Origin of the sequence: Nocardia flavorosea NBRC 108225 (assembly GCF_001613385.1) — a bacterium.
Taxonomy (GTDB): Bacteria; Actinomycetota; Actinomycetes; order Mycobacteriales; family Mycobacteriaceae; genus Nocardia; species Nocardia flavorosea.
The window spans coordinates 1-57,671 of record NZ_BDCG01000028.1 but is presented as its reverse complement, the minus strand read 5'-3'; the positions used below and the strand labels follow the sequence as shown (position 1 = coordinate 57,671).

47 protein-coding genes, 5 tRNA genes and 1 pseudogene (1 of these 53 running past the window's edge) are annotated in these 57,671 nt (G+C 65.9%); 39 read left to right on the top strand and 14 right to left on the bottom strand.

All coding sequences use genetic code 11. The features are described from left to right. A protein-coding gene (locus tag NFL01S_RS32320; RefSeq protein ID WP_062980119.1) for an acyltransferase family protein crosses the window boundary here: on the top strand, window positions 1-1,816 show its 3' portion. The gene continues 302 nt to the left of window position 1, outside the view; 1,816 of the gene's 2,118 nt are visible here — the last part of the coding sequence; its start codon lies off the left edge, out of view; it ends in the stop codon at window positions 1,814-1,816. A 118-nt stretch (window positions 1,817-1,934) separates the two neighbouring features. Here the strand turns inward: NFL01S_RS32320 and NFL01S_RS32315 are convergent, their stop codons facing one another. Both NFL01S_RS32315 and NFL01S_RS32310 read right to left on the bottom strand, forming a co-directional pair. Beyond that, on the bottom strand, window positions 1,935-2,246 hold the full coding sequence (locus NFL01S_RS32315; protein WP_062980118.1) for a hypothetical protein: 312 nt from the start codon (window positions 2,244-2,246) through the stop codon (window positions 1,935-1,937). 440 nt (window positions 2,247-2,686) lie between these two features. Continuing rightward, on the bottom strand, window positions 2,687-3,328 hold the full coding sequence (locus NFL01S_RS32310; protein WP_062980138.1) for a transglycosylase SLT domain-containing protein: 642 nt from the start codon (window positions 3,326-3,328) through the stop codon (window positions 2,687-2,689). Between the two features lie 733 nt (window positions 3,329-4,061). Here NFL01S_RS32310 and NFL01S_RS32305 point away from each other — a divergent pair. The 4 genes from NFL01S_RS32305 (at window position 4,062) to NFL01S_RS32290 (ending at window position 8,871) form a co-directional block, all read left to right on the top strand. Continuing rightward, window positions 4,062-6,101 carry an NADPH-dependent 2,4-dienoyl-CoA reductase gene (locus NFL01S_RS32305; RefSeq protein WP_062980117.1) on the top strand — a complete coding sequence of 680 codons (2,040 nt, stop codon included), beginning with the start codon at window positions 4,062-4,064 and terminating at the stop codon, window positions 6,099-6,101. 105 nt (window positions 6,102-6,206) lie between these two features. Beyond that, window positions 6,207-7,034, top strand: coding sequence for an ABC transporter permease (locus tag NFL01S_RS32300; RefSeq protein WP_245670983.1), 828 nt, complete (start codon window positions 6,207-6,209; stop codon window positions 7,032-7,034). Further along, on the top strand, window positions 7,027-7,875 hold the full coding sequence (locus tag NFL01S_RS32295; protein WP_245670982.1) for an ABC transporter permease: 849 nt from the start codon (window positions 7,027-7,029) through the stop codon (window positions 7,873-7,875). Before NFL01S_RS32300 ends, NFL01S_RS32295 begins: the two co-directional genes overlap by 8 nt. Window positions 7,876-7,890: 15 nt before the next feature. Then, a complete protein-coding gene (locus NFL01S_RS32290) occupies window positions 7,891-8,871 on the top strand; it encodes an ABC transporter ATP-binding protein (protein WP_062980115.1) in 981 nt (326 codons plus the stop codon). Between the two features lie 104 nt (window positions 8,872-8,975). On the opposite strand, the gene NFL01S_RS32285 is transcribed toward NFL01S_RS32290, so the two are convergent. After that, complete coding sequence (locus NFL01S_RS32285; RefSeq protein WP_062980114.1) at window positions 8,976-10,181, bottom strand: L,D-transpeptidase; 1,206 nt, start codon at window positions 10,179-10,181, stop codon at window positions 8,976-8,978. A gap of 307 nt (window positions 10,182-10,488) precedes the next feature. On the opposite strand from NFL01S_RS32285, the gene NFL01S_RS32280 reads away from it, so the two are divergent. Together NFL01S_RS32280 and NFL01S_RS32275 are read left to right on the top strand one after the other, a co-directional pair. Further along, window positions 10,489-10,564 (top strand) — tRNA-Lys (locus NFL01S_RS32280). Between the two features lie 424 nt (window positions 10,565-10,988). Beyond that, the gene (locus NFL01S_RS32275; RefSeq protein WP_062980113.1) at window positions 10,989-12,320 is read left to right on the top strand and encodes an MFS transporter; all 1,332 of its coding nucleotides are present in this window, start codon (window positions 10,989-10,991) and stop codon (window positions 12,318-12,320) included. An 11-nt stretch (window positions 12,321-12,331) separates the two neighbouring features. Here NFL01S_RS32275 and NFL01S_RS32270 read toward each other — a convergent pair whose 3' ends face one another. After that, on the bottom strand, window positions 12,332-12,940 hold the full coding sequence (locus NFL01S_RS32270) for a TetR family transcriptional regulator (RefSeq protein ID WP_245670981.1): 609 nt from the start codon (window positions 12,938-12,940) through the stop codon (window positions 12,332-12,334). Window positions 12,941-13,117: 177 nt separating this feature from the next. On the opposite strand from NFL01S_RS32270, the gene NFL01S_RS32265 reads away from it, so the two are divergent. The 6 genes from NFL01S_RS32265 (at window position 13,118) to NFL01S_RS32240 (ending at window position 18,278) form a co-directional block, all read left to right on the top strand. Next, the gene (locus tag NFL01S_RS32265) at window positions 13,118-14,173 is read left to right on the top strand and encodes a ferredoxin reductase (RefSeq protein WP_062980111.1); all 1,056 of its coding nucleotides are present in this window, start codon (window positions 13,118-13,120) and stop codon (window positions 14,171-14,173) included. A gap of 57 nt (window positions 14,174-14,230) precedes the next feature. Further along, a complete protein-coding gene (locus tag NFL01S_RS32260; RefSeq protein ID WP_062980110.1) occupies window positions 14,231-15,415 on the top strand; it encodes a fatty acid desaturase family protein in 1,185 nt (394 codons plus the stop codon). Next, window positions 15,415-15,765 carry a hypothetical protein gene (locus NFL01S_RS32255; RefSeq protein ID WP_062980109.1) on the top strand — a complete coding sequence of 117 codons (351 nt, stop codon included), beginning with the start codon at window positions 15,415-15,417 and terminating at the stop codon, window positions 15,763-15,765. Before NFL01S_RS32260 ends, NFL01S_RS32255 begins: the two co-directional genes overlap by 1 nt. Window positions 15,766-15,834: 69 nt before the next feature. Beyond that, window positions 15,835-16,155: a hypothetical protein gene (locus tag NFL01S_RS32250; protein WP_062980108.1), complete on the top strand. Its 321-nt coding sequence runs from the start codon at window positions 15,835-15,837 to the stop codon at window positions 16,153-16,155. Between the two features lie 191 nt (window positions 16,156-16,346). Continuing rightward, the gene (locus tag NFL01S_RS32245) at window positions 16,347-17,414 is read left to right on the top strand and encodes a mechanosensitive ion channel family protein (protein WP_210745238.1); all 1,068 of its coding nucleotides are present in this window, start codon (window positions 16,347-16,349) and stop codon (window positions 17,412-17,414) included. A gap of 165 nt (window positions 17,415-17,579) precedes the next feature. Continuing rightward, window positions 17,580-18,278 (top strand): DUF4389 domain-containing protein, encoded by a 699-nt coding sequence (locus tag NFL01S_RS32240; RefSeq protein WP_062980107.1) that lies wholly within the window; start codon window positions 17,580-17,582, stop codon window positions 18,276-18,278. Between the two features lie 55 nt (window positions 18,279-18,333). On the opposite strand, the gene NFL01S_RS32235 is transcribed toward NFL01S_RS32240, so the two are convergent. The 3 genes from NFL01S_RS32235 to cmrA all read right to left on the bottom strand — a co-directional run bounded on the left by NFL01S_RS32235 (window position 18,334) and on the right by cmrA (window position 20,025). Beyond that, window positions 18,334-18,406, bottom strand: a tRNA-His gene (locus tag NFL01S_RS32235). Window positions 18,407-18,494: 88 nt separating this feature from the next. Continuing rightward, window positions 18,495-19,136 carry an oligoribonuclease gene (gene orn, locus NFL01S_RS32230; RefSeq protein WP_062980106.1) on the bottom strand — a complete coding sequence of 214 codons (642 nt, stop codon included), beginning with the start codon at window positions 19,134-19,136 and terminating at the stop codon, window positions 18,495-18,497. Window positions 19,137-19,221: 85 nt separating this feature from the next. Beyond that, window positions 19,222-20,025, bottom strand: a complete 804-nt coding sequence (gene cmrA / locus NFL01S_RS32225; RefSeq protein ID WP_062980105.1) for a mycolate reductase — start codon at window positions 20,023-20,025, stop codon at window positions 19,222-19,224. Window positions 20,026-20,289: 264 nt separating this feature from the next. Here cmrA and NFL01S_RS32220 point away from each other — a divergent pair, with 264 nt between their 5' ends. Then, window positions 20,290-21,387, top strand: coding sequence for a hypothetical protein (locus NFL01S_RS32220; protein ID WP_062980104.1), 1,098 nt, complete (start codon window positions 20,290-20,292; stop codon window positions 21,385-21,387). Window positions 21,388-21,603: 216 nt separating this feature from the next. On the opposite strand, the gene NFL01S_RS32215 is transcribed toward NFL01S_RS32220, so the two are convergent. Then, window positions 21,604-21,677 (bottom strand) — tRNA-Arg (locus tag NFL01S_RS32215). Window positions 21,678-21,812: 135 nt separating this feature from the next. Between NFL01S_RS32215 and NFL01S_RS32210 the strand changes: the two genes are divergently transcribed. The 7 genes from NFL01S_RS32210 (at window position 21,813) to NFL01S_RS32180 (ending at window position 33,508) form a co-directional block, all read left to right on the top strand. After that, window positions 21,813-23,852 carry a bifunctional copper resistance protein CopD/cytochrome c oxidase assembly protein gene (locus tag NFL01S_RS32210; RefSeq protein WP_062980103.1) on the top strand — a complete coding sequence of 680 codons (2,040 nt, stop codon included), beginning with the start codon at window positions 21,813-21,815 and terminating at the stop codon, window positions 23,850-23,852. Next, window positions 23,853-24,821, top strand: a complete 969-nt coding sequence (locus tag NFL01S_RS32205) for a threonine/serine dehydratase (RefSeq protein WP_062980102.1) — start codon at window positions 23,853-23,855, stop codon at window positions 24,819-24,821. A 284-nt stretch (window positions 24,822-25,105) separates the two neighbouring features. Next, a complete protein-coding gene (locus NFL01S_RS32200) occupies window positions 25,106-25,606 on the top strand; it encodes a single-stranded DNA-binding protein (protein WP_084493438.1) in 501 nt (166 codons plus the stop codon). A gap of 35 nt (window positions 25,607-25,641) precedes the next feature. Beyond that, window positions 25,642-27,318: an energy-dependent translational throttle protein EttA gene (gene ettA, locus NFL01S_RS32195; protein WP_062980135.1), complete on the top strand. Its 1,677-nt coding sequence runs from the start codon at window positions 25,642-25,644 to the stop codon at window positions 27,316-27,318. Between the two features lie 94 nt (window positions 27,319-27,412). Next, window positions 27,413-32,341, top strand: a complete 4,929-nt coding sequence (locus tag NFL01S_RS32190; protein WP_062980101.1) for an NAD-glutamate dehydrogenase — start codon at window positions 27,413-27,415, stop codon at window positions 32,339-32,341. A 32-nt stretch (window positions 32,342-32,373) separates the two neighbouring features. Continuing rightward, the gene (locus tag NFL01S_RS32185) at window positions 32,374-32,808 is read left to right on the top strand and encodes an acyl-CoA thioesterase (protein ID WP_062980134.1); all 435 of its coding nucleotides are present in this window, start codon (window positions 32,374-32,376) and stop codon (window positions 32,806-32,808) included. A gap of 31 nt (window positions 32,809-32,839) precedes the next feature. Beyond that, window positions 32,840-33,508, top strand: coding sequence for a DUF8185 domain-containing protein (locus NFL01S_RS32180; RefSeq protein WP_084493437.1), 669 nt, complete (start codon window positions 32,840-32,842; stop codon window positions 33,506-33,508). Between the two features lie 185 nt (window positions 33,509-33,693). Here the strand turns inward: NFL01S_RS32180 and NFL01S_RS32175 are convergent, their stop codons facing one another. Further along, window positions 33,694-34,425 carry an HNH endonuclease gene (locus NFL01S_RS32175; RefSeq protein ID WP_174555741.1) on the bottom strand — a complete coding sequence of 244 codons (732 nt, stop codon included), beginning with the start codon at window positions 34,423-34,425 and terminating at the stop codon, window positions 33,694-33,696. Window positions 34,426-34,705: 280 nt separating this feature from the next. On the opposite strand from NFL01S_RS32175, the gene NFL01S_RS32170 reads away from it, so the two are divergent. From NFL01S_RS32170 to NFL01S_RS32160, 3 genes are all read left to right on the top strand, one after another. Then, window positions 34,706-35,137, top strand: coding sequence for a globin (locus NFL01S_RS32170; protein WP_062980131.1), 432 nt, complete (start codon window positions 34,706-34,708; stop codon window positions 35,135-35,137). 543 nt (window positions 35,138-35,680) lie between these two features. After that, window positions 35,681-35,974: an aa3-type cytochrome oxidase subunit CtaJ gene (ctaJ, locus tag NFL01S_RS32165; RefSeq protein WP_062980100.1), complete on the top strand. Its 294-nt coding sequence runs from the start codon at window positions 35,681-35,683 to the stop codon at window positions 35,972-35,974. Between the two features lie 10 nt (window positions 35,975-35,984). Beyond that, window positions 35,985-36,425, top strand: a complete 441-nt coding sequence (locus tag NFL01S_RS32160) for a DUF5130 domain-containing protein (protein ID WP_174555740.1) — start codon at window positions 35,985-35,987, stop codon at window positions 36,423-36,425. Between the two features lie 75 nt (window positions 36,426-36,500). Here NFL01S_RS32160 and pepN read toward each other — a convergent pair whose 3' ends face one another. Next, complete coding sequence (pepN, locus tag NFL01S_RS32155) at window positions 36,501-39,146, bottom strand: aminopeptidase N (protein ID WP_062980098.1); 2,646 nt, start codon at window positions 39,144-39,146, stop codon at window positions 36,501-36,503. Here pepN and NFL01S_RS32150 point away from each other — a divergent pair. Continuing rightward, on the top strand, window positions 39,137-40,117 hold the full coding sequence (locus tag NFL01S_RS32150) for a phosphoribosylaminoimidazolesuccinocarboxamide synthase (RefSeq protein ID WP_371851878.1): 981 nt from the start codon (window positions 39,137-39,139) through the stop codon (window positions 40,115-40,117). The two genes, pepN and NFL01S_RS32150, sit on opposite strands and share 10 nt — an antisense overlap. Before the next feature lie 489 nt (window positions 40,118-40,606). Here the strand turns inward: NFL01S_RS32150 and NFL01S_RS32145 are convergent. After that, a pseudogene (locus NFL01S_RS32145) lies at window positions 40,607-41,826 on the bottom strand (NAD(P)/FAD-dependent oxidoreductase). 180 nt (window positions 41,827-42,006) lie between these two features. Between NFL01S_RS32145 and NFL01S_RS32140 the strand changes: the two are divergent. After that, window positions 42,007-42,654 carry a mycothiol-dependent nitroreductase Rv2466c family protein gene (locus NFL01S_RS32140; protein ID WP_062980096.1) on the top strand — a complete coding sequence of 216 codons (648 nt, stop codon included), beginning with the start codon at window positions 42,007-42,009 and terminating at the stop codon, window positions 42,652-42,654. A 54-nt stretch (window positions 42,655-42,708) separates the two neighbouring features. Here NFL01S_RS32140 and NFL01S_RS32135 read toward each other — a convergent pair whose 3' ends face one another. Beyond that, entirely contained in the window at window positions 42,709-43,755 is a 1,047-nt protein-coding gene (locus NFL01S_RS32135; RefSeq protein ID WP_062980095.1) for a M48 family metallopeptidase, read from the bottom strand. Window positions 43,756-43,874: 119 nt separating this feature from the next. Between NFL01S_RS32135 and NFL01S_RS32130 the strand changes: the two genes are divergently transcribed. Beyond that, window positions 43,875-44,348: a ribose-5-phosphate isomerase gene (locus NFL01S_RS32130; RefSeq protein ID WP_062980094.1), complete on the top strand. Its 474-nt coding sequence runs from the start codon at window positions 43,875-43,877 to the stop codon at window positions 44,346-44,348. 5 nt (window positions 44,349-44,353) lie between these two features. After that, a complete protein-coding gene (locus NFL01S_RS32125) occupies window positions 44,354-45,166 on the top strand; it encodes an Fpg/Nei family DNA glycosylase (protein WP_062980093.1) in 813 nt (270 codons plus the stop codon). Window positions 45,167-45,200: 34 nt separating this feature from the next. Here NFL01S_RS32125 and NFL01S_RS32120 read toward each other — a convergent pair whose 3' ends face one another. After that, window positions 45,201-46,157 carry a GGDEF domain-containing protein gene (locus NFL01S_RS32120; protein ID WP_062980130.1) on the bottom strand — a complete coding sequence of 319 codons (957 nt, stop codon included), beginning with the start codon at window positions 46,155-46,157 and terminating at the stop codon, window positions 45,201-45,203. A 480-nt stretch (window positions 46,158-46,637) separates the two neighbouring features. On the opposite strand from NFL01S_RS32120, the gene NFL01S_RS32115 reads away from it, so the two are divergent. Then, a tRNA-Gly gene (locus NFL01S_RS32115) sits at window positions 46,638-46,708 on the top strand. Window positions 46,709-46,745: 37 nt separating this feature from the next. Beyond that, a tRNA-Pro gene (locus NFL01S_RS32110) sits at window positions 46,746-46,819 on the top strand. A gap of 28 nt (window positions 46,820-46,847) precedes the next feature. On the opposite strand, the gene NFL01S_RS32105 is transcribed toward NFL01S_RS32110, so the two are convergent. After that, a complete protein-coding gene (locus NFL01S_RS32105) occupies window positions 46,848-47,624 on the bottom strand; it encodes a MerR family transcriptional regulator (protein ID WP_062980092.1) in 777 nt (258 codons plus the stop codon). Window positions 47,625-48,158: 534 nt separating this feature from the next. On the opposite strand from NFL01S_RS32105, the gene NFL01S_RS32100 reads away from it, so the two are divergent. The 9 genes from NFL01S_RS32100 (at window position 48,159) to NFL01S_RS32060 (ending at window position 57,656) form a co-directional block, all read left to right on the top strand. Further along, a complete protein-coding gene (locus NFL01S_RS32100) occupies window positions 48,159-48,368 on the top strand; it encodes a hypothetical protein (protein WP_062980091.1) in 210 nt (69 codons plus the stop codon). Window positions 48,369-48,411: 43 nt separating this feature from the next. Next, window positions 48,412-49,314, top strand: coding sequence for an ROK family protein (locus NFL01S_RS32095; RefSeq protein ID WP_062980090.1), 903 nt, complete (start codon window positions 48,412-48,414; stop codon window positions 49,312-49,314). A gap of 362 nt (window positions 49,315-49,676) precedes the next feature. Next, on the top strand, window positions 49,677-50,813 hold the full coding sequence (locus NFL01S_RS32090) for a GAF domain-containing protein (protein ID WP_062980089.1): 1,137 nt from the start codon (window positions 49,677-49,679) through the stop codon (window positions 50,811-50,813). A gap of 72 nt (window positions 50,814-50,885) precedes the next feature. Beyond that, window positions 50,886-51,878 carry a conjugal transfer protein gene (locus NFL01S_RS32085; RefSeq protein WP_245670979.1) on the top strand — a complete coding sequence of 331 codons (993 nt, stop codon included), beginning with the start codon at window positions 50,886-50,888 and terminating at the stop codon, window positions 51,876-51,878. A gap of 18 nt (window positions 51,879-51,896) precedes the next feature. Then, window positions 51,897-52,157 (top strand): hypothetical protein, encoded by a 261-nt coding sequence (locus NFL01S_RS32080; protein ID WP_062980087.1) that lies wholly within the window; start codon window positions 51,897-51,899, stop codon window positions 52,155-52,157. Then, window positions 52,154-52,798, top strand: coding sequence for a hypothetical protein (locus NFL01S_RS36340; protein ID WP_063916119.1), 645 nt, complete (start codon window positions 52,154-52,156; stop codon window positions 52,796-52,798). The genes NFL01S_RS32080 and NFL01S_RS36340 overlap by 4 nt, the downstream gene beginning before the upstream one ends. Next, window positions 52,799-55,321, top strand: a complete 2,523-nt coding sequence (locus NFL01S_RS32070) for an ATP-binding protein (protein WP_062980086.1) — start codon at window positions 52,799-52,801, stop codon at window positions 55,319-55,321. 92 nt (window positions 55,322-55,413) lie between these two features. Next, window positions 55,414-56,208 carry an NlpC/P60 family protein gene (locus tag NFL01S_RS32065; protein ID WP_157117239.1) on the top strand — a complete coding sequence of 265 codons (795 nt, stop codon included), beginning with the start codon at window positions 55,414-55,416 and terminating at the stop codon, window positions 56,206-56,208. 329 nt (window positions 56,209-56,537) lie between these two features. Next, the gene (locus NFL01S_RS32060; protein ID WP_062980084.1) at window positions 56,538-57,656 is read left to right on the top strand and encodes a C40 family peptidase; all 1,119 of its coding nucleotides are present in this window, start codon (window positions 56,538-56,540) and stop codon (window positions 57,654-57,656) included. Window positions 57,657-57,671: the final 15 nt, after the last annotated feature.

Below are 57,671 nucleotides of genomic sequence, written 5' to 3'. Positions count from 1 at the left end.
CGCCGTGGTGGCCGTGGCCACCGTTGCCACCAAGCCGTACTCGACCTGGGGCGATATGTCGGGGCAGACGATGGCCTCGGCCCTCTACTACCAGAATTGGTATCTGGCGCAGGCTGCGGAGAGTTATCTGGCCGCGGACCCCTCGGTGAGCCCGCTGCAGCATCTGTGGTCGATGGCCGTCCAGGGACAGTTCTATCTGGCCATCGTCGTGCTGCTGGGGCTGGTCGCTTGGGTGTGCCGGCGCCTGGGCTCGGCGGGCGCAGTGCGGCCCGCGATCGTGGCACTGTCGATTCTGCTGGGTGCCGCCTCGTTCGTCTACGCCACCGTCTGGATGACGGTTTCGCAGGAGTGGACCTATTACGACAGCGCCGCCCGCGCCTGGGAGTTGCTGGTCGGTGCCCTGCTGGCCGCCGCGCTACCGTGGCTGCGGCTCGGGGCCGGCCGGATCGGGCGGTCCCTGGCGACCCTGCTCGCGGTCGGCGGTCTCGTCGCCGTGCTGGTCTGTGGTCTGCTGTTCGACGGCGCCCGCCAGTTCCCGGGGCCGGCCGCACTGTTCCCGGTCGGTGCCGCAGTCGCGTTGATCATTGCCGGGATCCGCACGGAGAGTGGACAGCAACCGTTCGTCAACCGGTTGCTCGCGACCCGGCCGATGGTCGAACTCGGTGCCATCGCGTATTCCCTGTATCTGTGGCACTGGCCACTGCTCATCTACTACCTGGTGCAGACCGGGAAACCACATGCGGGACTCGACGGCGGACTACTGGTCATCGGAGCCTCGCTGATTCTCGCCGTGGTCACCAACAAGTTCATCGAAGAACCGCTACGGGTGCGTTCGGGCGCAACTGTGACGACCCCTGTATGGCGGCGTCGTGTCCCCGGTGTCGCGGTGAGCCTGGTCGGGGTGCTGCTCCTGGGCGCCTGCGTTTCCTGGCAGGTGGTGGTCGCGCGGACACCCTCCCAGCCGGTCGAGGCGCTGCCGGTGAACGAATATCCGGGCGCCGAGGCACTGTTCGCCGGTGCCGAGGTGCCGGTGGCAAAGCTGCGGCCCTCGATTCTGGAGGCCTCCAACGACCTGCCGGCACCCACCCGCGACGGCTGTATCTCCGACTGGTTCAACAAAGAAGTGACGACCTGCACCTACGGGGATCCCCACGGTTCGCGCACCATCGCCATGGTCGGTAATTCCCATGCCGAGCACTGGATGCCCGCCATGGACGCGCTGGCCAAGGTCCACGACATCAGGGTGGTCGTGTACCTGAAGATGGGCTGTTCGCTCAATATCCGCGACGACGCCCAATATCGGGGTCTCGATATTTCCGATTGCCGCGATTGGTCCCGCGCGGTGATCGACATACTGGCTGCCGAGCCGCCGGACTGGGTCTTCACCACTGCGACGGCCCCGATCTGGCCCAGCGGAGGCGACGCGGTGCCCGCGGAGTACCTCGATGTGTGGGCGGCGCTGGCCGAACGGAACCTGAACGTGCTCGCCATCCGTGACACACCCTGGCTGCGCAGCCCGACCGGTGTGCGCTACAGCGCCGTGGACTGCCTGGCCGCGGGTGGGGACTCCGCGACCTGCGGTATGCCGCGTACGGCGGCGCTGGCGCCGGTGAATCCGGCGCTGATCCACGCGGCGGCGTTCCCGAATATGCGCTTGCTGGATCTCACCGATTCGGTCTGCGGGCCGGAGATCTGCCGGGTGGTCGAAGGCAATGTGCTGGTGTACCACGACGAACACCACCTCAGCGCCAGCTATGCGCGCACCCTCGCCCCGGAACTGGAACGGCAGATAGGTATCGCCACCGGCTGGTGGTGACGTGCGTTCAACGGCCGGCGTGGCGCGTCGGCCGGGCACACGAGATACGCCGCCCGGCCGGGTGCGAGGTCCATACACCGACCGGTGGTGAGCGACAGGCAAGCGCCCGATAGACACCTCACCACGGGGTGATCGGGGGCTTTATCCACAGGAGCTTCTCGTCACGGTGGGGTCGTCGCGCGGCCGGGTGATCGGGATTACGCTCGGCCCAGACGGCTTTCTCGTCCAGGAGTCCTGCCACCGACCGCCACGTCTCCGCGGTGCTGGGCGGATTGACCCCCGCCGCGCGCGCCAGCTTGCGCCGCACCTGGTCCGGCAGTTCGAGTAGCTCGGAACCGGTGATCGCCCGGTCCCACAGATATCCGGCCAGCTGCCGCGCTTTGGCGGCCCGGCCGGCCTCCGCGGCCGGAGAATGCGCGTAATCGGCCATACACAAGTGTAAGTGGGCCCCGGGCAGCACCGCGCGGGCCCGCGTTGGACAGCACTGCGGGGCCGCGTTGGACAGCACTGCGCGGTGCCGCGCTTTCACACGACACCGCGCACCCACGCCATTGTGGGATTCCCCCTGGCCACGCTCGCGGACAGTGGTACGCGCCGTTGCGCCCACGATGTGCCCACACCGATGACCAAGCTGTAGTTGTGTCCCTCGCGACCGCCCGTCGTCACCAGGGCGGTGCCGAGTTCGGTAAGGCCCTCGCCGAACCCTCGACGCAACCGAACGGTGGTGCCGGGTTCAGCGAGGCCCTGCAAGGTTTTGGCCCGTCCCTGCTGTCGGTGCTCGATGCCATGCGGCGCAGCCGCGAGTGTCGAGTGCGGACAGCAGAGACCTCGGGGGCCGAGACCCGCGGCGCCGGAGGCGGCGCCATGGACTCAGTACGCGCTGTTGACGTTGTCCATCGAGCCGTACTTGTGGGCGGCGTAGTTGCAGGCCGCCACGATGTTCGACACCGGGTTCCAGACGTCGAACGGGGTGCCGGGTACGTGATACGCGGCGAAGGTGGGGTCGATCACCTGGAGTAGGCCCTTGGAGGGGATGCCCGCGATGGCGTTCGAGTCCCAGAGGTTGATGGCGCCCGGGTTGCCCGAGGATTCGCGCAGGATGTTGCGCTGGATGCCCTCGTAGCTGCCCGGGATGCCGTTCGCGTGCATGATGTCGAGGGCCTGGCGGATCCAGCCGTCGAGGTTGTTGGGGTAGACCGGCGCAGGAGCCGGTGCCGGTGCCGGAGCGGGGGCGGGTGCCGGTTCCGGCGCGGGAGCCGGGGCCGGGGCGAGTGCTGCCGGGGCCGGGGCGGCGGCAGCAGGTTCCACCTGCGGTGCGGGGGCCGCCGCTGCGGCCTCGGTGACGGCCGGCTTCTGCTCGGCGACCATTGCGACCTTGGTGGGTGCGCTGTTGTCTGCCATGGAAACCGCCGAGGACGCGGTGACGGCGACGACACCGGCGGTGGCGAGCACGAAGCCCATCGCTTCGCGTTTGGTGCGACGGCGCAGGCTGGAGAAACGGTGGTTGTACATGAGCGGATTCGGTTCCTTGATCGGTCTCGGGATCCGGCCCGGTTCGGGCAGCACGGATCTTCGGCGGCGACCGGTGGGTCGCGACCGGAAAACATGACTGTGCTGTTGTCGGGTTTTGTTGTGTGACACCGAACACAGGCCGGTTCGGGTCCGGAAGGCGCATCCGCGGTGCCGGGTGGTTTCCCGGGCCGCCGCGCCGGCGGAGCTCCACCTGCCGGTGGAGTAGAGTGGTTCGGGTTCGGCCGTCGCCATACCGTGTCGGTATTCATCTACGGCGCTGTGCCGGGCTGGTCCGGCCGGTTGTTTCCAACCCGGCGTTCACAATCTCGCGGAGCAGTCGAACCTCAGGTCGTTTCCGACCGGATCTCAGAATGGTCACGGCAGGTGAACAGCAGGTGAACAGAACCTGAGAAAAAAACGAGACCGATCTTGAACGGTGAAATGAACGTGTTCCAGTATCGCCGCGACCTGGGGAAATGTCTTTAAACGTCATGTGGCGCACGACACAAAACTTTTGCCGGTACACCCAGGATTCAGTTCCTCGTGACGGTTCCGTAATGGGAAAACCGGCGGATCCGCCGGCGCCGGACCGGCATCACAGCAGGTGACGGCAATTCCTCGCCCGGACCGCCGCCGGGGGTGGTAATCGCCGCGTACGCAATGGTGTGATGGGGTCCGGCAGGCCCCGCGCCCGCGCCGGGGTCCGGAATGGATATCGGAAAGAGAGCCCGCGATGGACTCGACGACGAGTTACCCGCAGTTGTTCAGCCCACTCCAGCTGGGCGGCACCACGCTGCGGAACAGGGTGGTCATGGGATCGATGCATACCGGCCTGGAGGACCGGGCCTGGGATGTGCACCGCCTCGCCGCCTACTTCGCCGAACGGGCACGCGGCGGGGTCGGGCTGATCATCACCGGCGGCTACGCTCCGAACCGCACCGGATGGCTGCTGCCGTTCGGTGCGAAGCTGACCAGCCGCACCGAGGCCTATCGGCACCGCACCGTCACCCGCGCCGTGCACGACGCCGGCGCGAAGATCGCTCTGCAGATCCTGCACGCGGGCCGCTACGCCTATGTACCGGGCAGCGTCTCCGCCTCCTCGATCAAGGCGCCGATCAACCCGTTTCGCCCCCGCGCGTTGTCGGACCGCGGGGTCCGGCGCACCATCGACGACTATGTGCGCTGCGCCGAACTGGCTCGATTCGCCGGCTACGACGGGGTCGAAATCATGGGCGGTGAAGGCTATTTCATCAACCAGTTCCTCGCGCCGCGGACCAATCACCGCACCGATCGCTGGGGTGGGTCTGCGGTGAACCGGCGCCGGCTGGCCGTGGAGATCGTGCGGCGGACCCGTGCCGCTGTCGGCCCGGATTTCCTGATCATCTTCCGGTTGTCGATGGCCGACCTCGTCGAGAACGGCCAGAGTTTCACCGAAATCGTCGAGCTGGCACAGGAACTCGAGGCGGCGGGTGTCAGTGTGCTCAACACCGATATCGGCTGGCACGAGGCGCGTGTGCCGACCATCGTCACCTCGGTGCCGCGCGCGGCCTTCGTCGAATTCACCGCCAAGATCACCGCGGCGGTGGGTATCCCGGTGTGCGCATCGAACCGGATCAACATGCCCGAAGTCGCCGAGGAGATCCTGACCCGCGGGGATGCCCAGCTGATCTCCATGGCCCGGCCGCTGCTGGCCGATCCGGAATGGGCTAACAAGGCGGCCGCGGGCCGGGGCGACGAGATCAATACCTGTATCGCCTGTAATCAGGCGTGCCTCGATCACGCTTTCCAGCGCAAGACGGTGTCCTGTCTGCTCAACCCGCGGGCCGGTCACGAAACCGAACTGGTGCTGGCGCCCACCCGGCGCGCTAAACATATCGCGGTGGTGGGGGCCGGGCCGGCGGGCCTGTCGGCCGCGGTGAACCTGGCCGAGCGCGGGCACCGGGTCGAACTGTTCGAAGCGCTGGACCGCATCGGGGGGCAGTTCGATATTGCCCGGCGTATCCCCGGCAAGGAAGAGTTCGACGAATCCATTCGCTATTTCACCCGCAGGCTGGAGGTGACCGGGGTGCGCGTGCACCTGAACACGAAGGTCACCGCCGCCACATTGCGTGCCGGCGGATACGACGAGGTGGTGCTGGCCACAGGGGTACGGCCGCGGCTACCCGATATCCCTGGGATCGACCATCCGATGGTCCTGTCCTACGCGGAACTGGTTCGCGAGCAGAAACCGGTCGGTGCGCGGGTCGCCGTGATCGGCGCGGGCGGAATCGGATTCGATGTGAGCGAATACCTCACCGTGGAAGGCCATCCCACGCTGAAACCGGACGAATGGAAACAGGAATGGGGGGTGGACGCCGACGACGAGCAGGCGCGCGGTCAATTACGCGCCGCACGGCCGGGTCCGGCGGCCCGTGAGGTCGTCCTGCTGCAGCGCAAGGACACACCGTTCGGCAAGGGACTGGGTAGGACGACGGGCTGGGTGCATCGGGCGGCGCTGAAAGCCAAAGGGGTGCAGCAGATCGGCGGCGTCAACTACGAGCGGATCGACGACGACGGGGTGCATATAAGCTTCGGTCCGCAGCGAGCACGGGCCCGGGTGATCCGGGTCGACAACGTGATCGTCTGCGCAGGCCAGGAATCGGTGCGTGACCTCGAATCCGAACTGACCGCCGCCGGGATCACCCTGCATGTGATCGGCGGCGCGCAGCTGGCCGCAGAACTGGACGCCAAACGCGCCATCGACCAGGGGACGAGATTGGCCGCCGTGCTCTAGGCGTATCCCGTAGGTCGCCGCCGAACCGGATCGCGAAATCACCTTTTCCCGAAAGGGGCTGCACGGTAAGGTCTCGTCCTTGTGTCCGGACGAGGTGGGGGGAGAGTGCTTGCTGCCGTGGCAGATCTCCCGGGATATGTGCTCGTCTACTGGCGTCTGCTCGTGGCCGGGTTCCGGCGGCAGTGGCACTACAAGCTGGCGATGTTCGCCGGCCTGTTCACCAACTCCGTCTTCGGATTCGTTCGCGCTTCGGTGATGGTCGCGGCCGTCGGCGCTACGGGCGGGTTCGCCGGATACGACGCCGGGAGCATCGGCGCCTACGTCTGGATCTCTCAAGGGCTGCTCGGCGCCTTACAGTTCTTGTCCGCGGAACACGAACTCGGCGAGCGTATCCGTTCCGGGGATATCGTCGTCGATTTCCTGCGGCCCGTCGATGTCCAGCTGAGCAATCTCGCCGCCGACCTCGGACGAGGGATCTGCGCCCTGATCCCGCGCCTGCTGCCGAGCCTGCTCATCGGCTCGCTCACCTTCGGCCTGGTGCTGCCCGGTACGCCGGTGTCCTATCTACTCGGCGCGCTCAGCCTCCTGCTGGGGATCGCGATTTCCTGTCTGGCCCTGTTCGCCCTCACCACAGCGGGGTTCTGGGTGGTGGAAACCCGCGGTATCCGAACCCTCTATCAGACCTGCGGACCTTTTCTCGCGGGCCTCTTCGTTCCGGTGCACGTCTTCCCGGACTGGTTGAAGACATTCGCCCACGCGACGCCGTTCCCGTCGATGCTGCAGGTACCGGTGGATGTGCTGTCCGGACGTGTAGCCGGCGGGGCCGCGGTGCAAGTGGTCGGAACACAGGTCTTCTGGCTGCTGGTAGTGGGCGCCCTGGGACGCGTACTACTGGCGGCAGGCAGGCAGAAGATGGAGGTGCAGGGTGGTTGAGACCGCACTGCCCGCCGAGCCGCGGCGGCCCGATCCCGTCGGATCCCGCTGGGCGCCGTACGCCGCGGTGCTGAATTCCCGGATCCGGGCGCAGCGTTCGTACCGGCTGTCGTTCGCCGGCGAGATCCTGGCCGCGACGCTGCTGGGTCTCGTGGAATTCGCCGAGGTATGGCTGATCTTCCGGCAGGCAAAAGTACTGGGTGGCCTGGATATGGATGCCGCGCTCCTACTGTTCGGCCTGAGCAATCTCGCGTTCGCCTCGGCCCAGCTCGTCTGCGGTCACCTGGACAAGCTGCCCGCGCTGATCCGGCTCGGGATGCTCGATATCTACCATCTGCGCCCGCAACCGGTGCTGCTACAGCTGATCACCAGCGATTTCTCGCTGCGCCGGCTCGCGCGGGGCGGTGTCGCCCTGGTAGTCCTGGCAGCCGGGTTGGTGCGCAACGATATCGAATGGTCCGTGGGCACGGTGGTGCTGCTTCTGCTGACCGTCATCAGCGGCGCACTCCTCTTCGCGGGCCTGTTCGTGGTGGCCGCGGGCTGCCAGTTCTTCCTGATCGACGGCGCGGAGCTGACCAACAGCTTCACCTACGGCGGATCCTTCGCGGCGACCCAGCCCGCCTCGGTGTTTCCCACTCCACTGCGGATCCTGTTCTGCGTCGCGATACCGGTCGCGTTCACCGCCTACTTCCCGACGCTGGCCGTACTGGGGCTACCGGGTCCGGCCGGGCTACCGTCCTGGCTCGCCTGGTGTGTACCGCTGGCGGCGGGCTGGGCATGGCTGCTGGCGGCGGTGATGTGGCGACTGGGTACCCGGCACTATCAGAGCGGCGGTGGATGAGATGGGAGATCGGTGATGGCCGGGCCGGATTCGATCATCGAAGTCGACGAGTTGACGCGGGAGTTCGTCCGGTACCGGCGCGACGGCACCTGGCGGCGGCCCAGGCGTGAGGTCGTCACAGCGGTGGACGCTATGACCTTCCGGATCGAACGGGGCGCGGCGGTCGGCTATATCGGCGCCAACGGGGCCGGCAAATCAACCACCATCAAGATGCTCGCAGGCATTCTCGTGCCTACTTCCGGCACGGTGCGTACCTGCGGGCTGGAACCGATCCGGCGACGCCGGGAACTGGCCGGCCGGATCGGTGTGGTGTTCGGGCAGCGCTCGCAACTGTGGTGGGACCTGCCGCTGCGCGAATCGTTCACGATCCTGGCCGCCATCCACCGCCTGGATCCCATGGCCGGCCGGGCTCGTACCGCGGAACTGGTCGAGCAACTGGAAATGGGGGACACCCTCGATACTCCCGTCCGGCAGTTGTCGCTGGGGCAGCGGATGCGCGCCGAGGTCGCGGCGGCGCTGCTGCATTCCCCGGAACTGATCGTTCTCGACGAGCCCACCATCGGCTTGGATGTCCTGTCCAAACAGCGGCTGCGCGAATTCCTGCGGGCCGAACGGTTGGAGCGTGGCACCACACTGTTGCTCACCACACACGATATGGGGGATATCGAGCGGCTCTGCGATCGCGTACTGGTGGTGGACCACGGCCGGCTCGCCTACGACGGGTCGCTGCCCGGTCTGGGCGCGATGGTAGGTGCACAGCGGGTCCTGACCGTCGACCTCACGATGCCGGCGCCGCCGCTGCGCGATCTGCCCGAGGTGCAGTTACTCGGCTGCGAAGCCGACGGAATGCGGCAGCGACTCGCCTTCGACGCCGACACCACCACCGCCGCCGAGCTACTGGCGGAGGTCTCGGCCCGGGCCGAGGTCCGTGATCTGTCCATCGAAGAACCCGATATCGAGGACATCGTGCGACGGCTGTACGAAAACGCTCGCTGAAAACAGCCGAGGTGCCGGTCCCGGGGGACCGGCACCTCGACGCTGCGGTGTATGAATGGACGGCTCCGCGGGGCAGGCTTCGCTGCCGATCCGCGCCCGGGCTCTCACATCTCCGCGTTACCGGCCTTCCATTCCGGCCACGGGATGTTCCAGTCACCCAGACCGTCGACCCCGGACAGGGTGCCGCCCACCGTGTTCTTCACGATCGCGAGATCGCCGCGTTTGGCGTTGTTGAACACCCATTGGGCATCGGCCGGGCTCAGATTCAGACAACCGTGACTGGTGTTCGTATTGCCCTGGGCGCCGAGCGACCACGGCGCCGAATGGAAGAAGATTCCGCTGTAGGACATCCGGGTTGCCCACTCCACATCGGTGCGGTAGCCGTCGGGCGAGTTCACCGCGACCCCGTACGTGGAGGAATCCATCACCATTTCCGCGTGCTTATCGGCGATGATGTAGATGCCGTTGTCGGTAGGCGTATCGGCCTTGCCCATGGATGTCGGCATCGTGCGGATGACCTGGCCGTTTCGCTCCACCGTCACCATCTTGGTGTTGTCGTCGGCGGTGAAGATCACCGCGTCACCCACCACGAAGTGCGAGTGGATATCGTTCTGGCCGTACAGGCCGTTGCCGAGATCCTTGCCGTAGACGTTCACATCGATGTTCACCCGCGTGCCTGGAGCCCAGAAATGTTCGGGCCGCCATCGGACCTCGCGGTTGTTCACCCAGTAGAATGCGCCCTCCACCGGCGGCTCGGTCGTGATGGTGATGGCGTCCTGCGCGGCCTTGCGGTCGGGGATGTTCTCGTCGAACTGGATCGCCACCGGCTGGCCGACCCCGACGACCTCGCCCTCACCGGGGGTGAGGTACGGCTTGGTGACATTGCCGGGTGCCGTGGTGGTGAAACTCATACCGGCGGTGGCTTCGCCGCCGAGGCCGATGGACCTGGCCTGCAGACGGTAGGTCTTGCTGTAGCCGAGGGCTTCGGTGGTCGCCCAGCTGCGGCCGTCTTCCGAAAGCTTTCCGGCCACCGGCTGGTTCTCCGGATTCAGCAGAGTCACATCTGTGAACAGGCCGTCGCTGATCTCGAACTTCATCGGAGTCGCCGGAGAAACGCCGATATCACCGTCCTTGACGGGGGCGACCAGCTTGGGCTTGATGAGTTCGGTGATGGGGTTGCGGTCGATGGCTACCGTGCCCTCCGACGCCTCCGACGAGGAACACCCGGTCAAGACCATCGCCAGTAAGGCGACCAGGACCATCGGCCCGAAAACCCAACCGATCGGCCTGCGCCGACCACCTATACGCATATCAACCCCGTTTCAAGTCCCGGCGCACCCGCTACGCGCCGATGGCTTCGGATCCGACCGATTACTGCTCACCTCGACCCACCGCATCGGCGGGATCGGTCGAGACCACGTCCAACATTCTGCCAGTCGTGCCGAAGTGATCCCAACCGTCGAGCATCGCTTCCGGCTCCGGTGGCCCACCTACACATAGGGTTCGGCCTGCCGTTTGTTACGGCGTCGTCCGGCTCACACCCGGCCGGCTCGGTATCGATTTCACTTCTGCGGCCCGGGCCTGTTAATGTCTGTCCCGCACCGCACGACGGGGCACGCGCCATTAGCTCAATTGGCAGAGCAGCTGACTCTTAATCAGCGGGTTCGGGGTTCGAGTCCCTGATGGCGCACCACCACCATAATTCCCGAACCCCGAGTTCGACACTTCCCAAAATTCTGGCAAAGTCCCAGCTCCCGCTGTATGCGCCGAATGCCGGCCGGCTCCCGTCGATCTTCCCTGCAACCGGCCTTGCGCCCTCGTTCCGGTGCCCCGGGCGTACCCCACGCGATCAGCCAAATCCACCACCGCCTCACCGCTGTTCGCCGACGACAAACGTGTGTACCGATACAACGCCGGTGTGCAATCCGCCACAAGGACACCGCGCCGGGCGTAACTGAACTGCATCACCTTCGATCCCGGAAGGTGGCCCGGCGCCCGCTACTCGGCGCCCGGCCCGGTTCACCGGTATCCATTACTGTGCTCAGCATGAGTGAGCCGGGTCCGGTAGCGGAGCGTGACCATGCCGGTCCCCGGCCCGGATGTCCGGCAGGGGCAGCATGAGCACCGTGGAGGCCACGGCCGGGCGTACACGGGTGGCCGCCTGGGGGCTTTGGGACTGGGGATCGGCCGCTTTCAACGCCGTGATCGCCACCTTCGTGTTCGCCGTCTACCTCACCGACAGCGTGGGCGATGATCTGCCCGGCGATATCTCCGCCAGCGCATGGCTGGGCTGGGCCCTGGGGATCGCCGGTTTTCTGGTCGCGCTGACCGCGCCCGTCATCGGGCAGCGATTCGACGCGACCGCGAATCGCAAACGTTCACTGGCGATCATGACCGCGGTCGTGGTCGGCCTCATGGCGTCCATGTTCGTCGTTCGTGACGATTATCACTACCTGTGGCTGGGCTTGGTGCTGCTGGCGCTCGGCCATGTTTTCTTCGAGCTTTCGACCGTGCCCTACAACGCCATGCTGCGTCAGGTGTCCACGCCGGACACCGTCGGCCGGGTTTCCGGTTTCGGCTGGGCGATGGGTTACTTCGGTGGAATCGTCCTGCTGCTGATCTGCTACTTCGGATTCATCGCCGGCGACGGCGACGAACGTGGCCTCCTGGGTATCGGTACCGGCGACGGGCTGAACGTCCGGCTGGTGGTGGTCTTGGCGGCGGTCTGGTTCGCGGTGTTCGCGCTGCCGGTGTTCTTCGCGGTCCCGGAGGTGCCCCGCACCGGCGCCGACCCGGGTGCCGCTACGGCGGGGTTCTTCGGCTCGTACCGGGTGCTGTGGCGCGATCTGCGCGAACTCTGGGTTCTGGATCGCCGGGTGATCTGGTTCCTGCTCGCCAGCGCGGTCTTCCGGGACGGGCTGGCCGGCGTCTTCGCCTTCGGGGCGGTGCTGGCGGTGCAGGTGTACGAGATCAGCGATTCCGATGTCCTGCTGTTCGGTATCGGAGCCAACGTCGTCGCCGCCCTGGGGGCGATCGTGGCCGGCCGGTTCGACGACTCGGTGGGACCGAAACGGGTGATCGTGGTATCGCTGGCCGGCACGGTGGTCTGCGGTACCGCGCTGTTGCTCGTATCCGGGCCCGTGATGTTCTGGATCTTCGGCTTGGCCCTGACCCTGTTCGTCGGTCCTGCGCAGGCCTCCGCGCGTTCATTCCTGACCCGGCTGACACCGCCGGGGCGGGAAGGTCAGCTGTTCGGGCTCTACACCACCACGGGGAGGGCTGCCTCGTTCCTGTCGCCCACGCTGTTCGGTCTGTTCGTCTGGGCGTTCGACGCGGAACGGGCGGGTATCGCCGGGTTGCTGGTGGTTCTCGGCGCCGGGCTGATCGCGGTGTTGCTGGTTGCTGCGCCCGAGCGTGAGCAGAAAGCCGCGTCCGCCGTGACCGGGTAGGGCCCTCCCGGTCAGGGTTTCCAGACGCCCATACCGAGAGCGATGAGCCGGACCTGCGCGATCGTGCGTTCGATGATCGGCTGCTGCTCGCGCGGCGGGGCGGATACGTAGTCGGCGATACCGTCGGTGACGGTCGCGACCAACAGGTCGGCCGCCACCTCCAGATCGTCCGGAGACCAGGAGTCCAGCGCCGGTACCCGGGACAGATCGGCCACGAGTTCCCGCACGATCAGTTGCAGTTCGAGTGCGATCGCCGTTCGCAGGGGCGCGCTGCCGCCGCGCTGCTCGCGGATCAGGAAACCGAACAGTTCCCGTTTCGCGGCGACTTCGCCGAAGACGAAGCGCACGGTTTCCGACAGCCGCGCATCCGGTGTCCGGCGCAGCTGTCGCAGAGCCAGCCGCAAGGCCTGCACGCCTTCGTCGACGAGGGTGGCGCCGAGGTCTTCGAGTGAGGCGAAGTGCCGGTAGAAGGCGGTCGGCACGATACCGGCGGAACGGGCGATCTCGCGCAGGCTCAACGCACCGAAACCGCGCTCGGCGGCGAGCGCGAGGGTGCCGTCGAGTAGGGCCTGCCGGGTGCGCTCCTTGCGCTCGACACGGCTCGCTCCCTGATCGGTCATTTCAGTGAGCATACAGCCGTTCACCATTCGATCATCTCCATCTTGTCGCCCGCGTCACACCTTTTCCCGGTTGACAGTTCCGTCGGGGTATCCGGCACACTATTTGAGTGTACATTCGTGCACCGAAACTGATCGAAGTTTCGTGACGCGACCGACAGACAGGGACGGAGAACTCCGATGGCCCTCCTCGACCTGGTACAGACCCTGACCACCCCGCACCCGGTGGACCGGTACCTGGAACTGGTGCGCCCGATGCTCACCGTCCGAGATATGCGGGCCCGGATCGTCGGCGTCGACCGGTCGGTGCCGGGCACGCTGTCGCTGAGCCTGCGCCCGACGCGGCAATGGGACGGTCTGCTGTCCGGCCAGTTCGTGCAGCTGGGGGTGGTGATCGACGGCGTGCGGCATACCCGCTGCTATTCCCCGGTGAACTCCCAGCACGATCGGCGCCGCAGGCTCGACCTCACTCTCCGGGTGCATCCGCACGGCCTCGTATCGCGCCACCTGCACGAGCATGCCGAGCCGGGGATGGTCCTGGACCTCGCACCGGCCTCCGGGGTGTTCCATCTGCCGCCGCAGCGGCCGGACCGGGTGCTGTTGATCAGCGGTGGCAGTGGAATCACCCCCGTGCTGTCGATGATGCGCACGCTCGCCGACGAGGACTACTCGGGCGAGGTGATGTTCCTGCATTACGCGCGATCGCCGGAGCTGGTCCCGCACCGGTCCGAGCTCGCCGCGATCGCTGCCGCCCATCCGAACATCTCCGTGGAACTGCGGTACCCGGAGCGGGACGGCCGCGGGTTCGATCACGAAGAACTCGTCCGGGTGGCACCGTGGTTCGCCGAGGCGCAGACATTTCTGTGCGGCCCGCCGCCGCTGATGGAATCGGTGCGCGAAGTCTTCACCACCGAAGGGCTCAGTGAACGACTGCACACCGAGGAGTTCGTCGCGACGACGACCCCGGTGGATACCGCCGAAGTGCACGGGTCCACCACCTTCTCCGCCAGCGGGGTCACCGCCGAGAACGCGGGGACATCGCTGCTCGAGCAGGCCGAAGCGGCCGGGCTCAGCCCGGAGTACGGCTGCCGGATGGGGATCTGCTTCTCCTGCACCTCGGTGCGACGTAGCGGCTGCACCCGCAATCTGCGCACCGGTGACCTGGAAACCGACCCCGACCAGCCGATCCAACTCTGCGTCCAGGCCGCCGTCGGCGACGTGGACATCGAAATCTGATATCGCGTGCGCTCCGCACACACCGGAATCCGGTATCCGAACCGAAGGGGAGAACAGATGACCATCCTCACCGAGACCAAGGACGGACCACTGGTCCTCTCGCCCGATCAGGTCGAGAAAATCGGCCGGACGCTCGACGAACTGCGCGATCGTCTCGTCGCCGATCTGGGCGAGCGCGACCGCGAATACATCTACAACGTCATCAAGGCGCAGCGCGGTTTCGAGATCGCCGGGCGCGGGCTGATGTATCTGGGTTTCCTGCCGCCGTTCTGGCTGGCGGGCGTCGCCGCGCTGAGCGTGTCGAAGATCCTGGACAATATGGAGATCGGCCACAACGTGATGCACGGCCAGTTCGACTGGATGCGTGAGCCGAACCTGAATTCGCGGGTGTTCGAATGGGATACGGTCTGCCCGGCCGACCAGTGGAAGCATTCGCACAACTACATGCACCACACCTACACCAATATCCACGGGCGGGACCGGGATATCGGCTACGGGGTGCTGCGTATCGACGAGGATCAGGATTGGCACCCGTACTACCTGGGCAATCCGCTGTACGCGTTCCTGCTGATGGTGTTCTTCGAATGGGGCGTGATGTTGCACGACCTCGAAGCCGACAACATCGTCAAGGGCAAGCGCACCTGGGCGGAGCTCAAGCCGCTGCTCAAGGGGCAGTTGCGTAAGTCGGGGCGGCAGGTACTCAAGGACTATGTGGCGTTTCCGCTGCTGTCCGGGCCGCTGTTCCTATCCACCCTGGCCGGCAACGTGACCGCCAACCTGGTGCGCAACCTCTGGGCGTACTCGATCATCTTCTGCGGGCATTTCCCGTCGGGTGTGCAGAGCTTCACCGAAGCGGAGACTGCCGACGAGACCCGCGGCGAATGGTACGTCCGCCAGATGCTCGGCTCGGCCAATATCAGCGGCAGTCCGCTGTTCCACATCATGTCCGGCAACCTGTCGCACCAGATCGAACACCACTTGTTCCCCGATCTGCCGGCCAACCGGTATCCGGAGATCGCGCCGGAGGTGCGGGCCCTGTGTGAGAAGTTCGGCCTGCCCTACAACACCGGGCCGCTCGGGAAGCAGATCGGTTCGGTCTGGGCCAAGATCTTCCAGCTGGCCCTGCCGCCTCAGGTCCAGCAGTCCCGGTTCGCTCGCTTCCTGCCCGCTGTACTGCGGAAACGCGAAGAGCCCGGTGTTATCGTGATGCGTCAGCAGAGTCCAACCGGAGCGGGCGTGTGATGATCGGCAAATTCGAGGCCAACAAGGATCTGATCCAGGAACTCACCTCCTCGGGCGCGCGCCGGATCGGCAATATCGCGGGGATCATCACCGGTACCGTCGCCGAGGTGACCCGGGAGATCGGTGAATGGGTCACCGATGCGATCGAGATGAACGAGGCCGCCGCCGCGGCCCGCCGCGATTCGGCCCCCGAATCCGGCCGGGACTCCACCGGGCACGCGCAGGAATCCGGTGATCCGGCTACGTCCGGGACGAAACCCGAGGTGACGTCGCCGGCGGCCGATATCGTGGATGCCGACGTGGTGGACGCCGAGATCGCGGACCCCGACCGTCCCGGTAAGCATTTCTGAACAGGTCCGGTAGCCGCCCGGTGGGATAGTTCACACCGGGCGGCTACCCATGGGCTAACCTCTGGTCTCGTGCCCGCCTATGTGTCCTCCCCGGAGCTGACCTTCGGATTCCTCTTCGCCCTGGAGGATCCCGAACGGATTGCCGAGGTGGTGCGGGGCCTCATGGAACGGAAAACCGTATCGGTCTTCCGGCTTGCGTGGTTGTCCGACGACGCGGGCCCCCCGGAGCGCTACGTGGTGAACTGGGCCGCGATCCCGCAGATATCCATCACCACCGACGCACCTGATGCCGATGTTCTGCGCGCCGAGCGGGTGATGCTGGTCAACGCGTTCCTGGGGGAGGGCGGCGAGGTCCGGCTGTACTCGGTCGAAGGACGAACCCCGGAGTAATGCGGGCGCCCCCGGCAGCACCGGCGCACGAGAGACGGTGTCGCCGGTAGGTGCCGACGATGCGGGGTAACGAATGTCCTGCTGCGAGTGGTGCCTGTCGCACTCCGGACGAAACCCGCTGGGCTTCCCGAGACTGTTGGTGAATGGCCGTTACCGAACTGTAGCCTTGTCCCGGGGTTCGAACGTAGGCAATGGGCAAGGAGTTGGACGCTGTGGAGAACGTATTACGGCTGCTGATCGTGCTAGGGGGCACGCTGGCCGTGACGATCGCAATCGGCTGGGCCATCGACCGCGGGTTACGGTACTGGTCGGCCCGCCATCCGAAGACCCCCATTCCCGGCCTGCTGCGCCGGGTGCAACTGCCGCTGCAGCTGTTCCTCGGATTCGCCGCGCTGCGGATGACCTACCCCTTGGCCGACCTGAACCTGCGGCAGGACACCGTGATCCTCAGTGTGCTCGCCACGATGGTCACCATGTCGGCGGTATGGCTGGTGGTGCGCATCGCCGACGCCGTCGCCGACGGCCTGCTCAACACCTATTCGCGCCGCGCGCGTGATCCCCGCCGGGTGCGCCAGCTGAACACCCAGTTCACCCTGATCCGGCGGATTTCCAGCACGGTGCTGGCCATCGCGACCGCCGCGATCGCCATGCTGGTGTTGTTTCCCGGGCTGCGCGTTCTGGGCACCTCGTTGCTGGCTTCGGCCGGCATCATCGGCATCATCGCCGGTGTGGCGGCCCAGTCCACACTGAGCAATCTGATGGCGGGGCTGCAGATCGCCTTCGGAGATTCGGTGAAGATCGGCGATACGGTCGTGGTCGAGGGCGAGATGGGCACCGTCGAGGAGATCACGCTGTCCTTCCTGACCGTGCGGATCTGGGACGACCGCCGGCTCACCATGCCGGTCTCGTATTTCAACAGCAAACCGTACGAGAACTGGTCGAAGGGCGGTAACGAGATGACGGGTACGGTTTTCCTGCATCTGGACCACAGCACGCCGGTGGCCGAACTGAGAGCGCATCTCTACGAATATCTGAGCGATCACCCGGATTGGGACGGTCGCAGCTGGAACCTGCTGGTCACCGACAGTACGCCGACCGGTATCGAGGTCCGTGCGTCGATGACGGCGCGCGATCCCGACGCCGTATGGTCGCTGCGCTGCGCGGTGCGCGAGGAATTGATCGGCTGGCTCAACGAGAACTACCCCGGTGCCCTGCCCCGCCTGGCGGCACTGGACGGGCTCGACGCGCCTGCCCGGTAGCGAGCGCATCCGGCGGGCACTTCGCCGATTCCTTCACGGGTTGATCTCGATGACGTGTCTTTGTTTCGCGTTCATCCCGAAATGGTGTGTTGTACCTCACAATTGAGGTACGGCCGCGCTGAATCCGGTCGGCCGGGCCAGCACTCTCGAAGGAGCCCGATCGCTATGACTGCTCCCGCCGGTTATCCGGTCCGAATTCGCGGTGACCTGGATCCCGCGCTCTCGCGCTGGATGTGGATCGTCAAATGGATCCTCGCCATACCGCACTACATTGTCCTGTTCTTCCTGCATATCGGATATGCCGTGGTCACGGTCATCGCGTTCTTCGCGATCCTGATCACCGGCCGGTATCCGCGGGCGTTGTTCGATTACAGCGTCGGTGTGATCCGCTGGTCTTGGCGAGTGAGCTTCTACGCCTGGACCCCGGCCGGAACGGACAAGTACCCGCCGTTCGCGCTGTCGGCCGACGAGAACTATCCCGCGGATCTGGACGTCGACTATCCGCCGACCCTGCATCGCGGTCTGGTGCTGGTGAAGTGGTGGCTGCTGGCCATCCCGCACTACCTGATCATCGGCGCGATGACGGGAGCGGCCTGGATGGTGACCGACGACCCGGACGTGATGGGCAGTGCGGCCGGACTTCCGCTGATCGGTGTGCTGACCTTGGTGGCGCTCGTCGGTCTGCTCTTCGTCGCCCGATACTCCCAGGGGCTGTTCGATTTCGTGATGGGTGTCAATCGGTGGATGTTGCGGGTGCAGATCTACACGTCACTCCTGCGTGACGAGTATCCGCCGTTCCGGTTGGATCAGGGTGCTCGTGAGCAGGCGCCGCCGGCGGTCGATACGACCAAACCCGCGGCCTGACCCGAGGTCACCGGAAAAGAAAAAGCCCGAGGGCCAGGGGCCCTCGGGCTTTCAGGGTGAGTGACGGGACTCGAACCCGCGACAGCCAGGATCACAACCTGGTGCTCTACCAACTGAACTACACTCACCATCGCCGGTTTTGCACCGGCGGCCTAGATACTAGCGCGTTCACCCCGCTGTTAGCCAATCGGTTTCCGGTGTGGCGCTGACCTGGGCCTATATCGACTCTTCGGCCGCGGCCGCGATCTCCTCCGCCGACCGGGCGCTGACCTCGGCGGCAATGGCGGTGATCTCCGCCGTCGACGGTCCGGGTGCGGGGACGAATACCGTGCGCCGGTAGTACTCGAGCTCACGGAGCGATTCCCGGATATCGGCCAGGGCGCGATGAGTCAGGCCTTTCTCCGGCTGGCCGAAGTAGATCCGCGGATACCAGCGCCGGCACAGTTCTTTGATGGAACTCACATCGATCATCCGATAGTGCAGGTGCTGGTCGAGCAGCGGCATATCCCGGGCCAGGAAGCCGCGGTCGGTGGCGATGGAATTACCGGCGAGCGGGACCACGCCCGCGGTGGGCGCGTACTGCTTGATGTAGTCGAGTACCTGTTGTTCGGCCTCGGCGAGGGTCACGCCGGATTTGCGGACCTCCTCGGTGAGACCGGAGCGGGCGTGCATATCGGCAACCACCTGCGGCATGGCGGCCAGCGCCGCATCATCGGCGTGGATCACGATATCCACACCGTCACCGAGGACGTTCAGTTCGCTGTCGGTTACGAGGGCGGCTACCTCGATGAGCTTGTCGTTGACCAGATCGAGACCGGTCATCTCACAATCCATCCACACCACTAATTTGTCGGACACTCGTCCCACCCTAATCAGCCCGGCTGACCAAGCGGTGCAATCGCGGTGGTCACGATCTGTGAACGACTTCCGGCGGGTGGGTTCGTCACCCGCCGAGCTTCTTGTAGAAAGCGCCCGCGACGGGAGCCGTGAGCGCTCGTGGACCGTAGTTCCCGGCGGTGCTCATACCTTTGCCGATCAACCCCGGGACCACCCGGGTTTTGTTGCGGGCGAGCCCGTCGATCGAAATCCGTGCGGTGTACTCGGAGGAAACCCAGAGGAAATCCGGGACCATCCGGTCGACGAGCGACGCGTCGGCAGGGTCGGGGGTTTCGGTACGGACCGGGCCGGGGGCCAGGAGTGTGACGTGCACCCCGGTACCTTTCAGCTCGCCGCGCAGGGATTCGGTGAAAGTGTTCGCGAAGGCCTTGCTCGCCGCGTACGTGGCGTTGTTCGGTATGGGCATATTACCGGCGGCCGAACCGCTGACCAGGATGCCGCCCGCGCGCCGGGCCAGCATGGCGGGCAGTACCGCCAGCGTCAGGTCCTGTACCGCGACCGCGTTCAGTTCGAGCTGGGCGCGCTCGTAATCCGGATCCAGCCCGGTGATCGGCCCGAAGGTCGCGATACCGGCGTTGTTGCACAGAATCGAGATATCGCGCCCGGACAATTCCTCGCTCAGCGGCGCGCGCTGCGCCCGGTCGGCCAGATCGACGGCGCGGACCTCCGCGGTGATGCCGTGCGTGCGGGTCAGTCGATCGGCGAGTTCGTCGAGCAGTTCGCCCCGGCGTGCCACGAGGATGAGCGAATAGCCACGGCCGGCGAGTTCGGCCGCCAGCGCGGTCCCGATCCCGGACGAGGCTCCGGTCACGACGGCGCGGCTGTCGGCGGTAGGCGAAGGCAAACCCATTCGCACACCCTAGGCCAGAATATGCGGGGTGGGCTTTTGCGGGTTGTCGCTACCGAGTCCAGGAGACAGCGTGATTCTGCATTCTCGGGCTCCTTCATTGCCGGACCGCCGACACGGCGTCACCAAGAATTCATCGGCTGAACTGTCAAGTGCTGTTGAGTTCTGGTCGATCGGCTGGCTCATCGTCGGCGTAAGTGATCGAATGTTCTGCATGGCAGTTACGAGGCGCAGTAGGACGGGCCGGCCATCCGGAGGGCAGGTGCCGTGACCACCGGTCCCACAGTGCGCCGGTCCCCGCGGTATCGGGCGCCGGAGCCCGGAACCCGGCAGATGGGGTACCGCGCCGCGGGCCACAGCCCTCGGCTCCGGGTGTCTTTGACCACCGGCGACGATCTACTTGCACGGATACCCGACAGCGATGTCGCCACCTTCCGCGCCGATGCCCACCGGCGTCTGACGGCGGCGGAATTCGCGCGGGTCGACGCTGTGTACACCCAAGGTCTCGAAGCAACCTGCCGATGGTTCACTGCGCGCAGCGGCCGGCCCTGCCACCACGACCTGGACCGCCGGACCGACCCGATCTGGTTCGGCCGAAACGAGGTGGCCTGGGCCGAAAGGATGCGGACCGTACTGCGGCCGCGCCCCGCGGCGCGGCGGTTCCCGCCCGCCCGTGTGGTGGGGCGCACCGACGAATGGCTGGACATTCTCGGGCTCTATCGATTTCTGGGCGGTTTCGTCGCAGGCAGCCCCGGGCGGGGGTACACCGTGGTGCGGTTGCGCGGCGCCCAGGCGGCCTTCCTGCTGCACGGTATGCGCCTGGAGTTGCCACCCGACCTCAACTACTCGGTGGGGACCGGGATGAGCACCGGGCGTCTCGACACCACGACCGTCGAATGGATCCGGGAGCGGACCGCCGATCCGGTCGATGCCGCGGCCCTCGCAACGATGCTCTTCACCGGCGCGACCACGGTGGAACTGGGGTGTGTACCACGTGTGGCCTCGACAGGCGACGCACTCGTCTTCACCGGTCCGATCGGTTACTCCCGGGCCGCCGATGTGTATGTATGGGTGATCCCGCCCGCGGCTCGTGCCCTGTTGCAGCAGGCATACGACCTTCGCGAAACCCACGCCGGCGGTGGTTCGAAATTGTTCGCCGGCGCCGTCGGCGCGGCCGGCGGGCGGCTCCGCGAGACCGCCGCGCGATGTGGGATCGCCCTACCGGAATCGCACCATTGGCACCGGAGCTGGATTCGCCAGACGGGACTGCTCCGTGGACAGGACCAGCCGGAGTATGTGCGCAATACCGATCTGCTGTTCGGGCTCCGTCTCGTTTCTCGGCCCGGTCCCCTGCGTGGCGAGTAGCTCCGGCCGGTATCGCGTATCCGCCGCGGCCTCGCGGAAAGGCTCATCGCCGAGAGATTGCCGTAGCGGGAACAGCACCATGACCGCAGGCACCGCGTCTGCGGGCCGGATATACGCGGAAGACCTGGCGCTGCGGTCGATCTGACGTGTTTGTACGGCGCCCAGATGGGTACACCCACTCCGACTGGCCCGAACAGCTCAGTCGGGTGGGTGGAGCGCCCCCGGCAGGAATCGAACCTGCGACCTAGGGATTAGAAGGCCCTTGCTCTATCCAACTGAGCTACGGAGGCAGTGTTTCCACCATGGCGGACAACGGCCGCGCTGTCCAGCCGAAAAGTGTAGCGATCGATTCGATCGTCTGTTTTGGCGTGCCCGAAAAAGGCCCCGCCGGGCCCGTCGAGGCCTGCCGAACTACTCTCGAAGCTATGTCGTCAGTCCAGGCCCCCGCCGTCGAACCCGCCGCCGAGGCCGGGCGGCCGGGTGGATGGGCGGCCGTGACGGGCGCGCTGACGGTGGTCGCCGGGACACTGGCGGCATTGGTCGCGATCCTGGTGGCGAGCGCCTCGGCGGCGCAGGCGCTCAGTCTGCTGGGGATCCCCGATCCCGGCCCGCTCACCACCTATGGCCTGCCCGCGGTACGGGCCCTCGCCGATCTGTTCGCGGCGCTCACCGTCGGCGCCCTGCTCTTCGCTGCCTTCCTCGTTCCGCCGCAGCGCAGTGGGCTGCTCGATACCGGCGGCTACCGCGCGGTACGACGAGCCTCCGGCCTGGCGTTCGCCTGGGCGGTCTGCGCGGCGCTGCTGGTGCCGCTGACGGTCTCCGACAGCACCGGCCGGCCGGTCACCGAGGTGCTGGCACCACAGGAGCTGTGGGGCGTGATCGACCAGATCGAACTGGCCGGCACATGGCGGGTCACCGCCGTCGGTGCGGTGCTACTGGCCATTGCGTGCCGGCTGGCGCTGCGCTGGGGGTGGACGCCGGTTCTGTTCGCCGGATCGGTCGCCGTGATGATGCCGCTGGCGCTCACCGGTCATTCCTCGTCGGGCGGGGCGCACGATGTGGCCACCAACAGTCTGATCCTGCATTTGATCGCCGCGGCGGTCTGGGTCGGCGGTCTGGTCGCGCTGCTCGTGCACGCCCTGCGCGACGGCACCCACACCGGCGTCGCCGCCCGCCGGTTCTCGCCGCTGGCGGCGGTTTCCTTTGTGGTGCTCGCGGTGAGCGGGGTTGTGAACTCCTGGGTCCGGATCCCGATGGACGAACTGTTCACCAGCACCTATGGACGCTTGGTCCTCGCGAAGGCCGCCGCCCTCGTCGTGCTCGGCGTGATCGGGTACTTCCAGCGGCGCTCGGCGCTGCCGGCACTGGCCGCCGAGCCGGGCAACCGGCTCGCGCTGGTCCGGTTCGCGGGTGTCGAAACGCTGATCTTCGCGGCGACCATGGGCCTCGCGGCCGGATTGGGACGGACGCCGCCACCGCCGCCGACCAGCGTTCCCACCCCGATAGAAGTGGAACTCGGGTATGAGCTGGCCGGCCCGCCGACCGTCTCCCGGTTGCTGTTCGATTGGCGGTTCGACCTGATCTTCGGCACGCTCGCCATCGTCCTGGCTGTGCTGTACCTGCTGGGTGTCCGGCGGTTGCGGGCGCGCGGCGACAGCTGGCCGGTGGGCCGGACCCTGGCCTGGGTGCTGGGATGCGCCGTGCTGCTGTTCACGACCTCGTCCGGGGTCGGCCGCTATGCGCCCGCAATGTTCAGCGTGCATATGGGCGCGCATATGGCGCTGTCCATGCTGGTTCCCATCCTGCTCGCACTCGGCGGAGCGGTGACCCTCGCATTACGCGCGCTGCCACCGGCCGGGCGGGACGGAGCGCCGGGCCCCCGGGAGTGGATTCTGGCGGCCGTACACAACCCGGTCTCGCGATTCCTCACCCATCCCATCGTGGCCTCGGTGGTGTTCGTGGCCGGTTTCTACGCCCTGTACCTGGGCGGGATATTCGATTCCTTCGTCGATTCGCATGCCGCCCACGTGCTGATGAACCTGCATTTCCTGGTCAGCGGCTACCTCTTCTACTGGGTGGTGATCGGTATCGACCCGAAACCGCGCCGGGTGGAACCGCTCACCAAACTCGCCATGGTGTTCGGATCGCTGCCCTTCCACGCGTTCTTCGGCGTGGTGCTGATGGGAATGAGCACCGTGCTGGGCGGCTGGTTCTACCGCAGCCTCGGTCTGGACTGGCATTCGGACTTGCTGGGTGATCAACGCACCGGCGGAAGTCTGGCCTGGGCCAGCGGCGAAGTACCGTTGGTGGTGGTGATGCTGGCGCTGCTGATCCAGTGGTCGCGCAGCGATGCCCGGCTGGCGCGGCGCACCGACCGTGCCGCGGAACGTGACGACGATGCCGAACTGGCTGCGCACAACGCCATGTTCGCCGAATTGGCCAAGCGAGATCGGGCAATGAAGTAGATGACCGAGCAGAAAACCCAGCTGACACCCTTGCAACCGTTTCGCCGCATCTATCGGTCCGATGTTCGCGCGGCCCGGCGGCGGCTGGGCAGGCATATCCGTAAGACCCCGGTATTCCACACCGTCGTTCCGGGGCCGGGCGGGCCCGTCCCGGTGACCTTGAAACTGGAGTATCTGCAGCACGGCGGCACGTTCAAGGTGCGCGGGAGCTACAACGCGCTGCTGTCGGAGCGGGTGTGCCCGGACGATGTCGTGATCGCCTCCGGGGGGAACGCGGGGATCGCGGCGGCCCTGGCCGCGGCCGGTATGGGTAAATCCTGCACGGTGGTGGTGCCCGAATCGGCGCCGCATACCAAGGTCGCGGCGATGTGGTCGCACGGTGCTGAGGTGCGCTGGCACGGAACCACCTATGCCGAGGCCTACCAGCATGCGCGCGAGCTCACCGCCGAACGCGGTGCGCTCCAGTTGCACGCCTACGACCTGCCCGCGGTAGTGGCCGGCGCCGGGGTGATCGGGCTGGAAATCGAGGAACAGGTACGCGGCCGCCCACCGGTTCTGGTCGCCGTCGGCGGCGGTGGCCTGGTCGGCGGGATCGCGGCGGCGGCCGGTCGGCGCCGGGAGATCGTCGGGGTGGAACCGGAAGGTATCCCGACGATGCATTCGGCCCTGGCCGCGGGCACACCGGTCGACGTCGAGATCTCCAGCGTCACCGCCGACGCGCTGGGGGCCACGCGGCTCGGGGAGATCTCGTTCGATATCGTCCGCCGTTACGGGGTCCGCTCGGTGCTGGTCACCGACGACGCGATCTCCGAGGCCCGCGACTACCTGTGGCGCGAGTTCCGGATCGTGGTGGAACTGTCCGGTGCGGTGGCTTTGGCGGCGATTCTCAGCGGTGCCTACGTTCCGCCGGAAGGGCAACGCCCGGTGATCGTGCTGTGCGGTGCGAATACCGAACTTCCGGTGCTCTGAGCTGCCCGGATGGGTAGCGGCTGCGTCGGCCCTTCCGCCCGCAGGCGGTCGAGATCCACGCCGGCCGATGCCCGCTGCCGACGCCCGGTGGGCCGGCCGAACGCCCGGTGCCGCCGGGAGAGTGTGAAAGATTCGAATTCCACAAGGTCGTCGATGTCGGGAGGTTGTCCACAGATCCGCATCCCGTCCGCCGCTGTGGTCCGGGCGCGGGCACGATGAGTTGGTCCCCGGGATCGCGGGGGCGGGGTTGCCCGGGGTGCCGGGCTCGACGAAGGGGTGGACGCATGTACGAAACTCTCGCGACAGTGGTGGGTACGGTGGTGACCGAGCCGATCAAACGCGATCTCGCGGGCGGCGAGCAGATGCTGAGCTTCCGATTGGCCAGTACCGCACGCCGGTTCGACCGAGAATCGGGTGAATGGGTGGACAACGGGATGTTGTTCCTGACGGTGAGCTGCTGGCGGCGCCTGGTGGCAGGCGTCGACGCTTCCATCCGGCGCGGCGACCCGGTAATCGTGCAGGGGCAATTGCGCTCGAACGAATACCGCACTCGCGACGGCGCCGAGCGCCGGGACCTGGAGATGCGGGCCCATACGGTAGGGCCCGACCTCACTCGCTGCACCGCCCAGGTGGTGCGCCGGCGCACCGGGTATGCGATGGTGACCGGGAATAATCCGGCCGATCCGGACGCTGGGACGGCCGGAGACGGGGTGGCGGGGGAGCAGGACCATCCACTCGGGGGAAAGTCGGCATCCGGCGACCGGCCGGTGAACGCCGACGTGTGAAACCGCATCGATGTGTGACGGATAGGGTGATCGCCATGGCTGAGTTCATCTACCAAATGAAGAAGGTTCGTAAGGCGCACGGCGACAAGGTCGTGCTCGACGATGTCACCTTGAACTTCCTTCCCGGCGCCAAGATCGGCGTCGTCGGTCCCAACGGCGCCGGTAAATCCAGCGTGCTGAAGATCATGGCCGGATTGGATCAGCCGAACAACGGCGAAGCCTTTCTCGCGCCGGGTGCAAGTGTGGGGATCCTGCAGCAGGAGCCGCCGCTGAACGAGGAGAAGACGGTCCGCGGCAATGTCGAGGAGGGCCTCGGCGAGATCAAGGTCAAACTCGACCGGTTCAACGAGATCGCCGAACTCATGGCCACCGATTACTCCGACGAGCTCATGGACGAGATGGGCAAACTCCAGGAGGACCTCGACCACGCCGACGCCTGGGATCTGGACTCGCAGCTCGAGCAGGCGATGGATGCCCTGCGCTGCCCGCCGCCGGAAGAGCCGGTCACCAACCTCTCCGGCGGTGAGCGCCGCCGCGTGGCGCTGTGCAAACTGCTGCTCAGCAAGCCTGATCTACTGCTGCTGGACGAGCCGACCAACCATCTCGACGCCGAGAGCGTGCTGTGGCTGGAACAGTTCCTGGCGCAATACCCGGGTGCCGTGCTGGCCGTCACCCACGACCGGTACTTCCTGGACAATGTCGCCGGCTGGATCCTGGAGCTCGATCGGGGCCGGGCCATCGGGTACGAGGGCAACTACTCCACCTACCTGGAGAAGAAGGCCGAACGCCTCGCCGTGCAGGGGAAGAAGGACCAGAAGCTGCAGAAGCGGCTGAAGGACGAACTCGCCTGGGTGCGCTCCGGTGCCAAGGCCCGCCAGGCCAAGAACAAGGCGCGGCTGGGTCGCTACGAGGAGATGGCCGCCGAGGCCGAGAAGATGAAGAAGCTGGATTTCGAGGAGATCCAGATTCCGGCCGGCCCGCGACTGGGCAGCGTCGTGGTCGAGGTCGAGCATCTGGACAAGGGGTTCGGCGATCGCCAGCTGATCAAGGATCTCTCGTTCACGCTGCCGCGCAACGGTATCGTCGGCGTGATCGGGCCGAACGGCGTGGGTAAGACCACCCTGTTCAAGACCATCGTCGGCCTCGAAGAACCGGATAGCGGCACCGTGAAGGTCGGTGAGACCGTCCAGCTGAGCTATGTCGATCAGACCCGGGCCGGAATCGATCCGAAGAAGACGGTCTGGCAAGTGGTTTCGGAAGGGCTCGACTATATCGAGGTCGGTCAGCAGGAGATGCCGTCGCGTGCCTATGTGAGCGCCTTCGGGTTCAAGGGCCCCGATCAGCAGAAGCCTGCCGGTGTGCTCTCCGGTGGTGAACGCAACCGCCTGAACCTGGCGCTCACCCTGAAACAGGGCGGCAACCTGATTCTGCTCGACGAGCCCACCAACGACCTTGACGTGGAAACCCTCGGATCGCTGGAGAACGCGCTGGAACAGTTCCCCGGCTGCGCGGTGGTCATCTCTCACGACCGGTGGTTCCTGGACCGTACCTGCACGCATATCCTCGCCTGGGAGGGTGACGCCGACAACGAGGCCAAATGGTTCTGGTTCGAAGGCAACTTCGAAGCCTACGAGGCCAACAAGATCGAACGCCTCGGCCCGGAAGCCGCACGGCCGCATCGAGTGACACATCGCAAACTGACCCGCGGGTAACGCCGTAGATCTTTTCCCGTGACCCGGTTGCGGGACTACCCTCGGGGCGGCATCGGTATGTCTTCCGAAAAATCCGCGTCCAAGGGAGTGGGAAATGACGGTCTCGTCCGAATTGTCCAGCGAGGCTTGGGTTGCCGAACTGCCGGACAACCTCCGTGCCGGCCTCCACGCTCTGCAGGAGGGATATTTCCGGCATGTGGGCACCGACGAGGCGGACTGTGAGATCTCCAGTGCCGAGCTCACCTTCCGGGCGCACCTCGCACTGGCCCTGACCCGGCAGCCGGGTCAGGGTTCGGTGCGGGTCCACCACCCCGATGACGGGTCAGGGCTGGGCGCCGCGGTGCAGATCGTGACCGACGATATGCCGATGCTCGTCGATTCGGTGACGGCCCTGCTTGCCCGGCTGGGCGGTACGGTGCGCGAAGTCATCCATCCCATCGTCACGGCGGAACGGGATGCCGCCGGCCGGCTCCGGGCGGCGTGGCCGCATGACGCCGATGCCGAGCGCACCGGTTCGCCGACCGGTCGCGAATCCTGGATCCACCTGCAATTGCATCCCGCGACCAGCGCCGAGCTACTCGACGAGATCGCCGCCGCCGTACCCGGGGTGATCGGCGATGTCCGGCAGGTGAGCAACGATACCGACGCGATCCACGCCGTGCTCCACCGTCTCGCGGCCGGACTGGACCGGGCCGGTGACACCGTCGTCACGGCAGATACCGATATCGCCCCCTCCGACTGTGCCGGGTTGCTGCGGTGGATGGCCGCCGGTAATTTCACCGTGCTCGGCTATGCGCGTTACCGCACCGAAGCCGGCGAGCCGGTGCCGGTGCTCGTTCCGGATTCCGCACTCGGGGTACTGCATCCGGGTACCGGGATCGGTTTCCAGGTGCCGGTCGTCACCGGTGCACCGCGACTTTTGCGGATGACCCAGGGCCTCGTCCCGGTCACGATGCAGCGGGCGGTCTACCCGTTCTTCATCGGGGTGGCCGACGTGAACGACGCGGGTGAGATCCGCGGCGAGCATCTGTTCATCGGCGTTTTCACCGTGACGGCGCTGCACGAGAACGTCCTCGATATCCCCGTGGTGGGCACCCGGGTGCGCTCGGCTATCTCCGGCAGCGGTTTCGATCTCGATTCGTTCTCCGGTCAGGCGATGCTCGAGGTCATGCAGGGCTTCCCGCGTACGGAGCTGTTCGCCTGCGATGCGGCCACGCTGCGCCGGATCGCGGCCGCGGTACTCAATGTAGGGCTGCGCCGGCAGGTGCGGTTGTTCCTGCGGGTCGATCCGTACGGCCGCTTCGTCGCGGCGATGGTGTACCTGCCCCGGGACCGCTACACCACCGCGGTCCGGCTGGAGATGCAGGACATCCTGGTTCGAGAACTCGGCGGTGCCTCCATCGACTACTCGGCCCGGGTGAGCGAAAGCGAGCTCGCGAGTGTGTATTTCACGATCCGGCTGCCCGCTGCCGATGCCACCGAACCGGTGCGGGTGTCCTCGGCGGAGGAGATCTCCGAGTCCGAGCGGCTGCGCATCCAGAACCTGCTCGGTGAGGCGAGCCGCACCTGGGACGATCATCTCAACGACGAGGTGAGTGCCTCGACGGTTTTGGACCCGCAGGCCGTGCGCCGCTACTGCGAAGCGTTCCCGGACGCCTACAAACAAGATTTCAGCGCCCGGCGGGCCCTGGCCGATATCGACCGCCTCGAGCGTTTACGCACGGGCAATATCGACCAGCACCTGTACCGTGTCGCAGACGCACCCGCCGGCTCCTGGCGGTTCACGCTCTATATCGGCGGTGCCGGGATCTCGCTGAGCCAGGTGCTGCCGGTGCTCCAGAGCCTCGGGGTGGAAGTGCTCGACGAACGGCCGTACCGGATCCGGCGGGAAGCCGACGGTATCGGTACCGCGGGTGAGCGGTGGATCTACGATTTCGGTTTGGTGGCGAGCCCTGAGCTGTTGCGCGCCGCCCTCGATCAAGACCTCGACGCCGAACTGCTCGAGGTCGCACCGGGGACGCGGGCCAGTGCGGCCGGAGTAGGCGACCGGTTCACCGAGGCGTTCGACGCCATCTGGTACGGCCGGGCCGAGGCCGACGGACTCAACGAACTCGTCCTGCGCGCCGGACTGACCTGGCGTGAGGTCGCCGTTCTGCGGACTTACGCGAAGTACCTGCAGCAGGCCGGATTCCCCTACAGTCAGGTCAATATCGCCCGGGTCCTGCACACCTATCCGGACACCGCGCGGCTGTTCGCGCGATTGTTCGCTGCCCGGTTCGACCCGGACCGGTATTCGAGTGAGGAGGCCGACCAGCTCGAACAGCAGGTGCGCGAGCGGATCGACCAGGTCGTCAGCCTGGACGCGGACCGTATCCTGCGGGCCATGCTGGGGCTGATCCGGGCGACCCTGCGCACCAACTACTACGTCACCGACGCCGACGGTGCGGCCCGGGATTTCATCTCGGTGAAGGTCGAACCCCAGGAGATCGCCGAACTTCCGCAGCCGCGGCCGAAGTACGAGATTTTCGTGTATTCGCCGCGGGTGGAGGGTGTGCATCTGCGGTTCGGTGCGGTGGCGCGTGGTGGTTTGCGGTGGTCGGATCGTTTGGAGGATTTCCGGACCGAGATTTTGGGTTTGGTGAAGGCGCAGGCGGTGAAGAATGCGGTGATCGTGCCGGTGGGTGCGAAGGGTGGTTTCGTGGTGAAGCGGCCGCCGGCTGCCACCGGAGACGCCGCGGCCGACCGGCAGGCCCGGATGGCGGAAGGTGTCGAATGCTATCGGACCTTCATCTCCGGTCTCCTGGATATCACCGATAACGTCGATCTGGCCGGGGGGCAGGTATTGCCGCCGGATCGGGTGGTGCGCCGGGACGGTGACGATACGTATCTGGTGGTTGCGGCGGATAAGGGTACGGCGGCGTTTTCCGATATTGCGAACGAGGTGGCGGGGCGTTATGGGTTCTGGTTGGGGGATGCGTTCGCGTCGGGTGGTTCCGCGGGGTATGACCACAAGGCGATGGGGATTACGGCGCGGGGTGCGTGGGAGAGTGTGAAGCGGCATTTCGCGGAGTTGGGGGTGGATACGCAGTCGCAGGATTTCACGGTGGTGGGTGTGGGGGATATGAGCGGGGATGTGTTCGGTAACGGGATGTTGTTGTCGGAACATATTCGGCTGGTCGCGGCGTTCGATCATCGGCATATTTTCCTGGATCCGGATCCGGATGCTGCGTCGTCGTTTGTGGAGCGGCGGCGGTTGTTCGGGTTGGCTCGGTCGAGTTGGGCTGATTATGATCGGTCGTTGATCAGTGCGGGTGGCGGAATCTACGACCGCACGGTGAAATCGGTTCCGATATCTCCGCAGGCCCGGACCGCGCTCGGACTGCCGGAGAACACCGCTTCGCTCGCGCCACCGGAATTGATCCGCGCGATTCTGCAAGCGCCGGTGGATCTGCTGTGGAACGGCGGTATCGGCACCTATATCAAAGCGAGCACCGAAACCAACGCCGATGCGGGCGATAAATCCAACGATGCGGTTCGCGTCGACGGGAATCAGTTGCGGGTGAAGGTCGTCGGCGAGGGTGGCAACCTGGGTGTCACGGCGCTGGGGCGGATCGAATTCTGCCGCAACGGTGGGAAGATGAACACCGATGCGCTGGACAATTCCGCCGGAGTCGATTGCTCCGACCACGAGGTGAACATCAAGGTCCTGCTCGACGGCGTGGTCTCGGCGGGGGAACTGGATATCGCCGACCGCAATCCGCTGCTGGCGGAGATGACCGACGAAGTCGCGAAGATGGTATTGCAGGACAACGTTTCCCAGAACTATTTGATGGGAATTTCACGCGCCGAATCGGTGCAAATGCTGAATGTGCATCGGCGGTTGATCGAGGAATTGGAGAACAGCCGGGGACTGGACCGGCAACTCGAGGCTTTGCCCACCGATGCCGTGCTGAAACGCCGGCTCGAGGAAGGGACCGGCCTCGCCTCGCCCGAACTCGCCAACCTGCTGGCCCACGTGAAACTGGCGTTGAAGGCCGACCTGCTCGCCGGTGACCTGCCCGATAGTGCATTCTTCGGCGCCCGGCTCCCCGATTATTTCCCGACCCCGCTGCGCGATCGGTTCGGGGCGGCGATCAAGAAACATCGCCTGCGCCGGGAAATCGTCACCACCATGATCGCCAACGAGGTGGTGGACCATGGTGGGCTCACCTACACCTTCCGGCTCGGTGAGGAGATCGGTGCCACCGCCACCGATACGGTGCGCGCCTTCGCGGCCGTCACCGAAATCTTCGGCCTGCACGAGATCTGGGCCCGGATCCGCGTCGCCGACACCTCGGTCGGGGTACGCGACCAGCTCGAATTGGAAACCAAACGAACCCTGGACCGGGCCTCGCGGTGGCTGCTCACCAACCGTCCCCAGCCGATCGCCGTGGGCGCGGAGATCAACCGGTACCGGGTGGGCATCCGCGAACTGGCGCCCAAAGTGCCCGGCTGGTTGCGCGGGCACCATGTCACGACACTGACCGATCACGCCGCCGACCTGGTCGCGCACGGTGCGCCGCTGGATCTGGCCACCGAGGTCTTCGGGCTGCTGCACCTGTTCCCGCTGCTCGATATCGTCGATATCGCCGATATCACCGACCGCTCCGGCGACGAGGTGGGCTCGCTGTACTACGCGCTGAACGAGCATCTCAAGATCGACTGGCTGCTCGAGGCGGTGAGCCATCTGGAACGCGGCGATCGCTGGCATGCACTGGCCCGGCTCAGCCTGCGCGACGATATGTACGGTTCGCTGCGCTCGCTCACCCTCGACGTGCTCTCCGGCGGCGACCCGGAGGAGAGCGCGGACGAGAAGATTGCATACTGGGAGTCCAAGAATCAGTCCCGGCTCGGTCGCGCCCGCGCGGCGTTGGCGGAATTGTTCGAGTCCGGAACCCACGATCTCGCCACACTGTCGGTTGCGGCGCGGCAGGTGCGCAGCATGGTGAGTGGGGTGGGTGCCCAATCGGAGGTACCACGGTGACGAATGCTTCTGGCAACTGTGCAGGTGCCGAGGTGGCCACGGCCGCCCCGGCGCCGCGCTTCCACACCGCCGTCCATGTGCGCTGGTCGGATATGGATGTGTTCCAGCACGTCAACCACGCCCGGATGGTGACACTGCTCGAGGAAGCGCGGATCCCGTGGCTGTTCGAGGCCGATCGACCCACAGTGGCGCTGCGCAACGGCTGTGTCCTGGCGGATCTGCACGTCAAGTACCGCGGCCAGTTGCGGCATGAGGACACTCCGCTCGATATCGCCATGTGGATCGAGGAGTTGCGCGCCGTCGACTTCACCGTCGCCTACGAGGTGCGTGCCGCGGGTGCCGCCCCCGGTTCCCCGGCCGCCGTCACCGCCACCACCCAGCTGGCGGCGTTCGATATCGAAACCCAGCGGCTACGCCGGCTCACCGAAGCCGAACGGACCTACCTGGCGCAATGGATGGAAGTATGAGCACTGCCACGTCCACAGCGCCGATCCGCTCGTGATATCCGACCAGCGAGTCCTTTCTGTACCGGACCCGGCAGAGCGCGAGAACCTGGCCACGTTCCTCACCCGGGCCCAGCGACTGGATCCGGCGGCGGTGGTGCGGTTGCGCCGGCGTGGAGAAGGCCTGGTGACCGCCTGGGTCGCCACCGGCTTCGAAGCGCTGGCCACCCGTACGATCGGCGCCGAGCTCCTGGTCGATGATGCGACGGTCGGCGCCGAAACGGTGCTGGCCGCCTTGAACTCGCCCGGCCCGATCGATCTCGGTTACTCCCTGGATTCGGCCTGGCGTGGCGCCCTGCCGCCCACCACGGGATTCGGTCATATCGACGATCTGCCGGCCCGGACCCTGGTGGAGCTGGCCGAACGCGGCGTCGAGCTGGCGAAGGAACACGGATCGAACCACGGCCCGCCGGCCTCGCTGCTCGATCAGGCGGTGATCACCGTCTCGGCCGACGAGGACGAGGTACAGATACCGATGCGGGTGGTGTTCGCGCTCACCTCGATGGACTTCATCCCGCACTCCGGAGACCGTGCCGAGGCGAACCGGATCCCGCCCGGGGAGTCGGTCCGCGTCCGAGCGACCAGAACATGGCTCCGCCTCGACGCCCGCTACGGCTCGATCGCCCGGCGCAGGACCGGGGGCTTTTCGCTGACGCCCCGATAAGGGGCTTCACCCGCGCAGCGCTCGGCAACTGTGCCGGCGCGCTTCCACCTCCGCGCTCGTCGGTTTTCCTCGGCGCCGACTTCCATGAGGCGCGTTCGAATCGGGTCGGCCGCGTGCCGATCACGAGGAGGAGCCCGGAGAGCGCTGGAGTGGGGGCGCCGAACCTGCGCGGCGGTGTGCCGGAACTATGCGGCGCCCTCGCCGAGATACTGCAACCAGACGGGATCGAGTTCGTTGACGGTGGACAGCAGCCGCCAGTGCGGGCCCTTCGGGGAGACCAGCGGGGATCGCAGGGTCCAGCCCAGTTCGCTGAGTAGTTTGTCGGCTTTGCGGTGGTTGCAGGGGGCGCAGCTGGCGACGCAGTTCTCCCAGCTGTGTTCGCCGCCGCGGCTGCGGGGGATGACGTGGTCGATGGTTTCGGCCTTACCGCCGCAGTAGCCGCATCGGTAGTGATCGCGCTGCATGAGGGCGGCGCGGGTCATGGGGACCCGGGCGCGGTAGGGGACCCGCACGTAGGTGCGCAGGCGGATGACCGAGGGGATGGTGACAGTGGCCCCGGCGGAGTGGAGGACCGGGCCGGTGGGGTCGTGATGGACCGCGTCGGCCTTATCGCAGACCAGCAGCACGATCGCGCGGCGAGCAGGTAGCGCGGTCAGCGGTTCGTAGGTGGCGTTGAGCAGCAGGACGCGGCGTTTGAGCCAGCTGATGTGCTGGGTGGGATGGAGTACGGCGGCGGATTCGCCGCGAGAACGAGCGGAATCGGTATCGGCGGCGGTCTCGGCAGTGTGCCGGTTGACCGCGTGATCGGACAGCAGTTGCAGCGGAGGAGCCCCCGACCCACGAGCGTGGACGTCGGCGGGCTTCAGTTGTCGGTGGCGTATCGCCTCCGGTGATCGGGCGCCGGTCCGTTGCTTCATGTCGACCCCAAATTCTGCGTTTCAAGATCATGTGGTATCTCGCCGGGAGACAAGATTCAGTTGACCATGGAAAGCCCCGGAGTGCACGGTTATTTTGCACAATGGCCGGTTAACTGTCGCTGAAGCGACGTCCGAGGTCAACCGAGTCGAAGACGCCGACGGAGACCGGCCGCATCGGGTGGCCGGATACTCCCTCGACGGTACGGGTATATCGCCGAATCTGCGAACCTGTGGTGACGCGGGCACAATGGACGGCGCATCCAGCGAAACGAGAGGGTTCATGACTTCGGGTATTCCGGCTGCCGGCGATCCGGCCGGCGAACAGGCCACGATCTCCTTCTACGACGCCGTCGGCGGGGAGGAGACCTTCCACCGGTTGGTGGCAACGTTCTACCGCGAGGTCGCCGCCGACGAGATCCTGCGGCCGATGTACCCGGAACAGGACCTCGGCCCGGCCGAGCGCAGGCTGCGGATGTTCCTCGAACAGTACTGGGGCGGCCCTCGCACCTACTCCGACGAACGCGGCCACCCGCGGCTGCGTATGCGGCATATGCCGTTCGAGATCGGGCCTGTCCAGCGCGATGCCTGGCTGCGCTGTATGCGGATCGCGGTCGCCGAGATCGAGCCGGAGATCCTCGACGACGCCCACCGCCGCCAGCTGCTGGACTATCTGGAAATGGCCGCGAATTCTCTGATGAACTCCGCTTGGTAGTCATGGGGCCGGGGACCTCGCAGAGCGGGGTGTAGCGCAGCCACAGTGCAATGGACGGCCTGCCGGGTGTTACCTCGGCCGGCCGAATGAGACGCCCCCGCACGGGGCCACCGGCACCCGGCAGACGATCTGCTCACCGACGGATCACTGCGCCGCGCGATCGACCGGAGCCACGTCCGGCGCCGCTCGCCGATCGGAATCTCGACTTCTCGGTCGGCCCGGCCGGTAGGGCGATCACAGTGATGTCGATCGACCCGCAGTTATCCGGGCGATCACAGTGCCGTCCACGTCGGAGGTCACAAGCTCGCGTGTTCGGCACCTCAGTAAGGGCGACCTGCCTGGGGCACCGCCGTCCGGACAGGGGGACAGGCCGGACGTGCCGGCGATCCCGGCCGCGGCAGCGTCGCCAACGCTCTCTGCGCAACCTTCGTGGACCGGCAACAGTCCGGGACTTGCGTTCCCGGCGCCGCACTTCCCCGAGGTGGTGGGGCCGACATACCACCGGTGCACCGTCTACTACAGAGGATCGTCTACCTTTATTGTGTGAGCATTCTCGAGACAGTGGCGATTTTCGCCGGTATCCCACTGGGGATCTACCTCATAATCGCTGGTTTGTCGTATCTCGGTAAGCCGCTGCCCGGCGAGAAGCCGGTCCACTTCGATATGAGCAAGAAGTGGACCTCCGCGCCGGTGCTGTGGAGTGCTACCGATGAGGTCACCGGGCACGGTCATTCCTACGATGCCGGTGAATCGTCGCATGGTTCGCATGTGGCGTTCGACGCCCTCGAATCCCCCAAGGAAGCGCTGATCGGAGGCCGGGCAAGTGGCAAGTACTAAGTGGCCTGCGGTGGTCGAGTCCGAACTGCCGCGCGGGTACGTGATCACCAGCAGCGGGCGGGTCTCCGGTGTGCACGAGGCCGGTGACGTGTTCAAGGAAGCACCGTTCGACAACGACGAGCGGCTGGCCATGGACAATGTGCTCACCGAGGCGACCCGTGCCACCAAGGTCCGGTTCAACGTCTATATCGGTGACCTCGGCCCCGATGCGGGTGCCGCGGTGGACGCACTGTTCCCCACCACTCCCGAGGCGGCACGGTCGGTGCTCATCGCTGTCTCCCCGAACGACCATGCCGTGGAGGTTCGCTCCGGCCGGGACGTGGCCGAGCGCGCCAACGACCGGGTATGCCAGCTCGGCGTCACCGCCGCCCTGAGCTCGCTTCGGCAGGGCGAACTGATCGACGGCCTCGTTTCGGCGGTCCGCGTCATGGCGGCTGCCATCGGTCGCTGACCTTCCGGGAGCGCTCGCCAGGCGACTACGACGGCGCGTCCACCAGCCGGTGGACGCGCCGTCCGCTGTTTCCGGTCAGGAAATATCGAAGGCGCGGGCGCGCAGCGAGCGTTCGATTCCTGCCTTACCTTCGAGCACCAGCCGTCGCAGGGCGGGCGGATGATCGGCCGCCAGGAATTCGTCGGCGCGGGCCACCGCTTCCTCGCTGATCGCCCAGGCCGGGTACAGCCCGATCACCACGGTCTGAGCGACCTCACTGGACCGGCGCTCCCACACCGCGGGGATCTCCGCGAAGTACCGTTCCACGAACGGCTGCAGCAAGGTGTCCTGCCCTGCGGGGGCGAAACCGTTGACGATGGAGCGCGCGGTGATATTGGGCACCGAATCGTCTTCCATCACTGTTGCCCAGGCCGAGGCTTTCACCTCGGCGATCGGGCGGGCCGTGGCGGCGGTGGCTGCCTGCCGGCGACCGGCGGCGGTCTCATCGTTGCGCAGCTCGGCGTCGATGGCCGGGGTGGTGTCCGCGCTGTCGGTGTCGATTTCGCCGGCCGCCGCGAGCGCGGTGAGCAGGCGCCAGCGCAGGTCGGTATCGACGGTGAGTCCGGGCAGACCCACTCCGGCCGGGTCGCTGTCGAGCAGTTCGCGCAGCACCTCGGTATGCCAGGCAGCCAGTTTCGCGCCGGTGAGGGCGTTGACGAACGCCAGCTGGTGGTCGGAGCCGCCCTCGGCCTCCCGGGCCAGTTCCAGCAGCCGATTCGCGTAGTCCTGCCAGCCGGTGGTGTCGGCCCATTCCGGGTCGGCGTAGCTGCGCAGGGCGGTATTGGCCTGCATGAGCAGCCGCTGCACCACGCCGATCTCGGATTCCGCGCCGATACCGCGCTGCACCAGCGCCACGAAATCACGGGCACGGAACTCGGCCTGCCGGGTCATCTCCCAGGCCGCCGACCAGGCCAGGGTGCGGGGCAGCGGTTCGGCGATATCGGCGATGTGGTTGACCAGGACATCGAGGGAATCGGGATCCAGGCGTACCGAGCAATAGGTGAGGTCGTCGTCGTTGATCAGCACGAATTTGCCGCGTGGTACGCCGACGAGTTCGGGGACTTCGGTGCGTTCGGCGTCGGCGAGGTCGAGTTCGACCCGTTTCGTGCGGACCAGTTTGCCCTCTTGATCGTCGTAGACGCCGATGGCCAGCCGGTGGACGCGTTGCTCGCCGGCTCCGGGGGCGGCCCCCTCCTGGATCACGGTGAACGAGGTGAACTTGCCGTCGGCGCCGACCTCGAAATCGGGCCGCAGAATATTGAGGCCGGTGGTCTTGAGCCACTGGGCGCCCCAGTCGGACAGATCGCGTCCCGATGATTTCTCCAGGGCCGCCAGCAGATCGTCGAAGGTCGCGTTGCCGTAGGCGTGGTCGGCGAAATAGGCACGCAGCCCGGCCAGGAACGGCTCCAGCCCGACGTAGGCCACCAGCTGTTTCAGCACGCTCGCGCCCTTGGCGTAGGTGATGCCGTCGAAATTGACTTCGACGGCCGCCAGATCGGGAATATCGGCGGCGATCGGGTGCGTGGAGGGCAGCTGATCCTGCCGGTAGGCCCACGATTTCTCGACATTCGCGAAGGTGGTCCAGGCGCTCGTGTACTCGGTGGCCTCGGCCTGGCACAGCACGGACGCGAAAGTCGCGAACGATTCGTTCAACCACAGGTCGTCCCACCACTTCATGGTGACCAGATCGCCGAACCACATATGCGCCATCTCGTGCAGTACGGTTTCGGCGCGGCGCTCATAGGAGGCCCGGGTGACCTTGGACCGGAAGACGTAGTCCTCGAGGAAGGTCACCGCCCCGGCGTTCTCCATCGCCCCGGCATTGAACTCCGGGACGAACAGCTGATCGTATTTGCCGAACGCGTAGGGGATACCGAAGTTCTTGTGGTAGAAGCCGAAGCCCTGTTTGGTCTCGCTGAACAGCCGGTCGGCGTCCATGAATTCGGCGAGTGAGGCGCGGCAGTAGATACCGAGCGGGATACTGCCGTGGTCGTCGGTGTAGGTATCGGTCCATTCCGCGTAAGGTCCGGCGATCAGCGCGACCAGATAGGTGCTCATGAGCGGTGTCGTCGCGAACCGGTGCCGACCGCCCTCGACGCTGCCGGCGCCGTTGGAGATGACTTTCCAGTCGGCGGGCGCGGTGACCTCGATATCGAAGGTGGCTTTGAGGTCGGGCTGGTCGAAGCAGGCGAACATCCGCTTGGCATCCGCGGTTTCGAACTGGGAGTACAGGTAGACGGCGTCGTCGGCGGGATCGACGAACCGGTGCAGGCCCTCGCCGGTATGCGAGTACTCGCAGTCGGCCTCCACCACGAGTTCGTTGCGTTCGGCCAGGTCGGGCAGGGTGATACCGGTGGATTCGTCGTAGTCGGCGATATCGAGGGGGTTGCCGTTGAGTACCGCCGACCGGATACCGCGGGCGACGATATCGATGAAGGTGCGCGAACCCGGTTTCGCGGTGAAGGTGACCGTACTGCGCGAGAAGAACGTCTGTTCGCCCGGCTCACCCGCGCTGGTTCCATTCGGGACGGGCGAGGGCCCTGCGTGGTCACGCTTCGCTACCGCCTCCGGGCCTGACTCGCCCGTCCCGCCGGTCAGGTCGAGGTTGATGCGGTAGTTCTCGACCGAGACGACGCCGGCGCGTTCGATCGCCTGTTCGCGGGTGAGGTTCGGTGCGGACATCGGGCTCCTTCGGGACACGGTGGTACAGGCACGAGCGTTGTCCACAATGCCACGTGAGTAAGGTTTGTCTGCGCCGTAGTGAAGTGTTTGCACCGCAGGCAAGTGATCGCGGGTGGAGTAGGTCGACCGAGGAACGGAGCCGCAACGTGAAGCATGTGCACGCCGGAAAGGTGCGCGACCTGTACACCGACGGTGAGACGCTGCTGCTGGTTGCCTCGGACCGGGTCTCGGTCTACGACGTTTCGCTGCCCACGCCGATCCCGGACAAGGGCGCGCTGCTGACGCAACTGTCGAACTGGTGGTTCGAATTCTTCGCCGATATCCCCAACCATGTGCTGTCCACCACCGATGTGCCCGCGGAATTCGCCGGCCGGGCGGTGCGGGTGAAGCCGTTGAAGATGGTGCTGGTGGAATGCGTGGCGCGTGGATACCTGGTGGGGTCGGGGTGGAAGGAGTACCAGCGCAGTGGTTCGGTGTGCGGGGTGGCGCTACCGGCCGGACTGCGCGAAGGTGACCGGCTGCCCGAGCCGATCTTCACACCGACCACGAAGGTGTCCGATACCGGTCACGACGAACCGATGACTTTCGACCAGGTGGTCGGCCAGGAGGGGCGCGATATCGCCGAGCAGCTGCGCGACCGCACCCTCGACCTGTACGCACGGGGCGCGGCGCACGCCGCCGAACGGGGCGTGATCATCGCCGATACCAAGGTCGAGTTCGGCTGGGACGGTGATGTTCTCACGCTGGGTGACGAACTGCTGACTTCCGACTCTTCCCGGTTCTGGCCGGCCGCCGAATGGGAGCCCGGCCGCCCGCAACCTTCGTTCGATAAACAATTCGTCCGGGATTGGGCCACCTCCACCGGCTGGGACAAGGAACCGCCCGGACCGGAGATTCCAGCCGATATCGTCGCCGCCACCCGGGAAAAATACGTCCAGGCCTTCGAGCTGATCACCGGCCGCACCTGGTGATGTGCTGCCGCGAATGTTGCTGCTGAAGCGGGGGCTGCCGCGGCGGTACAGTGGTGCGGTCACGTGAGTGATGTTGAGTAGTGGAGGCCGCCCTGTGAAGACGGCCCCCACCAGGTGGGTTACCTAGCCTGCCAGACTCGGCGGACCAAGATGAGCGCCCCGGCGATCACGGCAGATCCGGTCACGATGATGCCGTAATCGACCGGGGCCTTGCGCTTTTTCGGCTGAGCTCATGGGCGTGAGCGAGGGTCCTGCGTGGTTACGCTCCGCTACCGCCTTCGGGCCTGACTCGCTCACACCGTGCTTCGCCATTCCCCACCACCTCCTCTCCGGGCGCGGTGTCCGGACCGAAGAAGCCCACCGCCCCTCGAGTGGAGGTGCAATCAACCTACCGCACTACGTAATTCGGCCGGAAATCCGGAACCAGCAGGCCAGTGCGTGGGGAATCGACCCGCCAACGCCGGGCCTGTACAAGCCCTGCCGACGTGGTCAGAGCGGGGCCGAGGTATCCGCCAGCCGGTCGGGGTCGACCGGGTCGCCGGAGAGGATGAGCTCCTTGATGCGGTCGCCCACATCCCAGACGTTCACGTTCATTCCGGCCAGTACCCGCTGCCGGTCGTCGAGCCAGAACGCCACGAATTCGCGGCCGCCGAGATCGCCGCGGACAACCACCCGCTCGTAGTCGCCGGGGGCGGCGAAACCGGTGTACTCCATACCGAGGTCGTACTGGTCGGTGAAGAAATAGGGCAGCCGGTCGTAGGGGGCGGCTTTCCGAGCATCGTCCGGGCAGCCGCCGCGGGCTGATTCAAGGCGTTCGCCCAGTGCTCCACCCGGACCCGGCGGCCGAGTACCGGATGCTCCTGTTCCGCGATATCGCCGATCGCGACGATATTCGGATCGCTGCTGGTGAGTCCCGCGTCGACGAGAACGCCGGTGCCGGTGAGCAGGCCGGCGGCTTCCGCGAGTTCGATACGAGGCCGCGCGCCCACTGCGACGAGGACAGCGTCCGCCTCGAAGGTCGTACCGTCCGCCAACTGCACGCCTCGCGCCCGCCCGTCGGAAACAATGATCTGCTCGACGCGCGCATCGAACCGGAACTCGACGCCGTGTTCCCGGTGCAGATCGGCGAATACCTCGCCCATCTCCGGGCCGAGCGAGCCCAGCAGCGGTGTGGAGGTCCCTTCGATCACGGTCACCGCCACCCCGGCCGCCCGCGCCGCCGCGGTGACTTCCAGCCCGATCCAGCCCGCCCCGACGACCACCAGCCGGCGCGCAGTGCCGAACAGTTCGATCAGTGCGTCGGATTCTTCGACGGTGCGCAGGGTGTATACGCCCGGTGCATCGGCGCCCGGGACGGGCAGCGACCGGGATGCGGCACCGGTGGCCAGCGCCAATTTGTCGTAAAGCAGGGGCGAACCGTCCGGTAGCGCGACCGTGCGTGCTGCCCGGTCGACTGCCGTGACCTCGGTGCCCAGCAGGAGTTCGACATTGTGGTCCCGGTACCAGGCGGCGTCGGCCACGGTGAACTCGTCGAGAGTTTTCTTCCCGGCCAGGTACTCCTTCGACAGCGGCGGACGTTCGTAGGGTAGCCGCTCCTCCGCGCCGATGAGGGTGATGTGGCCGTCGAAATCGTTGCCGCGCAACTCCTGTGCCAGTTTCGCCCCGGCCAGGCCGGCGCCGACGATCACGAAACGCTGTGCAGATGTCATGGACGGACTCCCTTGTCGTGAGTTGTTCCAGCGACGATCCGAACCTCTGGGGCCAGCCTACTGAGGCCGCCCGGAATCTTCGGCCGGATCGGGAACGAAAACGGCCCGGCGGCGGTTGCTCGGTGAGAGGCCGGGCCTGCGGCGCAGTGCCCGTCGACGACCGAAGGAGAGGAACCGTCCGTGACCGATACGGCCGATAACAAGGACCTTGCCGAATTCTGGTTCGACCCACTGTGCCCGTGGTGCTGGATCACCTCCCGCTGGATCCTCGAGGTCGCGAAGGTGCGCGATATCGAGACCCGTTTCCATGTGATGAGCCTGGCGGTGCTCAACGAGGGACGTGATCTGCCGCCGGAATACGAGGAACTGATGGCGAGTGGATGGGGCCCGGTGCGGGTCGCGATCGCCGCCGCCCAGCAGCACGGTGACGAGGTTCTGCCGGCGCTGTACACAGCTATGGGCACCCGGTTCCACGATCGCCGGTCGGAGTTCGAGAAGGAGGGCGATCTCCGGGGCACCTTCGCGGCGATTCTCGCCGAGGCGCTCGCCGAGGCCGGGTTGCCTGCGGAACTGTCGGCCGCCGCGGACAGCGGTGACTACGACGAGGCGTTGCGGGCCAGCCATCACGCCGGGATGGACAAGGTCGGACCCGATGTCGGTACGCCGACCATCCACGTCAACGGGGTCGCGTTCTTCGGTCCGGTACTGTCGCGGATCCCGCGGGGCGAAGAGGCGGGCAAACTCTGGGACGCAGTGGTCACGCTGGCGTCCTACCCGCACTTTTTCGAGCTCAAGCGCACCCGCGACGAGGAACCGCAGTTCGACTGAGGATCATGGTGACCGATTCCCGCCGCCCAGCCGGAATCGGTCACCGGCCCCGGATCAGCGGGGGATTTTCGACATCGTCACCGGCTGCCCACCGGGAGTGCCCGGCGGCTGCGGTGGTGGCTGGTCGAGCGGCCGCGACCCCGGCCCGGGCCGCCAGAACAACCGGCCGTGGCTGCTGCGGTCGCGTAACGCCCACATCCGCCAGGTGAGCACGGGATGGGAGGCCATCGCGTTCACCATCCAGACGAAGAAGCCGCGCTCCTGGGCCGCGCGGTCGGCCATTTCGTCGAAACCCACCGAGGTGTTGAGGTATTTGCCGGCAGCCAAGGTGCCCATCGCCGGGGCCGCGCCCTGCGGCCGGTGGCAGTAGCCGTGGTTGTCGGCCGTGTACTCCTGGGACCGGATGAGCGAATTACCCAGGATCGGCAGGAAAGGGACTCCGAACATCCCCAGCTGCCGCCAATAGGACGCGTGCCCGGCCGCGATATGACCGACCTCGTGACCGATGATGAACGCCAGCGCGTCCGGCTCGCGGGCGGCGCCGCTGACCTCGAACAGGTCGCTGTAGACCACCACATAACGGCGGAATCCGTGGCCGGAGGCGAACGCGTTGATCTGCCCGTTCCCGAGTACCACGTACGCATCCGGCGCCGCTGCCATCCCGAACCGGGCCGCGGCCTCCTGCACCATCCGGTATCCCTCGGGAAACTGGGTCGGCGACATCTTCACGCCGTTGACCCGCTGCCGCGAATAGTTGAGCCCGCGACCCAGCCAGATCAGCACGGGCGCCCCCACCAGGATCAGGATGTACTCGTTGACGGCGCCGAGGACGAGCAGCAGAAAAGCCAGCAGATACGCAACTCCCGTGATCAGCACCACGACGGTCAGCAGTGGGATCTCCCAGCTGTGCCGGGCGGGCATACCGAACGGCGAGAGTCCACGCGGCTCGTGCGCCGGACCGGGCGGTGGGGGATAACCGGCCGGTAGGGCCGCCGGGGGGGCCGGACGGTCGGTGAGCCACGGGTAGGGCCCGGGCTCCGGCGGATTCGCGCCCCAGTGGGCGCCGGACCCGGACGGTTGCTGTGGGTCGTGCGGCTGCATACCCCGACTCTAAGCGGACCTCCGCATTCGTTCGGCCGGGTGCGGAAGGTCACGCCGGGTTCGCGCGATGCGGCCCGCCCGCCGTCATCGCCGGTTTCCGGGCCTGACACAATCGCGGCATGCGCGTATACCTGGGTGCCGATCACGCTGGTTTCGAACTGAAGAACGTCGTCAAAGACCACCTCGAGAAGGCCGGTCACGAGGTCGTCGATTGCGGCGCTCTCGTCTACGACGCTCTCGACGACTACCCCGCCTTCTGCATCGAGGCGGCCCGTCGCACCGTCGTCGACCCGGGCAGTCTCGGACTGGTCTTCGGTGGTAGCGGAAACGGTGAGCAGATCGCCGCGAACAAGGTGCCCGGCGCGCGGTGCGCGCTGGCCTGGAGTGTCGAAACCGCCCGGCTGGCCCGCGAACACAACAACGCCCAGCTGATCGGTATCGGTGGCCGGATGCATTCGCAGCAGGAGGCCCTGGAGATCGTGGACGCCTTCGTGCGCACCCCCTGGTCGGAGGAGGAACGGCACCAGCGTCGTATCGATATCCTCGCCGCCTATGAGAAGACCGGCGAAGCGCCCGCTCTGCCCGCTTCCTGACGCGAGTGCCGGAGGGACATACCCTGCACCGGCTCGCCCGCCGGCATGAACGGCGCCTGGCCGGTGCGGTGGTGCGGGTATCGAGCCCGCAGGGGAAATTCGCCGCGGGTGCCGCCCGGGTGGACGGGCGTACTCTGCTGCGGTCGCAGGCGTGGGGCAAACATCTGCTGCACGAATACGAAGGTGAACTGTTCGTCCACGTCCACCTCGGGCTGTACGGGACCTTCACCGAATCCGGTCTGCCGATGCCGGCGCCGGTGGGGCAGGTGCGGATGCGGATGTCCGGGCCGGGCCGCGACGGATCCGGGTTCGGCACCGATCTGCGCGGGCCGACGGCCTGCGAGATCCTGACACCGCCGGAAGTGACGGCGCTCGTCGACCGGCTCGGACCCGACCCGCTGCGTCCCGACGCCGACCCGGACCGGGCCTGGGCGCGGATCAGCCGCTCCCGGCGCAGTATCGGCTCCCTGCTCATGGACCAGGGCGTGATCGCCGGCGTCGGTAATGTCTACCGTGCGGAAGTGCTGTTCAGGCACGGTATTTCCCCGTCGCGTCCCGGGATCGGGATCACGCGGGACGAATGGTCGGCGTTATGGGCGGATGTGGTCGACCTGATGCGGGTCGGGGTGCGCCGCGGGAAGATGCACGTGGTTCGCCCCGAACACGATCACGGCGCGCCGTCCTACGCTGCCGACCGGCCCCGAACCTATGTCTACCGGCGGGCCGGCGAGCCGTGCCGCTGCTGTGCCGCGCCGGTGCGGCACAGCGTCCTGGAGGGCCGGAACCTGTTCTGGTGCGCTGGTTGCCAGCCCGGCTGAGCCTGCCTGCCCGGGCGGCGACGGCGGTATCGACTCAACCGGCGACGGCGGTATCGACCGCGTTGTCTGCGGGTTCGGCGCCGACGTAGCGGCGTCCGCCCGCCGTTTTCGCCGAGTACATGGCGAGATCCGCGCGGCGCAGCAGTTCGGCCAGTTCGGCGCGGTCCTCGGGCGGCGAATACGTGGTGCCGACGCTGGCCGATACCGGTACCGGCCCCGCCGCGGTCCATACCGAATCATTGAGCGCGAGCACGATATCCGCGGCCAGTTCGGCGACGTGATCCTTGTCGAGACCGGCTGCCAGTACGAATTCGTCGCCGCCGTAACGGCAGACCACGGTTCCCGGTGGCGCCACCTCGCGCAGGCGTTGCGCGAGTTCGACCAGTACCTCGTCGCCGACAGCGTGGCCGTAGTTGTCGTTGATCTGTTTGAATCGGTCCAGATCCACCACCAGCAGCCCGACCCCGCGTTGCGGGTGATCGGCCATCTGCCGGACCCGGTTGCGCAGCAGGGTGCGGTTGGCCAGGCCGGTGAGCGCGTCATGGGTGGCTTCGTGTTCGAGCCGCTGCTGGAGGGCGGCGAATTCTCGCACCCGCTGGGTGGCTTCGTCGGAGAAGTTCTTCTTCTGCCGCGCCAGTGCCAGCTCCTGTAGTGCCTGGGCGTAACTGTCGATGGCCTGACTGGCCACCAGCGGCCACTGTGTGGCCACCAGGGAGCCGCGTGGTCCGGCGGGGAAGCCCAGCAGGGTGCGGGTGACCAGGGCGAGCATCCGCACCTGGTGCAGCGGCTCCGCACACAGCCGCGCTCCGAGCCGGCGGGCGGCGCGAATCGGGAACGGATCGGACACCGTGAGCTCGAGTAGCTGCTCGAGGATATCGACGAGAACAGGTTCGATCTCTGCCGCGGTGATATCGGCATCGGGCTGGGCACCGGCCGCCAGAGCCCATTCGCGGGCGGTGGAATGGATGGGGGGCCGGCTCTCAGCAGGCATCGCGATCACCGCAGGCGGAGGTAATCGCGCCGCGAATGCGCGGCTTCGGTGCCGGGGTCACCCGGCTCTGTAGTACTGCTGTGCGGATGGTCCACCTTGTCGGGTGCACGCTACCGCCCCCTTTCCAGATACCCCGTCCGGCAAGAATATCGTAGCAAGATGGTGGGGTCCGGAGACCTGCGTTCTAGAACAAGTTCTCGAACCCCGGAACAACAGCAATCTCTGGCGTATCGTTCAGAATCCGCCGGTGTTACACACTTTCGCGAAATTCTCTCCCGGGAACCGGGGAAGGGGGGGCGGCCATCGTGCCCGGATGGCCGCTCGTGCCGGTTCCGGCTCCGTCGGCTCACAGGGGCGGCAGGGCGGCCGCGGGCGGCGCGCCGGGGCGTGGGAGGGGGCTGATTGGCGAAAAGAAAGTGGTATTCGGTACAGTCGCTCATGCACGCGGCATCGCGGTGATCTCACCGCTGTCGAATGCATGCGGGTGTAGTTCAATGGTAGAACCTCAGCCTTCCAAGCTGATGGTGCGGGTTCGATTCCCGTCACCCGCTCTCTCCGAGACCGGAAACCACCCCTTCGGGGGTACTACGGGGTGTGGCGCAGCTTGGTAGCGCACCCGCTTTGGGAGCGGGTGGTCGCAGGTTCAAATCCTGTCACCCCGACATTTGCCGCCCGTCTCCGGTACCTCGGCTAACGCGCCCGGGACGGTTGCTTGCCGTTGGGTGCCCCGTTCCGCTGCCCAGGGTAGGCGCGTGGCGGCTGCGGAGTCTCCGCCGGTAGTTCGGCGCGGCGACCGAAGGCCTGGTCGATCAGTTCCGATGCGGCGCGCGTGACGATGAGGCGCGCGATGGCGAGATCGGTTTCCAATTTGGTGCGGTCTTTGATACTCCGCTCGGACTGCTCGTAGCTCTTTCCGGCGAGGATATGGAAGATCTCGGCGGCATAGCGGTCGGCGATACGGTCGCAATCGGCGCGGAGGCGCTCGATGAGCTGGAAGGTCACGTTCGGGGGCAGGCCGGCATCGCCGAGGCGGGTGGCCAGATCGCTGCACCGCGGGTTGGTGACCCGGTAGACGTCGAACGGGTCGTCGCTGGCGGCGAGAGCCTGTTGTACGTACTCGGGGAGTTCGTAGGCCGGTTCCTCGCGTTCCGGCTGGGGCGGACGGTCCGGTGACTGGTGGGCTGCAGCGCTGGGGTTCTGGTCGGTGACCCCCAGGACATCGGCAAGGCCGTCACCGCGGTCCCAGGCGGACAGCAGTTCCCGGATACCGTTGAGTTTCATACCGCGGCCCAGCAACCGGCTGATGGTCTGCAGCCGGTTGAGGTGGTCGGACCCGTAGTAGCCGATGCGGCCCCGGACATCGGGTGAGGGCAGCAGCCCGCGCTCGTGGTACACGCGGACACTGCGCACGGTGGTCTCGGCGGCCCGCGCCAGCTCGTCGATCGTGTACTCGGATTCGCCAGGCATACCTATAGGAAACCACAATCAGGTCCGTAGTAGAACGGGACGTAATAAGACGCACCGCTATCCAGCGGTTTAAAGTGGTGTTAAGGGTGTCAACGTCCCGTTAAATGACGGTAAGCGGTCTTGCTTAGCGGACAAAGAGTGCTCTACGCTACGTGATGTAGCTGACAACAGCTGGTTTCCGGGGACTGTCGAGCAGCCCTGATGATCCGCCCGACCAACGGGACACGTATGGTTTCGCCCGGCGTGCCCTCGGCAGTTCCGGAGACGGTTATGACTATCTCGTCCACTTGCTCACTCGGCGTGGTCTCACCTCGCTCATCCAACTCTGTGTCGGCTCCGGTTGTGCCGGTGGCCGACCCGGGGAGGTCCACGCAACGGCCGCCGTGTGCGGCGCTGCCGGACAGTTGGGACCTCGACTCGGGAAGTCCGGAGGCCTGGCGCGAAGCGATACGTATTTGCTATGGATGTCCGCTCTTCGAGCAGTGCAGCAGTCTCGCACAGTCACTCATCGAGCGGGGCGATGCTCCACGAGCCATGATCTGGGCGGGCGTCGCCTACGACAACTCGGGCAATGTCATCGAGGATCTGGAACGTCATCGCGCGGTGCCGGTCGACCACAAACGGCCGATGCGAATCATTCGCAACGGCCCGCGGCCCACTCACAATCAGCCTGCGGCGCCCGCACCGAAGCGGCATATCGTGCTCGGTCGCCCGCTTCGGCCGACCGAAACCATCGGTGCTTGACTATATTGCGGAGAAATCGGCTCCCTAGCACTGGTGGTTGCAGATGACAGTTGTGGCGTTGGAGATCGGTCCGACCCGGTTCGCGGCGATCGAGATCGCCGACGAGGTCGGCCCGGAACAGTTGAGGCAGATACCGATTCCGGAGAGGCAGGCCTGGGAGCGCGTCCGGGATCTCGTGCTGGAGGTCGCGGCGGGTAGGGAACTCGCCGCGATCGGTATCGCCTCGGCCGGACCCATCGATATGTCCTCGGGTGTTGTTGCTCCCGCGCACGTTCGGGACTGGCAAGCCGGATTCTCGCTGGTCGACTCCGTGCAGGAGCTTTTTCCGGGTGCGCAGGTGGCGATGACACTCGACGGTGTCTGTCTTTCGCTGGCTGAGCGGCATTTCGGAGGGGCGCGGGAAGTCATGGACTCTCTGTCGATCTACATCTCCGAGACGATCATCGGCGGGGCGATGGTCGGCGGGTTCGTGGTGGTCGGACGCACGGGCAACGCCGGCCAAGTTGGACACGTGCTGGTGCCGGGTTATGACGATCCGTGTACCTGTGGGGGACGTGGTTGTCTCGAAGCCGTTGCCGGTGGCATCGCGATGGTCCGCTGGGCGAATGAAAAGGGTTGGCCGGGCGCTTCGGTCGACGCCTTGGTGGCGGCCGCGCAGTCGGGCGAGCCGGTTGCGGTGGGCGCGCTGGAGCGAGCGGGTACAGCGTTGGGCAGGGCGATCGCTTCGGTGGCCGCGCTTCTGGATATCGACCGGGTGGTGGTCGGCGGGGTGGTCGCAGCGAAGGGCTCGGCGTTGTGGAAGCCTTTGCAGAACGCTGTGGCGATGCATGCGCGTCTTCCGTCGTTGTCCGGGTTGCGGGTCGTTCCTTCGGAGCTAGGCGATCTCGGCCTCCTGGCCGGCGCCGGTGTTCTTGCACTGAGTACGCGGCAGCAACAACAGGGTTGACATCCGGTACTGGGGCGTGGATGCCCCCGGTCTCGTGGATGTAGCCGACGTTCGGACGGTCTGGCTGCTGTTCGTTCCTCACGACGATTGGTAGTTCCCCCATCGGTGCTGAGGTGCCGTACGTGGATTGTCCGTGCTTGGCGGCTATCGGCAGATGGTGGGCAAACCGATTGTGTTACCCGTGGTTCCATGATATTGCTGAACGCTCCCGTGTGTTCGCTTCCGGCGGCGCCCAAGGTTTGCTGAGAGTGCATCTCGGAATTTTGACGGCGCTGTTGAACGTGCCGCTGAACAACGGTACATTGTCTCGTGCGGACGTTGTCTCATTTGAGGCAGGCTCGCGATGAGGCTGGACGCACGCGATGAGAGGGCGCGCAGTGATCCCCTGGGTAACGGTCGAAACATTGGCGCCGGAAGGTTTTTCCGTTGCCTCGGTGGGGGGAACTGCGCGCGAATTCGCCGATTGGCGACGGGTGCTGCAGCGGCAGCTCGCGCGGACTCCCGCGCTGTATGACGGGTTGACCACTCGGGACATCAGCGAAGTGCTGCGCACCTCGGTGGAACAGGCCATCGAGGTGGACCGGACCTTCGCTACCAAAGCAGGGCCGCACCGGCTGATCGCCCGGCCGGTCTTTGGGCCTGCCGGTGACGTACACGCGGTCCAATGGTGGGCTGGTCCGGCTACCGGACCGGCGGTGCCCCCGCCTGTGGCGGTGGGAGCGACCTGGGAACTGGACAGTCAAACTCTGGTGCAGCCGCCTGGTATCGCGGCACTGTCCGGAATGGCGCCCGAGGAGTACGCGCCGCGGATGTCGATCGCCGAGTTCTTCCACCGGGTTACCGGATTCGACCGGCACGCGGAAGTGCTCGATCTGCTCTATCGACCCGAATCGGGAGGGAGGCTTCAGTTTGAGGTCTCGATCCTGCGTCCTGCCCGGCGTGCCACCCGGTGGCGGATTACGATGCGGGCTCGGGACAATGAACGCGGCCGCGGTGCTTGCTGGTTGATCGAGGACATTACCTCCGACGAGGATCCGGCGGTATGGCCCACGCTGGAGAGCGTCGGGTTGCGGGAGGCGCATCGGCGCGCCGGCAATCACCTGGCCGTTGTCCAATTGGCCCACGCCAGCATCTCACACTGGCTGACTGATCCGGCTCCGTGGATGCGCTGGGATTACCTCTTCCGGCCGGTGGATGTCTTCCATCCGAGTGATCGGCTACGGCTGGTGGAGCAGCGCACTCTGGTGGAGGCTGGCGATAGTGCCGAAACGACCATCCGAACACTCAACTACAACGGCGGTTATACGCCGACCTCATTACTACTCTATCCGTACCCGGGGTTCTCGAACAGCGAACTGGCGATAGCGCATGTGACTCGGGCAGGGGAAGAGATCCCGGTTGCGGAGAACGGCGATGCCGGTGACCACCGACCTATCGGCTACGACGACCAATTGCGTCACTGGCTGGCTGTACACCCTCAGCACAGCTCGGTCAACTGACCGCGGGCTGGTCCCCAGTATTGGGAAGTCCGGCGCGGCTCGGGCCGTGCTGGGCTCCCTACCATTTCGAGAGTGAGGAATGGGGCTGCCGGAAGCGCCGATTCGGGCGAAGCGCTGCTTCGCCGTATGGCCGCGCGGCGCCGTCGCGACAACATGGTCGTCGTGGTGCTGGCTGTGCTTGCCGTCCTCGGCGGCGGGCATGCCGTCTTCGATTTCTTCGCCCCGGACCCGAAACCGCCCGGTGACGAGGCCATGATCGCGGTAGCCGGGCATGCCAGGCTCGCCGGAGCGTTCGCGGAGGACTTTGTTCACACCTATTTGGGTGCCTCGTCCGGTGACCAGGACGCACTTGCCCGCTTCGTGGACGACACTCGTCAGATCTCGCTGCCCAAAACCGGGCAGCAGGTGGGCGAACCACTCGTGGTCTATCAGTCGCGTACCTTTGTCAGCGGCACGGTGGAGGTGTGGTCGGTGACCGTTTCGGTCAGAGTGGGCAGGGAAGGAAGCCGTCAGTACTACCGGGTGCCGGTCTCGGTGTCGGAGGGCAGCCTACGAGCACTCACCCTGCCTGCAGCGGTGGCACCCCCAGCGGTCGGTGCCGACCTGGCGCAGGCGTATTCGGCTCCTTGCGGTGAAGAGACCGCCCTGACCCAGGTCGCCAGCGGATTTCTGAATGCATACCTGACCGGTCAAGGAGACGTCGCCCGCTACGTGGCCGTGAACTCCGGTATCACAGCATTGCGACCTGCCCTGTTTTCCGAGGTCACCGTTTCGGTGACCGCCGAGGATAACCATTGCGGTACCGAAGGCGCGAGCGCACGTGTACTCGCCACCGTGACACCGAAGGCGACCACCGGAAACGCGCCGACCCTGTCCTATCCGCTCACGATGGTGCGCGGTGAAGGCCAGTGGCAGGTGCAAGCGATCGATGCGCTGCCCGCGCTGCGGGAGCCACTGACGGTCGTTGTGCGCCAAGGGGAGGACCCGGGCGCAGCGGACGGCGCCGCGGGCACCACCCCGACTCCGACCACCGCCGCGCAGATTCCGCCGGCCACCCAGAACTGACAGTGGAGGCGACTCACCATGAGCAATCTCAGCAATATCCTGTACGGAATATTGGTCTTCGTCCGGTGGGCGGGACTGATCCTGATCACCATCGTATCGATGGGCGTCCTGATTTCCGAGGCGGCGAAATCCAAACTGTCTCCGGCGAAGATCCTCGGAGTGGCAGGATCGGCGATCCTGGCCGCGGTGCTCTTCTGGATGCTTCCCACGCTGGTGAACTATGCGCGCAGCGATGCGAACACTATCGTGCCCGATCATCCGGTTGGTAGTTATCGATGACGCAAACCCAGGTCGTGAAGGTTTTCACGCCGATCAAGCGTGTCCCCATGGTGATCGGCAAAGCCCAGAACGGCCAGAAACTGCCGTTCGGCCCGTACACGCTGCCTCAGGTGGCGGGTGTTGCCGTTGCGTTGTTGATCACCTCGTTCTCGGCAATGACCCTACCGGCCAACCCGGCGATAACCTTCCTAGTCGGTCTTGCGTTCACAATGGTGATCGGGTTCGGGCTCGGTCTGATCCCGTACACCGGCGTCCGGTTGAGTTCGCGGATACTGTGGATCGGGCGGTTGCTACTCGATCCGAAACCGGTTTCGGCATCGGGCATACCGGTGACTCCCGAATCGGGTCGGCTCACCTCATTCATCGAGGAGACCGTGGTGATCATCCTGCCCGAAAGTGCTGCACCCCGTCGGAGTGCTGAGAAGGCCGAGTCCGCCGTGACACCCTTCCGTCAGCTGTTCGAGCGACACCGAGCCGAGGGTCCGGCCGGGCCGCAGTCCTCGTCGACGCCGGGAAGTACTGTCGTCCCCGCCTCGGAACCTTTGGTCGCCGTATCCGCGAACTGGCGCTCAATGGCTGCCGGCACCGGAGTGAAGGTCAAGAGCATCAGAGAGCAGGCGACGAACGGAGTCGGAGGCTAGATGGGGTTCAACCGAGACCTACAACCCACCGCTGCTATTCGCGGCCATTTGCAGTTCACCCATTCGGGCCTGGTCACAGCCACGTATTTCATCAATCCTCTGGGCTACGGGCTGCGGAAGGCCGGAGATAAGCTCGACGTGAAGTTGGCGCATCATGCGCTGATCAACAATCTGCCCAATGGCTCATTGCTACTGGGTATTCAAGCACGTCAGAACACCATCGACGTACTGAGCAAAATGGTCGAAGGCGTCGATCTGGACCGATGCGAGGACTACGCGGACGAGGTGGTCGCTTCCTTCGAGCGTGTACGCGCCATCAATCCCCTGACCAGGATATTTTTGCTGTCGATACCGGTGGGCACATCTGCGGTCGGCGGAATATCCGCACTGTCGCGGATGTGGCGGGGAAGCACCACTACGATCGATGCCACTGCTGTTTCGCGAGCTGATCTTGACAAGTATGAGGAAGAAGCAAACGAGATCCTGTCCAGGATCGGCTACGACTTCGACCCGACTCCGGTGCCGGCGGCAATGTTTCAGTGGCTCTGGGACCACTACCTGGCCCGCGGAGCGGTCAACGACCCGGTCGCTCCTACTCAAATCGGTGCGCTCGATGATGCGACCGCCGCGGTATTCCGTTCAGCAGCCTTGGACGAGGGGGCCCGCGGCGACAGTAATCGCCGACTGCGGACCTCGTTTGTACCGGTGATAAAGATCGTGCAACCGGATTCCGGCTATCGACCCTCTTATCAGGCAATGCTCACTCCGCGTTCGTTCCCATACGGCGGGATGGCGTTTCCGGGAGGCAGCGAGTTCCTGGCCGTGTTGGAAGGACTCGGTGACGTCACTGTCGACTGGGGAATGCGGGTGTCCTCCAAACCGGCCGAGACCGTTCTGAAGAACAATGAGGTGAACCTACGTCGGCTGGGGGAGCAGATGGACCAGCGTGACCAAGAAGTCTCCTTCGCGCAGAACACTTTGATGTCGAAGGCCCAGATGCTGGGCGAGTATAACCAACACTTCGAAGTGAACGGCGGTGAGTCGGAGGTTTCCTTCACCACTGTCATCGCTGTCGGCGGAGCCACTCAGGACGCGACCATGGACGCGGTGAACACATTGCGCCGTCGCTACAAACGGTTCCAGGTAGAGGTGACCGCACCGGTCGGTGCCCAGGTGGACCTGTGGTCGATGCTGGTGCCGGGTAGCCCACCCCGGCGTGCGTTCGACGATTTCGCTCATATCGTTCCCTCGGACATGTGGGCCGGTTTCGTACCGTTCACCACCAACCAGATCGGTGACGACAGTGGACCCGTGATCGGAGTCAACCTCCTCTCGGGCAACTTCGAACCGATCCATTTCGGGATTATGGAAGCGGCGTTCCATGATCTGTCCGCATCGTTCGCGGTGACCGGAGAACTGGGCTCCGGTAAATCCTATTTTCTGAAACTGATCGCCGTGCTGGTGCATGATATGGGCGGTCAGTTTCTCGCGATCGACCGCAGCCAGGTCGGCGAATGGGAGCATTTCGCTTCCACGATCGACGATGCGGTGATAATCGACCTCGCGAATCCGTCAGTATCACTCGACCCCTTGAGACTGTTCGATCCTCGAGTGGCAGGTGAACGCGCGCTGGATTCGATACTGCCGTTGCTGGATCTCTCACCCACCTCGGGCTCGGGAGCCGCGATCAGCGGCCTGCTCTCGCCGAAGGGGATGGAGCAGCATCGGATCCGCAGTCTGCTCGACCTGTACAACGTCGTTTGCCGTTTGCGGGATGAACCGGGAGAACTGGAAGAATACGCGGACCTGGCGGCACGACTCGGGACGGTGGTCGAGCGTGTACCGGTGCTGTTCGACCCGAATTTGCGGCCGGTGAGTCTGGACGCGGCCGCGACGGTCGTGCGCAGCCACAAGCTGGCTTTGCCGAGCGCGGAGGAGCTCACCACTCCCCACCTTTACAACCGCCTGCCGCTCACCAAACGTCTGGGCACCGCTTTGTACGAACTCGTGGGGGTAACCGCCCGTGAGGCCTTCTTGTCGGACAACGGCCGATTCGGTCTGCTCGTCGGTGACGAGGCACACCATTTCACACAAACCCAAGTCGGTGCCTCGGTCACTTCGGATTTCAGCCGGGACGGCCGTAAGCACCTGGCCGCCATCGGCTTGGCCTCGCACGACCCGGCCACCGACTTCCAAGGGGCGGCGCATAATCTTATTCCCAACCGGTTCGTTTTCCGGCAGCGGGACGAAACCCTGGCCCGCAATAGTCTCGAGTGGCTCGGAGTGGATTTGGAGGAAGCTCCGTTCTTGCTGTCGATACTTCGGGAAGAGACCTCTCCGCCGGTGGGCGCGGGCCGACAGGTGCCGGAGGAACGGCGTGGCGAGATGTTCATGCGAGACGCACTGAACCGGATCGGTCGTGGAAAGGTACTGGGCCCGGCCCGGCCCGATCGAGGTGCCGCCATAAACAGCACGCCGAGTGCGGGCGGCCACGCCGAGCGGGAATCGGAGGTACTACTGTGAGAATCTGTCGCTCGCGAGCAAAGGCACGATTCCTCGATAGCGCTACTCGGTTCCGCTACCCGGTCGGGTTGTAGGGTCGGCGGTGTGCGGCTATGCCTTCGAAGAAGCTCTTGGTGGTTCTTATTTCCTTGTTCGGCTGTGGGGGGTGCGGCCTGTTGTCGCCGTTGGTCATGGTCGGTCAGAACGAATCGCACGGCGGGCAGTTTTTTCGGGATCAATGCGATATCGCACTGGGCCCCGACCCGTCCGTCAGTGTTACCGAGACACCCTTGCCCACCACAGCACCCGATCCTTCGCATTTCGTGCTGCCGAGTACCAACCCATTCGCATCGATGACAATCGATCCGGATGACCCGTACGTCACCGAGCGCGACCTTATTTGCGGGACCGCCATGAAGTCCGCTCCACTGCAGTCACCGAGCGCGGTGTCGATACAGGCCGTCGGGCCGGCGGTCGTATGCGCCCGGCAACTTGCACAACAGTACGAAGAGTCCGGCTCAGGTGATCCGATCGCAATGGCACGTGATTTGATCTACGCCGCCTCGGCGGCTTCCCTTGTCGGGGAGTGCACGATAACTACTGCCCCGACGAGCGTGGACATGCCTTCCGGCGGTTGTGGTGACCCGAAAGGCCCCAGGCGGGCGGTCGTGCTGCCGACTGCTGTGGAGCAGCAGGGATATTGTGGCGTCGCGGTGTCCCGGTCCGCGGTCAGTGCCGGGGATCTGGTCTTCTGGGGTTTCGGTAAGAAGGGCGCCACACGTGTCGCTGTCGCAGTCGGTGTCGATGAGGTGGTGACCGCAAATCCCGAGGGTGGGCCCTTTTTCCGGCAGAAGATCCCACAGACCGGGGACGTCCGTGTCAAACGGGTGTTGGGTGGTGAGCCGTGACGAGCCCCGAAGCGGGTCCACTATCGCCGGAGGCCGAGCACGAAGACGACGTGGCTGTATCCGGTGCGGTCGGTACTGAGGAAGTCCTGTGGGAAACTCCGTGGTCGTCCGACGACCGTAAACCGCGAGGGACCAACGGCAATCTTGGGGCGGCGCCGGGTTTTCCGGCGGCCAACCCATCGCTGCAGAACGGCGTCAACCCCGGTACAACTGTGCCCGGGTCGACCGCGTCGGCACCTGCCGCCCGAGTTCCGGGCAGTGCTGTCTCTCCGCCATTTACCCAAATGGCCTCCGGTGCACCACCGTCGCCACCGCCGGGGTCGGCGGCGGTGGCGACGCCGCCCGTCTCGGGTCCGCCGGCGCAACAACAGGCACCACAGGGAGAAGAACAGAAGTCGGATCGCGAACCTGCCGACCCGCCGGTTGATCCGGAACTGCTGGCCGAAGTGGCGCCCATGGCGTTGATGGCCGGGATGAGCCTGTTGCCGATTCTCGGTTCGGCTCTGTCGGGGTTGCTCGGCGGCGGTTCCGGGGGCGGCTCGGGCGGTGGGACGCCGGTCCCCGAAGGTCAATTGACACCCGAGGCTCAGCGGGCACTCGAAGCGCTGGACCTGCTGGCCGAAGTCTATGGTGATGGTCCGACGGACAACCCCGAGGTGCAACGGCTGCGGGAAGAGGTCGGCGCTTCGAATGGCTCCGGCGAAACCGCGCGAATGGTCAAGGCAAAGCGGCTGTTCCAGAGGAACGCAGCGACGGCGTTCAACAACCTGGACAATCAGCTGGCCAACTATATCAAGCGGTTGGCGGGTACGAACACGGTCGACAAGAAGGCAGTGACGTCGTTGATCCGTGAGGTCAATGTGGCCCTTGCCGAACTCGGTCCCCAGGCTTATACCAAGGAGGGCCAGCAGCAGGTTCGTGAGATCCTCACGAGGGCTCTGCGAAAGGCACAGAACGTAGTATCGGGCGGGCAGACCAACGCCGACGAAACCGCCACGGCGATCGACAAGCTGACCAACCAATACCTCTACAACATCGCGGGCAAGGAGGTGCCCAGCGGATATATGACTTCCATGGGTGCCGGTGGTTCTGCCAAGGCACGCAAGGCAGTCGAGGTTGCGCTGGCACAGGTCGGTGATCCGTATGTCTGGGGCGCGGAAGGCCCGAACAGCTTCGATTGCTCGGGGCTCATGCAGTACGCGGCGAACGCGGCCGGTGTGGATATTCCGCGAGTGTCGCAGGACCAGTGGCGGGGACTACCGAAGGTGGCACCGAACGATCTCCAACCCGGAGACCTCATCTTTCCGTCGAGCAGTTTCAATGGCGGCTCACCCGGGCACGTAATGATGTACATCGGCAACGGTCAGGTAGTGCACGCCCCCAGCGCAGGGAAAAACGTCGAGGTCAAGGCTCTTCCGTCCAGCTTCCAAGCGACTCGCTGGGCGTGAGGCCGCCTTGGATAC

Excerpts from the sequence above, each read along its gene's own strand:
- NFL01S_RS32315 (WP_062980118.1), bottom strand. The coding sequence starts at position 2,246 with ATGGCCGATTACGCGCATTCTCCGGCCGCGGAGGCCGGCCGGGCCGCC.
- NFL01S_RS32310 (WP_062980138.1), bottom strand. The coding sequence starts at position 3,328 with ATGTACAACCACCGTTTCTCCAGCCTGCGCCGTCGCACCAAACGCGAA.
- NFL01S_RS32305 (WP_062980117.1), top strand. The coding sequence starts at position 4,062 with ATGGACTCGACGACGAGTTACCCGCAGTTGTTCAGCCCACTCCAGCTG.
- NFL01S_RS32290 (WP_062980115.1), top strand. The coding sequence starts at position 7,891 with ATGGCCGGGCCGGATTCGATCATCGAAGTCGACGAGTTGACGCGGGAG.
- NFL01S_RS32285 (WP_062980114.1), bottom strand. The coding sequence starts at position 10,181 with ATGCGTATAGGTGGTCGGCGCAGGCCGATCGGTTGGGTTTTCGGGCCG.
- NFL01S_RS32275 (WP_062980113.1), top strand. The coding sequence starts at position 10,989 with ATGAGCACCGTGGAGGCCACGGCCGGGCGTACACGGGTGGCCGCCTGG.
- NFL01S_RS32270 (WP_245670981.1), bottom strand. The coding sequence starts at position 12,940 with ATGACCGATCAGGGAGCGAGCCGTGTCGAGCGCAAGGAGCGCACCCGG.
- NFL01S_RS32265 (WP_062980111.1), top strand. The coding sequence starts at position 13,118 with ATGGCCCTCCTCGACCTGGTACAGACCCTGACCACCCCGCACCCGGTG.
- NFL01S_RS32260 (WP_062980110.1), top strand. The coding sequence starts at position 14,231 with ATGACCATCCTCACCGAGACCAAGGACGGACCACTGGTCCTCTCGCCC.
- NFL01S_RS32255 (WP_062980109.1), top strand. The coding sequence starts at position 15,415 with ATGATCGGCAAATTCGAGGCCAACAAGGATCTGATCCAGGAACTCACC.
- NFL01S_RS32245 (WP_210745238.1), top strand. The coding sequence starts at position 16,347 with ATGGGCAAGGAGTTGGACGCTGTGGAGAACGTATTACGGCTGCTGATC.
- NFL01S_RS32240 (WP_062980107.1), top strand. The coding sequence starts at position 17,580 with ATGACTGCTCCCGCCGGTTATCCGGTCCGAATTCGCGGTGACCTGGAT.
- cmrA (WP_062980105.1), bottom strand. The coding sequence starts at position 20,025 with ATGGGTTTGCCTTCGCCTACCGCCGACAGCCGCGCCGTCGTGACCGGA.
- NFL01S_RS32210 (WP_062980103.1), top strand. The coding sequence starts at position 21,813 with ATGTCGTCAGTCCAGGCCCCCGCCGTCGAACCCGCCGCCGAGGCCGGG.
- NFL01S_RS32205 (WP_062980102.1), top strand. The coding sequence starts at position 23,853 with ATGACCGAGCAGAAAACCCAGCTGACACCCTTGCAACCGTTTCGCCGC.
- NFL01S_RS32200 (WP_084493438.1), top strand. The coding sequence starts at position 25,106 with ATGTACGAAACTCTCGCGACAGTGGTGGGTACGGTGGTGACCGAGCCG.
- ettA (WP_062980135.1), top strand. The coding sequence starts at position 25,642 with ATGGCTGAGTTCATCTACCAAATGAAGAAGGTTCGTAAGGCGCACGGC.
- NFL01S_RS32190 (WP_062980101.1), top strand. The coding sequence starts at position 27,413 with ATGACGGTCTCGTCCGAATTGTCCAGCGAGGCTTGGGTTGCCGAACTG.
- NFL01S_RS32175 (WP_174555741.1), bottom strand. The coding sequence starts at position 34,425 with ATGAAGCAACGGACCGGCGCCCGATCACCGGAGGCGATACGCCACCGA.
- NFL01S_RS32170 (WP_062980131.1), top strand. The coding sequence starts at position 34,706 with ATGACTTCGGGTATTCCGGCTGCCGGCGATCCGGCCGGCGAACAGGCC.
- pepN (WP_062980098.1), bottom strand. The coding sequence starts at position 39,146 with ATGTCCGCACCGAACCTCACCCGCGAACAGGCGATCGAACGCGCCGGC.
- NFL01S_RS32135 (WP_062980095.1), bottom strand. The coding sequence starts at position 43,755 with ATGCAGCCGCACGACCCACAGCAACCGTCCGGGTCCGGCGCCCACTGG.
- NFL01S_RS32130 (WP_062980094.1), top strand. The coding sequence starts at position 43,875 with ATGCGCGTATACCTGGGTGCCGATCACGCTGGTTTCGAACTGAAGAAC.
- NFL01S_RS32120 (WP_062980130.1), bottom strand. The coding sequence starts at position 46,157 with ATGCCTGCTGAGAGCCGGCCCCCCATCCATTCCACCGCCCGCGAATGG.
- NFL01S_RS32105 (WP_062980092.1), bottom strand. The coding sequence starts at position 47,624 with ATGCCTGGCGAATCCGAGTACACGATCGACGAGCTGGCGCGGGCCGCC.
- NFL01S_RS32100 (WP_062980091.1), top strand. The coding sequence starts at position 48,159 with ATGATCTGGGCGGGCGTCGCCTACGACAACTCGGGCAATGTCATCGAG.
- NFL01S_RS32095 (WP_062980090.1), top strand. The coding sequence starts at position 48,412 with ATGACAGTTGTGGCGTTGGAGATCGGTCCGACCCGGTTCGCGGCGATC.
- NFL01S_RS32090 (WP_062980089.1), top strand. The coding sequence starts at position 49,677 with ATGAGAGGGCGCGCAGTGATCCCCTGGGTAACGGTCGAAACATTGGCG.
- NFL01S_RS32080 (WP_062980087.1), top strand. The coding sequence starts at position 51,897 with ATGAGCAATCTCAGCAATATCCTGTACGGAATATTGGTCTTCGTCCGG.
- NFL01S_RS36340 (WP_063916119.1), top strand. The coding sequence starts at position 52,154 with ATGACGCAAACCCAGGTCGTGAAGGTTTTCACGCCGATCAAGCGTGTC.
- NFL01S_RS32070 (WP_062980086.1), top strand. The coding sequence starts at position 52,799 with ATGGGGTTCAACCGAGACCTACAACCCACCGCTGCTATTCGCGGCCAT.
- NFL01S_RS32065 (WP_157117239.1), top strand. The coding sequence starts at position 55,414 with ATGCCTTCGAAGAAGCTCTTGGTGGTTCTTATTTCCTTGTTCGGCTGT.